Here is a 47,653-nt window from a genome sequence, read left to right on the forward strand (position 1 = left end):
TGCGGGCCCCCACGTAGCCGCCCACGAGGTTGGCCGCGCCGAGCAGCAGCCCCAGGCCCAGCACCGCGTGCCCCGAGGGCACGAAGTACGCGAGCGCGCCGAGGTTGGTCGCGAGGTTGACCACCTTCGCCTGTGCCGAGGCGTGCAGGAAGTCGAACTTGAGCAGCAGGACCAGCCCCAGGATGAGGAACGTGCCCGTGCCGGGGCCGAGGACGCCGTCGTAGAAGCCCACCGCCGCGCCGAGCGCCACGGCCCGGGCCAGCGCGGTGCTCCGCCGCGGTCCCACGCCGGCGACCTGCCCGAGGCCCGGGCGCACGGCCGTGAACACGGCGACGGCGATCAACGCCACCAGGATCACGGGCCGGATCACGCCGGCCGGCAGATGCGCGGCCACCACGGCCCCGCCCAGGGCCGCCGCGAAGGCGACGGCGGCCATCGGCAGTGCGGTGGACAGATCCTGCCGCAGGCGCCGCCGGTAGGTGAGCGCCGACGTCGCCGTGCCGAACACCGAGCCGAGCTTGTTGGTGGCCAGGGCCTGGATCGGGCTCAGCCCGGGCACCAGCAGCAGGGCCGGCAGCTGCAGGAGCCCGCCCCCGCCCACGACGGCGTCGATCCAGCCCGCCGCGAAGCCCGCGGCGAGCACGAGGACGAGCAGCCCGGCGGTCAGCTCGACGGCGCCGAACCACTCAGCGCCCGTCGCGCACCTCCGCGAGCACCGCCGCGACGGCCCCGTCCACGGGCACGGGGCGCGCCTCGCCGGTGGCACGGTCCTTGAGCTCGAGCTCGCCGTCCGCCAGGCCGCGGCCGATCACCACGGTGGTGGGCACGCCGATGAGCTCGGCGTCCTTGAACTTCACGCCCGGGCTGACCTTCGGACGGTCGTCCACGAGCACGGTCAGGCCCTCGGCCTCGAGGCCCGCGGCGAGGGTCTCGGCGGCGGCGAGGCCGTCCTCGCCCTTCGTGGCGACGACGACGTGCACGTCCGCCGGGGCCACCGCGCGCGGCCACGCCAGGCCCTTGTCGTCGTGGTAGCGCTCGGCGATCGCGGCGACGGCGCGCGTGATGCCGATGCCGTAGGAGCCCATGGTCACCACGACCTGCTTGCCGTGGACGTCGAGGACCTTCAGGTCGAGGGCCTCGGCGTACTTGCGGCCGAGCTGGAAGATGTGGCCCATCTCCATGCCGCGGCGGGTGTGCAGCGGGCCGGAGCCGTCGGGGGCCTCGTCGCCCTCACGCACCGCGGTGGCCTCGAGCACGCCGTCCCACGTGAAGTCGCGGCCGGCCACGAGGCCGAACACGTGGCGCTGGTCCGCGTTCGCGCCGGTGATCCACGCCGTGCCGGGGGCGATGCGCGGGTCCACGAAGAAGGGCAGGCCCGAGACGGAGTCCTCCGCGCCGAGCACCGGGGTGCCCTCGACCGCGTCGACGGCCGCGGGGCCGATGTAGCCCTTCACCAGGGCCGGGTGCGCGGCCAGGTCCGCGGCGGTCGCGGCCTCGAGCGTGGGCTCGCCGACCACCCCGAGTGCCGGGCCCACGGAGGCCTCGAGACGCTTGAGGTCCACCTCCCGGTCGCCGGGCACGCCCACGACGAACGGGCGGCGCTCACCGCCGTCCACCACCGCGGTGACCACGACGCACTTGAGCGTGTCCGCGGCGGTCCACGGCTCGCCCTCGCGCGGGGCCAGCTGGTTGGCGACGTCCACGAGCGCGGCGATGGTGGTGGAGACCGGGGTGTCCTTGACCTCGGCGGCGGGCAGGGCCGCCATGGCGGCCTCGTCCAGCGGGGCGGGGGCCACCGTGGTGACGGCCTCGACGTTGGCCCGGTAGCCGCCGTCGGATTCGACGAAGGTGTCCTCGCCCACCTCGGTCGGGTGCAGGAACTCCTCGGAGCGGGAGCCGCCCATCGCACCGGAGGTGGCCCGCACCGGCACGACCTCGAGGCCGAGGCGGTCGAAGATCCGCAGGTAGGCGGCCCGGTGGGCCTCGTACGCGGCGTCCAGGCCGGCGTCGTCCACCGTGAAGGAGTAGGAGTCCTTCATGATGAACTCGCGCCCGCGCAGCAGGCCGGCGCGCGGGCGGGCCTCGTCCCGGTACTTGGTCTGGATCTGGTACAGGTACGCGGGCAGGTCCTTGTACGAGGAGTACAGGTCCTTCACCAGGAGCGTGAACATCTCCTCGTGCGTGGGGGCCAGGAGGTAGTCGTTGCCCCGGCGGTCCTGCAGGCGGAACAGCCCGTCGCCGTACTCGTCCCAGCGCCCCGTGGCCTCGTAGGGCTCCCGCGGCAGCAGCGCCGGGAAGTGCACCTCCTGGGCGCCGATCGCGTCCATCTCCTCGCGCACGATCCGCTCCACCTGGGCCAGCACCTTCAGGCCCAGCGGCAGCCACGAGTAGATGCCCGGGGCCGCGCGACGGATGTACCCGGCACGGACGAGGAGCCTGTGGCTCGCCACCTCGGCCTCCGCCGGGTCGTCGCGCAGGGTGCGCAGGAACAGGGTGGACATGCGCAGGGGCATGACGGGGCCTCCTCGGACGGGCTCGCGCGGTCGGGGGCGGCGCGCGGGACGGGACGACGCCGGCACGGGGGTGCCCGGCGTCCTGACCGCCGATCCTATCGCCCGCGCAGGTCCGCCGGGTCAGTACAGGACAGTCGCGAACGTGCCGCGCCGCTCGAACCCCACGCGCTCGTACGTGCGCAGCGCGGGGGTGTTGTACGCGTTGACGTAGAGGCTGACCACGGGCGCCTGGAGGCGCACGTAGTCCACGACGGCGGCCATCGCCGACGCCGCCAGCCCTCGGCCCCGCGCGGCGGGGGCCATCCACACGCCCTGGATCTGGGCGCACCGGGAGGAGAGCAGCCCGATGTCCGCCTTGAAGCGCAGCGGGCCGCCCGCGTCGCGCGGGCCCGGGTCGATGAAGACGCGCCCGGCGTGGATCAGCCGCTCGACGCGGTCCCGGTACTGGGCCGCGCCGCCGGCGAACGGGGAGAAGCCGAGCTCCTCCTCGAACATCGCCGCGCTGGCCGGCAGGACGCGCGCGAAGTCGCGTGGCTGCGCCTGCACCACGTACGGGTTCGGGTCGATCCCCCCGGCCGCGCCCAGCACGAGCAGCGGCTGGTCGGCGCGCACGGACCGGGACCGGTGGCCCGCGGCGGCGAGGGCCTCGCCGGCGGCCAGCACGGGACCGGCCGGGCCGTAGATCGACCCGTACCGGCGGCGCAGCGCGGCGGCCGCCGCGCCGAGCGCCTCCGCGTCGCCCGGCGCCCAGCCGGCGTCCGGGGCCTCGGACGCGGCGACCGGCACCACGTTCGAGCCGATCCAGACGGCCGCGCGCAGCGCGCCGGCGCCCGGGGCGTCGTCGTCGATCCCGAGGAACAGGGTGCCCGCCGCTCCCCCGCGCGGGCCGGCCAGGCGGCCCGCCTCGAGCAGGGAGTCCACGAACACGTTGGACACGGGGGCACGGGCGGACAGGGCCGCGAGCGCGGCGGTGTCCGCGTCGGTCAGCAGGCGGACGCGGTCACCCGTGGCGGCCCGGACCTCCCGGTCAGTGGACGGAGACCACCGGGGCACCGGCGGCAGCCTGGTCACCGCCGTCCTCCCCCAGGTCCATCTCACCGGCGATCCGGTTGGCCTCCTCGATGAGGGTCTCCACGATCTGGTCCTCGGGCACGGTGCGGATGACCTCGCCCTTGACGAAGATCTGGCCCTTGCCGTTGCCGGAGGCGACGCCGAGGTCGGCCTCGCGGGCCTCGCCCGGCCCGTTGACGACGCAGCCCATGACGGCCACCCGCAGCGGGACCTCGAGGTCCTGGAGGCCCTCGGTGACCTGCTCGGCCAGCGTGTACACGTCCACCTGGGCGCGGCCGCACGAGGGGCAGGAGACGATCTCGAGCTTGCGCTCACGCAGGTTCAGGGACTGCAGGATCTGCAGGCCCACCTTGACCTCCTCGACCGGCGGCGCGGAGAGGGAGACGCGGATGGTGTCGCCGATGCCCTGGCCGAGCAGGTAGCCGAAGGCGGTGGCGGACTTGATGGTGCCCTGGAAGGCCGGGCCGGCCTCGGTGACCCCGAGGTGCAGCGGCCAGTCACCCTGCTCGGCGAGCAGCTCGTAGGCGCGGGCCATGATCACCGGGTCGTTGTGCTTGACGGAGATCTTGAAGTCCTTGAAGCCGTGCTCCTCGAAGAGGGAGGCCTCCCAGACGGCGGACTCGACGAGGGCCTCCGGGGTGGCCTTGCCGTACTTCTGCAGCAGGCGCGGGTCCAGGGAGCCGGCGTTGACGCCGATGCGGAGGGAGGTGCCGTGGTCCGAGGCGGCCTGCGCGATCTCCTTGACCTTGTCGTCGAACTTCTTGATGTTGCCCGGGTTCACGCGCACGGCGCCGCAGCCGGCCTCGATCGCCGCGAACACGTACTTCGGCTGGAAGTGGATGTCCGCGATCACGGGGATGGTGGACTGCTGGGCGATGACCTTGAGGGCCTCGGCGTCCTTGTCCGTGGGGCAGGCCACGCGGACGATGTCGCAGCCGGCGGCCGTGAGCTCGGCGATCTGCTGCAGGGTCGCGCCGATGTCGTGCGTCTTGGTGGTGGTCATCGACTGCACCGAGACGGGGTGCTGCGAGCCGACGCCCACCGAGCCCACCTGGATCTGCCGGGTGGTGCGGCGCGGGGCCAGCACGGGCGGCGGGGCGGACGGCATTCCAAGGCTGACGGGCACGGGGGCGCTCCTCATGGGTTCTCGGGGTCGACGGCGCGGGGCCGCCGGGTTCTCCGGTCCATCCTAGGCGCGCGGGCGCCCCGGGGCGCGGGGCGACCGCCCACGGCGAACGGGCCGGGCTCAGAACAGCCGGACCGGCTCCACGATGTCCGCCACGATCAGGATGACGCCCATGAGCAGCATCGCCGCGCCCACCGCGTAGGTCAGCGGCAGCATGCGGGCCAGGTCGAACGGCCCCGGGTCCGGGCGGCCCGTGATCCGGGCCCAGCCGCGGCGCACCGCCTCCCACAGGGCGCCGGCCACGTGGCCGCCGTCGAGCGGGAGCAGCGGGATGAGGTTGAACACCATGAGCGCCACGTTCACGCCCGCCAGCAGGGACAGCAGCAGGGCGGCCTTGTCCGTCAGCGTGGCCTCCTCGAGCGCCGCCGCCTCCCCGGCGATCCGGCCGACTCCCACCACGGACATCGGGCCGTCCGGGTCGCGCTCGGCCGGGGTCACCACGGCGACGGCGGTGTCCCACAGCCGCTGCGGCAGCACGAGGACGACGTCGACGACGCCCCGCACCTGCTGGGCCACGAGCGGGCCGGCGTCGAGCGGGGTGCCGCGGACCGTCTCGAGCTGCGCGCCCATGCCGATGAACCCGACCTCGTGGGTCGCCACGGTCCCGTCCGGGGCCCGCTCGGGCCGGCCCAGCGCGTCCGTCACGGGCCGTTCCGTCAGGCGCGGGGTCAGGGTGGCGCTCATCCGCTCGCCGTCGCGCTCCCACTCGATCCGGGTGGGCTGTCCGGCGCGGTCCCGGATCGCGGCGGAGAGGGCGTCCCAGTCGGAGACCGGCCGCCCGTCGAAGGCGAGCACGGTGTCGCCGGGGCGCAGTCCCGCCTCGTGGGCGGGCGCGGCGGGATCGCCCGGGCGGCAGTCCTCTGTCCCGCCGGAGGCGGCGCGGGCCTGCTGCTCCTGCATCGTGACCACGCACCGGTAGACCTCGGCGACGGTGGTGCTGGGCTGCGAGGTGCCCACCGTGGTGACCAGCAGGGCGGTGGCGCCCAGCGCGATGAGCAGGTTCATGAACGGCCCGCCGAGCATGATCACCACCCGCTTCCACACCGGCAGGGCGAGGAAGCGGCGGTGCTCGTCGCCGGGGCGGACCTCCTCGGCGGCCTGGGCCCGCGCGTCGTCGGCCATGCGGCCCAGCTGCTGGACGAAGCCCGTGGACGCCGCGCGGGGCGTCTGCCCGGGCCGCGGCGGGGGCAGCATCCCGATCATCGCGACGTAGCCGCCCAGCGGCACGGCCTTGAACCCGTACTCCGTCTCGCCGCGGCGCCACGAGACGAGCGTCGGGCCGAAGCCGATCATGTACTGCGTGACGCGCACGCCGAAGAGCTTGGCCGGGACGAGGTGGCCGATCTCGTGCAGGGCGATCGAGACCGCCAGGCCCAGCGCGACCGCGAGGACGCCCGCGACGTACCAGAGGATCTCCACGACGGTCACCAGCGGGCCCGCGCCGCACGGCGCGCCCAGGCCTCGGCGGCGAGCACGGCATCCACGGTGAGCCCCGTCGGCGCGGGGTCGTGGCCGGCCGCGGCGAGCACGTGCTCGGGGGCATAGTCGGCGACGACGGCGCGGACCGTGTCCACGATCCCGTCGAAGGGCAGGGCGCCGGCGTGGAAGGCGTCCACGGACTCCTCGTTGGCGGCGTTGAACACGGCCATGTGGGTGGGCGAGGCGGCCGCCGCCTCCTTCGCGGCCCGTACCGCGGGGAAGGCCTCCTCGTCGAGGGGCTCGAACGTCCAGGTGGCCGCCCGCGTCCAGTCGCAGGCCGGGGCCGCGCCCGGGAGACGGCGCGGCCAGCACAGCCCCAGGGCGATGGGCAGGCGCATGTCCGGCGGGGAGGCCTGGGCGAGCGTGGACCCGTCGACGAACTCGACCATCGAGTGGACCACGGACTGCGGGTGGACCACGACGTCGATCCGGTCCAGGGGCACGTCGAACAGCAGGTGGGCCTCGATCACCTCGAGGGCCTTGTTCACGAGGGAGGCGGAGTTGGTGGTGACGACGCGGCCCATGTCCCACGTGGGGTGGGCGAGGGCCTGGGCGGGCGTGACGGCGTGCAGGGCGGCGCGGTCCAGGCCGCGGAACGGCCCGCCCGAGGCCGTGAGCACGAGGCGGCGGACCTCGTCCGCCGTGCCCCCGCGCAGCGCCTGCGCGAGCGCGGAGTGCTCGGAGTCCACCGGCACGAGCTGGCCCGGCGCCGCGGCCGCCTTCACGAGGGCCCCGCCGACGATGAGCGACTCCTTGTTGGCCAGGGCCAGGCGGTGGCCGGCGTGCAGGGCGGCGAGGGTGGGCCGCAGGCCGATCGAGCCCGTGATCCCGTTGAGCACGGTGTCGGCGCCGGGCCACGCGGCGATCTGCTCGGCGGCGCACGGGCCGGTGAACAGCACGGGTCGGGGGGACGGGCGCCCGAGGCGGGCGGCGGCGTCGGCGAGGGCGGCGCGCAGCTCCTCCTCCCCCGCCGCGGCGGAGCCCACCGCCTCGACCTCGAAGCGCACGGCCTGCTCGGCCAGCAGGGTCGTGTTCGCCCCGCCCGCGAGCGCGACGGCCCGGAGCCGGGCGGGGTCCTGGGCGATCACGTCGAGGCCCTGGGTGCCGATCGAGCCCGTGGAGCCGATCAGGGCGACGGCGCGCGGGGCGCCGTCGTCGTCCGCCGGGGCGGGGGCGGGCAGCGTGTAGTCGGTGAGGGATCCGTGCGTCACCCCGCCATGATGCCAGTCGGGCCTGGACACGGACGGGGGGCCGGCCGGACGGACGCCGCACCCCGACGTCCCGCCCCGCCGGCCCCCGTGGGACCGGGTCAGCCGCGGATCAGTGCTGCACCGGCTTCTCGGCGCCGATGCCGGTGAGGGAGCGGACCTCCATCTCGGCCTGCTTGTCGGGGTCCTCGGCGCGCGACGAGGTCACCGAGCCGAGCCAGCCGAGGAAGAAGGCCAGCGGGATGGAGACGATGCCCGGGTTCTTCAGCGGGAACACCGCGAAGTCCGCGCCCGGGATCATCGAGGTCGGCGTCCCGGACATCACCGGGGACAGGACGATCAGGATGATCGCGGAGAGCAGTCCGCCGTACATCGACCACACCGCGCCGCGGGTGGTGAAGCGCCGCCAGAACAGGGAGTAGAGGATGGTCGGCAGGTTCGCCGAGGCCGCCACCGCGAAGGCGAGCGCCACGAGGAACGCCACGTTCTGGCCCTGGGCGGCGATGCCGCCGACGATCGCCAGGACGCCGATCACCACCACGGTGATCTTGCCGATCCGCACCTCCTCCTGCGGGGTGAGCGGGTGCTTGGCGATCACGGAGCCGTACACGTCGTGGGCGAAGGACGCCGCCGCCGTGATGGCCAGGCCCGCGACCACCGCGAGGATGGTGGCGAACGCGACCGCCGAGATCAGGCCCAGCAGGATGGAGCCGCCGAGCTCGAACGCCAGGAGCGGGGCCGCGGAGTTCTGCCCGCCGGGCGCGGCCAGGATGCGCTCGGGGCCGATCAGCGCGCCGGCACCGTAGCCCAGCACGAGGGTGAACAGGTAGAACGCGCCGATGAGGACGATGGCCCACACCACGGACTTGCGCGCCTCCTTGGCGGTGGGCACCGTGTAGAACCGCATGAGCACGTGCGGCAGGCCGGCGGTGCCGAGCACGAGCGCGATGCCCAGGGACACGAAGTCGAGGCGGGTCAGCGCGCTGGCGCCGTACTGCAGGCCCGGCTCGAGGATCGCCTCGCCCTTCGGGTTCATCTCGACGGCGGCCCCCAGCATGGCGTTGAAGTCGAAGCCGAACAGGGCCAGTGACCACACGGTCATGATCCCCGCGCCGGCGATCAGCAGGATCGCCTTGATGATCTGCACGTAGGTGGTGCCCTTCATGCCGCCGATCAGCACGTAGACGATCATCAGCACGCCCACGATCACGATCACGAGGGCCTGGCCGGCCCGGTCGTTGATGTTCAGCAGCAGGGACACCAGGCCGCCGGCGCCGGCCATCTGGGCCAGGAGGTAGAAGAGGCAGACGGCCATGGTGCCGAAGGCGGCGGCGATGCGCACGGGACGCTGCTGCAGGCGGAAGGACAGCACGTCCGCCATGGTGAACTTGCCGGTGTTGCGCAGCAGCTCGGCCACCAGCAGCAGGGCCACGAGCCACGCCACGAGGAAGCCGATCGAGTAGAGGAAGCCGTCGTAGCCGTAGAGGGCGATCGCGCCCACGATGCCCAGGAACGAGGCCGCGGAGAGGTAGTCACCCGCGATGGCCGTGCCGTTCTGGGTGCCGGAGAAGCCGCGGCCGCCGGCGTAGTAGTCGGCCGAGGACGCGTTCGTCTTGGACGCGCGGATCACGATCACGAGGGTGACCACCACGAAGGCGACGAAGATGCCGATGTTCACGGCGGGGTTGCCGACCGTCTGCGGGGCGGCCTGGAGCAGGGGGGTGAGCGCGCTCATCGCGTGGCCTCCGGGTTCTCGTGGGCGCCGGCGGCCTCGCGCTCGAGGCGCTCACGCAGCGCGGTGGCGCGGGGGTCCAGGGTCCGGTTGGAGAAACGGACGTAGGCGAAGGTGATCAGGAACGTGGTGACGAACTGGAGCAGGCCGAGGATCAGGCCGAGGGTGATGTTGCCGCCGAGGCGGATCGCCATGAACTCGGGGAAGAACGCGCCGACGATCACGAACACCAGGTACCAGACGAAGAACGCCACGGTCATGGGGAAGGCGAAGGATCGGTGGGTGCGCCGGAGCTCGATGAACTCCTCGGACTGCTGCGCGGCGCGGAACTGCGCGGCCGTGGGGACCGGCGCCGTGGGCTCGCTGGATGACATGGGCCCTCCGGGGGTGCGTAGGACGGATCAGTGTGAGACAGATCACTGTGATGACAACCACACTCTGGCGGGCGGAGGGGTGCGCCGTCAAGCGCGCCCCGGGGCCGTGCGCCCGTGTGACAGCCCCGGGGCGCAGCCGTGCGGACGCGGACGCGCCCCGACGGCACGGGGCCGCCGGGGCGCGGAGCCGCCGAGGAGCCGGTCAGGCGCTCGCCGGCCGGGGCGCGTCCGCGCGGCGCAGGACCGCGCGGGCCTGGGCGAGGACCACCTCGTCGACCATCGCCCCGTCCAGCTCGAAGGCCCCGTGTCGGCCCTCGGCCGCGGCGAGGACGCGCCGGGCGCGTTCGACGGCCTCCGGGGCGGGCGTGTAGGCGGAGCGCACGACGGGCACCTGGCGCGGGTGCAGGCACACGGTCGCGGTGCAGCCCAGGGCGACGGCGTCCTCGGCCTCGGCGGCCAGCCCGGCCTCGTCGCCGAGGTCCAGGTGGACGGCGTCCCATGCGGCCGCGCCGTGGGCGGCCGCCGCCAGCAGCACCGTCGCGCGGGCGTGCTGGACCACGGAGCGGTAGGCGCCCTCGGGGGTGCGGGAGGAGCTGCCGCCCATCGACGCCACGAGGTCCTCGGCGCCCCACATCAGCGCACCCACGTGCGGGTGGGCGGCCAGGTCGGCGGCGGCGAGGATCCCGGCCGCGGTCTCGCATAGGGCGACGACGCGGGTCTGCGGGCCGAGGGCGGCGACGACCCCGTCCACCTGCGCGGCGGACTCGGCCTTGGCGAGCATGAGCGTGCGCCAGCCCGTCCCGGCGAGCATGGCCAGGTCGGCGTCGTGGTCCGCGGTGCCCGCGGGGTTCACGCGGACCACCACGCGGTCCTCGTCCAGCGGGCCGCCGTCGACCCCGCCCGTCGCCCGCCCCGCCCAGGCCGCCGCGACGGCGTCCCGCGCGGTGGGCCGGGCGTCCGGGGTGACGGCGTCCTCGAGGTCGAGGATCACCGCGTCCGCGCGCTCGAGCGCCGTGGCGTACCGCTCGGGGCGGTCCGCCGGGGTGAACATGACGGCCGGTCCGAGGGTCAGCGCGCTCATGCCCGCTCCCCCGTGCCTGCGGCGTCGGCGGCCTTCGCCTTGGCCTCCGCGTGCGCCTGCGCGGTCCACATCAGACAGGTGCGCTGGGCGCGGACGACGACGTCGCCGTGCTGGTTCTCCCCCGTCATCGCGAACGTGACGATCCGCTGCCCCGGCCGCGAGGAGGACTCGCGGATTGCGGTGACCTCGGAGCGCCCGTAGAGCGTGTCCCCGTGGAAGACCGGCTTCGGGAACGCGATCTCCCCCAGGCCGAGCTGGGCCACGAGCGTGCCCTGTGTGGTCTGCCCGACGGCGAGGCCCACCAGGGTGGACAGCGTCAGCATCGAGTTGACCAGCGGTCGGCCGAACGGCTGGTCCGCCGCGTACGCGTGGTCCAGGTGCAGGGCCTGCGGGTTCATGGTGAGGGTGGTGAACAGGACGTTGTCCGCCTCGGTGAGCGTGCGGCCGGGCCGGTGCAGGTAGACCTGACCGACCGCCAGCTCGTCCGCGTAGCGGCCCCGCTGCTCGATCTCGACGCGCTCCGTCACGTCAGAGGCCCAGCTCGCGGGCGATCAGCATGAGCTGCACCTCGGTGGTGCCCTCGCCGACCTCGAGGATCTTGGAGTCGCGGTAGTGACGGGCCACGAGGGTCTCGTTCATGAAGCCGTAGCCGCCGAACACCTGGGTGGCGTCCCGGGCGTTGTCCATGGCGGCCTCGCCGGCGATCAGCTTGGCCATGGCGGCCTCGGTCTTGAACGGCTTGCCGGCCAGCATCTTCTGGGCGGCCTCGTAGTAGGCCAGGCGGGCGGCGTGCGCGCGGGCCTGCATGCGGGCGATCTTGAAGGACACGGCCTGGAACTGCCCGATCTTCTGGCCGAACGAGGTCCGCTGCTTGGCGTAGGCGACCGACTCGTCCACGCAGCCCTGGGCCGCGCCGGTGGCCAGGGCCGCGATGGCGATACGGCCCTCGTCGAGGATCTCGAGGAAGTGGGCGAAGCCGCGGCCGCGGGCGCCCAGCAGGTTCTCCTCCGGCACGCGCACGTCCGAGAAGTGCAGGGCGTGGGTGTCCGAGGAGTTCCAGCCGACCTTGTCGTAGGCCTTGGCCACGGAGAAGCCCTCGGTGCCGGCGGGCACGAGGATCGTGGAGATCTCCTTGGCGGGGCGGCCGTCGTGGCCGGTCCTGCCCTCCACGGTGCCGGTCACGGCGGTGACGGTGACGAGCGAGGTGATGTCCGTGCCGGAGTTGGTGATGAACTCCTTGGCGCCGTTGATGCGCCACTGGCCGTCCTCGAGCGCGGCGGTGGTCTGGGTGCCGCCGGCGTCGGAGCCCGCGCCCGGCTCGGTGAGGCCGAAGCCGGCCAGGTGCGTGCCGGCCACGAGGTCCGGCAGCCAGCGCTGCTTCTGCTCCTCGGTGCCGAACTTCAGCAGCGGCATGGCGCCCAGGGAGACGCCGGCCTCGAGGGTGATGGCCACGGACTGGTTGACGCGGCCGAGCTGCTCGAGGGCCAGGGCCAGGGCGAAGTAGTCGCCGCCCATGCCGCCGTACTCCTCGGGGAACGGGAGGCCGAACAGGCCCATCTCGCCCATCTGGGCCACGATCTCGTACGGGAACTCGTGCTGGGCGTCCAGCTCGGCGGAGACCGGGGCCACGACCTCGTCGGCGAACTCGCGGACGGTGTCGGAGAGGACCTGGTAGTCCTCCTCGAGGGCGGGCAGGGTGCGGTGCTTGGTGCTCATGGTCCTCTCCTGTTCTCAGGTGTTCTCTGCGGGTGCTGCGTGCTCGGTGGGCTCGACGACGGCGATCAACGCCTGCGCGGCCACGGCGTCGCCCTCGGCGACGTGGACGGTCACGACGCCGGCGACGGCGGCCGTGACGGGGTGCTCCATCTTCATGGCCTCGACCACCGCCAGCTCCTGGCCCGCGGCCACGGTGTCCCCGGTGGCCACGGACACGGCGACGACGGTGCCCGGCATGGGCGTGCGGGCCTCGGGGGACGCTGCGCCGGCCGGGGCACGACGCGCGGCCGCGGCCGCGCGGGCGGCCTCGACCACCTCGGCCCGGGTGAGGCGGCGGACCTGCCACGCGGCGCCGTCGCGGTGCAGCCACGCTGAGCGCGGGTCCCGCGGGTCACCGGCCAGGAGGTTGACGCCCGCCAGGCCTCCGGCGTCCTCGTCCACCTCGGCGTCGGCGGCGGGGGCGGTGAGGATGCGGTCCTCGTCCCCGACCCGGACGCGCATCCCGGGCTGCGGGGCGCCCGCGCCGCGCCAGCCGTCCGCCCGGGCCCACGCGGTGCCGGCCGCGCGGTGCTCGGCGGCGGCCGCGTCCTCGGACACGTCGGCCAGGGCCTCGGCCGCGAGCGCGGCGAGGTCCTCGGGCAGCGCGGGGGCGGTCCACGCCTCGAGGCCGTCGATCAGCTCGGTGGTGAGCCGGCCGGTCCGCACGTCCTCGCGGGCCGCGAGCTCGCGCAGCCAGCCCAGGTTGGAGCGGACGCCGAACAGCACGGTGTCCGCGAGCGCGGCGTCGAGCCGGTCCAGGGCCTCGGCGCGGTCGGCGCCACGGGCGATGAGCTTGGCGATCATCGGGTCGTAGAAGCCGGTGATCTCGGGCTGTGCGCCGTCGACGTCCACGGGGTCCACGGCGCCGGCGGCGGGGCCAGTCTGCGGTCCGGAGCCGAACGCGCGCTCCTCGGCCGGCCGGGAGGGCAGCAGGAGGGTGTCGACGCGGACGCCCTCGCCGGCGGGCTCGCGCCAGCGCAGCACCGGCCCGGTGGAGGGCAGGAAGCCGTTCGCGGGGTCCTCCGCGTAGACGCGGGCCTCGACGGCGGCGCCGTCGAGGGTCACGTCCTCCTGGGCGAAGCCGAGCGGCCCCCCCGCGGCGATGCGCAGCTGCAGCTCCACGAAGTCCAGGCGCTGTCCGCGCACCCGGACGACCTCCTCGGAGACCGGGTGCTCCACCTGCAGGCGGGTGTTCATCTCCATGAAGAAGAACTCGTCCGGGTTCTCGTCCGAGACGAGGAACTCGACGGTGCCGGCACCGCGGTAGCCCACGGACACGGCCGCGTCCACGGCGGCCCGGCCCAGGCGCTCGCGGAGCTCGGCCCCGTGCGCCAGCCCGGTCAGCAGGGGCGCGGGGGCCTCCTCGATCACCTTCTGGTGGCGGCGCTGCAGGGAGCACTCGCGCTCGCCCAGGTGCACGGTGGCGCCGTGGGCGTCCGCGAACACCTGCACCTCGATGTGCCGGGGCGCGGTGATGAGCCGCTCGAGCAGCAGGGTGTCGTCGCCGAACGCGGAGCGCGCCGTGCGCCGGGCCGAGGCGAGGGCGCCGGGCAGCTCCTCGGCGGCGCGCACGGCCACCATGCCCTTGCCGCCGCCGCCCGCGGAGGGCTTGATCAGCAGCGGGAAGCCGACGCGCTCGGCCTCGGCCGTGATCTGCTCGTCGGTGAGCGTGGGGTCCTGGATGCCGGGGACCACCGGCACGTCGTACGCGGCCACGGTCTCCTTGGCGCGGATCTTGTCCGCCATCGCGTCGAGCGAGGCCACGGGCGGGCCCACGAACACGATGCCGGCCGCGTCCAGCGCGCGGGCGAAGTCGGCGTTCTCGGACAGGAAGCCGTAGCCGGGGTGCACGGCCTGGGCGCCGGTGCGGCGCGCGGCGTCGACGACGGCGTCGATGTCCAGGTAGGACTCGCGGGCCGGAGCCGGGCCGAGGCGGACCGCCGTGTCCGCCTCGCGGACGTGCCGCGCGTCGGCGTCGGCGTCGGAGTGCACGGCCACCGAGCGGATGCCGAGGCGGCGCAGGGTGCGGATGACGCGCACGGCGATCTCGCCGCGGTTGGCCACCAGCACGGTGTCGAACAGGGGCGTCCCCTGGGCGTGGTTCTCGGTCACGGGTGCCTCACATGCGGAACAGGCCGAACCGGGAGTCCGGCAGCGGGGAACGGGAGATGACGTCGAGGGCCAGGGAGAGCACCCGGCGGGTCTGGCCGGGGGTGATCACTCCGTCGTCCCAGAGGCGGGCGGTGGAGTACAGGGGGCTGCCCTGGTCCTCGTACTGCCGGCGGACCGGCGCCTGGAAGGCCTCGACCTCCTCGGGGGACATCGGCTCCTCCCCCGCGGCGGCCCGCTGGTCCTGCTTGATCTGCGTGAGCACGGAGGAGGCCTGCGGGCCGCCCATCACGGAGATGCGCGCGTTCGGCCACATCCACAGGAAGCGGGGTGAGTAGGCGCGGCCGCACATCGCGTAGTTGCCGGCGCCGAACGAGCCGCCGATCACCACGGTCAGCTTGGGCACGCGGGCGGTCGCGACGGCGGTGACCATCTTGGCGCCGTCGCGCGCGATGCCGCCGGCCTCCGCGTCCCGACCCACCATGAAGCCGGAGATGTTCTGCAGGAACAGCAGCGGGATGCCGCGCTGGTCGCACAGTTCGATGAAGTGCGCGCCCTTGCGGGCGGAGTCTCCGAACAGGATGCCGTTGTTGGCGAGGACGCCCACGGGGTGGCCGTCGATCCGCGCGAACGCGGTGACCAGGGTGGTGCCGTAGAGGGGCTTGAACTCGTGGACGGAGCCGCCGTCCACGAGGCGGTCGATCACCTCGCGCACGTCGTAGGGGGTGTTCACGTCCACGGGCACGACGCTGGTCAGTTCGGCCGGGTCCTTGGCGGGCTCCGCGGCGGGGGCGACCTCCCAGGCCGGCGCCTCGGCCGGGGGCAGGGTGGCCACGATGTCCCGGAGGATCTGCATGGCGTGCAGGTCGTCGTCCGCCAGGTGGTCCGCGACGCCGGAGCGCTCGGCGTGCAGCCGGCCGCCGCCGAGGTCCTCGGGCGAGACGTCCTCCCCGATCGCGGCCTTCACGAGCGGGGGGCCGCCGAGGAAGATGGTGCCCTGCTCGCGCACGATCACGGTCTCGTCCGACATGGCCGGCACGTACGCGCCGCCCGCCGTGGAGGAGCCGCACACCGCGGCCAGCTGCGGGATGCGCTGCGAGGAGAGCAGCGCCTGGTTCCGGAAGATGCGGCCGAAGTGCTCGCGGTCCGGGAAGACCTCGTCCTGGCGGGGCAGGAACGCGCCGCCGGAGTCCACGAGGTAGATGCACGGCAGGCGGTTCTCCAGGGCGATCTCCTGGGCCCGCAGGTGCTTCTTCACCGTCATGGGGTAGTAGGTGCCGCCCTTCACGGTGGCGTCGTTGCCGACCACCATCACGAGGCGGCCATGGACCAGGCCGATGCCCGCCACGACGCCCGCGGCGGGGCTGTCCCCGTCGTACAGGCCGTGCGCGGCCAGCGCGCCGACCTCGAGGAAGGGCGAGCCCTCGTCGAGCAGCGCGTCGATGCGGTCCCGCACCAGCAGCTTGCCGCGGCCGGTGTGGCGCTCGCGCGAACGCTCGGGCCCGCCGAGCGACGTGCGGGCGACGAGGTCGGCGAGCTCCTGCTCCAGCCGGGCGTGGCCGGCCGCGTTGCGCTCGGCCACGGTGGGCGCGGACTGCGCGGCCGGGGCCGGGGTGCTGGCGGTCATGAGACCCCCTTCAGTGAATGACGACTAACTGAACCGAGCCTCAGTGTAGTGACGATCGTCACTGACGTCGACCGGGCGCCCGGCGCGCCTCGTCCCGTCCTACAGTGGATCCCATGCCCGCCGTCGATCCCGCGTCCCCCACCGCCCCGGCGACCCCGCCGACCGCCCGGGAGGCCGCCAAGGCCCGACGCCGGGTGGACCTGCTCGCGGCCGCGGCGCGACTGTTCGCGGCCCGGGGCTTCGACGCGGTCCGCCTCGAGGACATCGGCGCCGCGGTCGGGATCAGCGGCCCCGCCATCTACCGCCACTTCGCCGGCAAGGCCGCCGTGCTCACGGCGATCCTCGACACGGCCTCGCAGGACCTGCTGGACGGCGGGCTGGCCGCCGAGGCGCAGCACGCGCCGGGGGCGGAGACCCTGCGGGCCCTCATCGGTTTCCAGGCGGACTTCGCCCTCGCCCAGCGCGACGTGATCCGTGTGCAGGACCGCGACATGTCCGCCCTGCCCGACGGCGCGCGCACGGCCATCACGCGCACCCAGCGCGCCTACATCGACGTGTGGGCGCGCCAGCTGCAGGTCGTCCACCCCCACGAGGACCAGGCCACCGCCGTGTTCCGCGCCCAGGCCGTGCTGGGCCTGCTCAACTCCACCCCCCGCTCGGTGCGGCGCACCGCGGCCGACCGCGCGGCTCGCCGCGCGACCCTCGTGGCCATGGCCTGGGCCGCGGCCACGGCCCCCGGGCCGCTGCCCGGCGGGGACTGAGCGGGCGGCACCGGCCCGGCGGGCCGGCGTCGTGCCCGGTGATACGGTGGCCGGTACCCGCGACGGCGACGCCGTCGAACCCCGCCCCGAGAGGTCCACCGCCGTGCTTCTTCGTGACGTCCGACCCGAGGATCTGGACGAGTTCTTCCTCCACCAGCAGGACGAGCAGGCCAACCTGATGTCCGCCTTCGCCCCCCGCAACCCCCGGGACCGCGGTGTCTTCGACTACCACTGGGCCCACCTGCTCGGGGACGAGGACACCGTCGTGCGGACCATCGAGCACGAGGGCCGCGCCGTGGGTGCGCTCGTGTGCACCCAGCAGGACGGCGTGGGCGAGCTGTCCTTCTGGACCGCGCAGGACTACTGGGGCCTGGGGCTGACGACCGCGGCCGTGGACCGGTTCCTGGAGGAGCACACCGCCCGCCCGCTGCGGGCGCACGTGCCCGAGGACAATGTGGGCTCCGTGAAGGTGCTCTCCCGCCGCGGCTTCGAGACCGTCGGCGAGGAGAAGGTCTTCTCCAACGCCCGTGCCGAGGTCATCACCGAGCTCGTGATGGAGCTGCCCGCCGCCGACTGAGCGCGCCCCGCGGCCCCCGCCGTGCCGGCGGCCGCACCGGCCTGCCACGACGACGGCCCCGCCTCCCGGTGCCCGGGTGGCGGGGCCGCGGCGCGTCCGGGGCCGTCAGACCATGGTCAGGGTCAGACCCGGGCGGCGCAGGATCGCGCCGACGTCCGCGAGGAAGCGCGAGCCCTGCTCGCCGTCCACGAAGCGGTGGTCGAACGAGAGGGACAGCGTCATGACGTCCCGCAGGGCGATCTCGCCGCGATGCTCCCACGGCATCCTCCGGACCTGGCCGATCGCGATGATCGCCCCCTCACCCGGGTTGATGATCGGGGTGCCCGCGTCCACGCCGAACACCCCGACGTTCGTGAGCGTGAAGGTGCCGCCGGCCAGATCCGCCGGGGACAGCCGCCCCTCGCGGGCGAGGCCCGTGAGATCGCGGATGGCGTCGGCCAGCTCCCTCAGGCTCATCGCCTGGGCGTCCTTGACGTTCGGCACCATCAGCCCGCGGGGGGTGGCGGCGGCGAAACCGAGGTTCACGAAGTTCTGCTGGACGATCGTCCCGGCGGCCTCGTCCCACCGGGCGTTGACGTCCGGGGTGCGCTCCATCGCCACGAGGCACGCCTTGGCGGCGAGCGTCATGGGCGTGAGCTTGACGTCCCGGAACTCGCGGGAGGCCTTGAGCTCGGCGAGCAGCTCCATGGTCTCGGTGACGTCCACCTGCAGGAACTCGGTCACGTGCGGGGCGGTGAACGCGGACTGCACCATGGCCGCCGCGGTCGCCTTGCGCACGCCCTTGACCGGCACGGCCTCCGTGCGCGGGCGGCCGCCCAGGGTGCGGACGCCCCCGGTCGAGCCCGACTCGGCGCCGGACTGCGGCGGCGCCGCCGCGGCCGCGGGCTGCCCGCCCCCGGCCAGGAACGCCTCGACGTCCGCGCGGGTGATGACCCCGCCCACACCCGTGCCGGTGACCTGCTCCAGATCCACGCCCGCGCGGCGCGCGTACAGGCGCACGGGCGGAGTGCACCGGGGTCGCTCGCCCGGGGCCGGCTCGTGGGCCGCGTCCGCGCGGTCCGGCTCGGCGGCCTCGGGCTGCGGGCGCCCGGCGCCGGCGGGGGCCGCCTCCGACGTGGACGGCGCCTGTCCGCGGGCGGGCTCGCCCGCCGGGGCGGCCGACGTCGCCGGGGCCGCGGAGCCGCGCCGCGCACGGCGGCCGGGCTTGCCGGTGTCCGGCGCGGCGCCGTAGCCGACGAGGGTGGGCACGCGGCCGTCACCCTCGGCGGGCCCGCCGACGTCGGGCTCGGCGCCCTCGAGGGTGAAGGTCACCAGGGGCGCACCGACCTCGAGGGTCTCACCCTCGGCGCCGTGCAGGGCCGCGACGACGCCCGCGAACGGGCTCGAGACCTCGACCACGGCCTTGGCCGTCTCGACGTCGGCGAGCACCTGGTTCACGCTCACCGCGTCGCCCTCGGCCACGCGCCACGTCACGATCTCGGACTCGGTCAGGCCCTCGCCGAGGTCGGGCAGGCGGAAGGTCTTCTGGCTCATCGGGTCTCCTCCCCGGCGTTCTGGGCCGCGAGGAACTGCTCGGCGGTCTCGGGGGCGGCGAACGCGTCCACGGAGTCCAGCGAATTCGGTCGGCCCAGAGCACGGTCCAGGCCGTCGAGGATGCGGTCGAGGTCCGGCAGGTGCAGGTGCTCGAGCTTGGACGGCGGGTAGGGCACGTCCATGCCGGTGACGCGCACCGGCGGGGCCTCGAGCCAGTGGAACGCGCGCTCGGCCACCGTGGCCACGAGCTCGGCGCCGAGGCCGCCGGTGCGGGAGGCCTCGTGCGCCACGACGAGCCGGCCGGTGCGCCGCACCGAGGACTCGACGAGGCCGGTGTCCAGCGGGGACAGGCTGCGCAGGTCGACCACCTCGACCTCGACGCCCTCCTCGGCCGCCACCTCGGCGGCCTGCAGGGCGGTCTTCACGAGCGGGCCGTAGGCCACGAGCGTGGCGTCACGGCCCTCGCGCAGGATGCGGGCCGGGCTCATCGGCGGGATCGCGACGTCCAGGTCCACGTCGCCCTTGTCGTGGTAGCGACGCTTGGGCTCGAGGTAGACCACCGGGTCCTCCGAGGCGATCGCGGCGCGGATGAGGTCGTACCCCTCCTGTGGGGAGGACGGGGAGACCACGCGCAGGCCCGCGGTGTGCAGGAAGTAGGCCTCGGGCGACTCGGAGTGGTGCTCCGGGGAGCCGATGCCGCCGCCGAAGGGGATGCGGATGGTGACCGGCATCGGCACGGCGCCGCGGGTGCGGGCACGCAGCTTGGCCAGGTTCGCCACGATCTGGTCGAACGCCGGGTACACGAAGCCGTCGAACTGGATCTCGACGACGGGCCGGTAGCCGCGCATCGCCAGGCCGATGGCCGTGCCCACGATGCCGGACTCGGCCAGCGGGGTGTCGAGCACCCGGTCCTCGCCGAACTCGGCCTGCAGGCCGTCGGTGATGCGGAACACGCCGCCGAGGGCGCCGATGTCCTCGCCCATGAGCAGGACCTTGGGGTCGTCGGCCAGGGCACGGTGCAGGCCGCGGTTGATCGCACGGCCGAAGGTCATGCGCTCGCTCACGCGCCCGCCTCCTCGTCGTCGAACTGCTGCAGGTAGAGGGCGTGCTCGCGGCGCTGCCGCTCGAGCTCCTGGTGGGGCTCAGCGTAGATCTCGTCGAAGAGCCTGTCCGCGCCGTCCTCCTCGAGCGCCTCGAGGGCGCGGCGGACCTCGGCCGCCAGCTCGTCGGCCTCGGCCTGGGCCTGTGCGAGCACGGCGTCCACGTCCACATCGAGGGTGCGCAGGTGCGCCTCCACGCGGGTCAACGGGTCACGGGCCTTCCAGGCCTCGAGCTCGGCGTCGTCCCGGTAGCGGGTGGGGTCGTCCGCGGTGGTGTGCGGGCCCATGCGGTAGGTGACGGCCTCGATGAAGGTGGGACCGCCCCCGTCGGCCGCGCGCTCGACGGCGGCGCGGGTCGCGGCGAGCACGGCCAGGACGTCGTTGCCGTCCACGCGCATCGACGGGATGCCGAAGCCCCACGGGCGGTCCGCGATGCTGCGGCGGGTCTGCAGGCGCACGGGCTCGGAGATGGCCCAGTGGTTGTTCTGGCAGAAGAACACCACGGGCGACTGGTACGAGGCGCTGAAGACCATGGCCTCGTTGACGTCTCCCTGGCTCGTGGCGCCGTCGCCGAAGTAGACGATCGTGGCGACGTCCGCCTGGTCCCGCTGGACGCCCATCGCGTAGCCGACGGCGTGCAGGGCCTGCGCGCCGATGATGATCTGCTGGGTGGCCACGCGCGTCTCGTTCGGGTCCCAGCTCGAGAACGTGGAGCCGCGCCACACCCGCAGCAGGTCCAGCGCGGGGACGCCGCGCAGCAGGGCCACGCCGTTCTCGCGGTAGGACGGGAAGACGAAGTCGTCCGGGCGCAGCGCGACGGCGGAGCCCACCTGGGCGGCCTCCTGGCCCAGCAGCGGGGGCCACAGGGCCAGCTCGCCCTGACGCTGCAGGTGCGTGGCCTCGACGTCGAGGCGCCGGACCACGGCCATCTGGCGGTACAGCGCGGCGAGGGCGTCGGCGTCGACGTCCTCGATCCACGGGGCGAGCTCCGGCTGCGGACGGCGGCGGCCCTCCGCGTCGAGCACCTGGAGCATCACGGCCTCAGCCGGGCCCGCCGGGGGCGGAGAGCCGGCGGATCGGCCGCCGGTGGGACGGGTGTGGTCCACGAGGGTCACTGCACTGCCTTCCGATCGACGCCCACGGTGCGGGGCGAGGGAGTTGTACGCATGCGCGAGCAGGGGTGGAGCGCGCGGCGTCTCGGTGGTGTGATTGTAATCACTTCAGTGTGATCTGCGCCACTCTCCCGGGGCCGCCGCGCGAGGGCCGGGTGTCAGGCGCGGCGCAGCAGCACGTCGACGGCGGCGTCAAGGTAGGCGTCGACCTGGCCCTCCTCGTAGCCGGCGGCACCCTCGGCCTCGCTGAACGCCGCGCGGCGCACGTCGTCCGCGGTCAGCCCGCCTTCGGCGTCGGGATCCGTCGAGTCCTCCGCACCGGCCAGGGTGACGCGCAGGCGGTCCACGAGCGCGTCCACCTGGTCCACGTCGTAGCTCACGGCGTCCGCGCGGGAGGGGCGGCGGAAGCGCTCCGCCGGGGCCCGGTCGGCACGGGCCACGAGCTCGGCCACGCGCTCCTCGAGGTCTGCGGCCCAGTCCTCGTCCCCGCGCTCGGCGACGAAGGCCTGACGCTCGGCGGCGGCCAGCTCCTCTTCGAGGCGGTCCAGCTCGTCGTCCACCTCGTCCGTGGCGTAGCCGCCGTTGACGGTCGCGAAGCGGGCCTGGCGCACCTCCTCCGCCGTCAGCGGGGCACCGCCGTCGCGTGCCTCACGGGCACGCGCCATGAAGGCGTCCACGTGGGTGGTCTCGTAGCCGATCTCGTCCTGCTCGACGAGCTCGAAGACCGGCTCGGCGTCCGGGGTGGTGCGGGGGGTCATGGGCGTCTCCTGCGGTGCGGGTCCCGGACGTGCCGGGTCGAGGGGTGGATCAGGTCAGGGGCAGCGCCAGCACGGTGTAGGCCACCGGCGAGGCGAACACGAGGGAGTCCAGGCGGTCCATCACGCCGCCGTGGCCGGGCAGGGCGGAGGACATGTCCTTGATGCCGAGCTCACGCTTGACCATGGACTCGGAGAAGTCCCCCGCGGTGGCGGCGGCGACGGTGGTCACGCCGAGGACGGCGCCGATCCACCACGGCTGGCCGACCAGCAGGGGGACGGCGACGACGCCCACCAGCACCGAGCCCGCCAGGGAGCCGGCCAGGCCCTCCCAGGACTTCTTGGGGCTGATGCGCGGGGCGATCGGGGTGCGGCCGAGGCGGTAGCCCACGATGTAGCCGAACGTGTCGTTGGAGACCACCATCAGCAGCAGGATCGCCACCATGCGGTGCCCCAGCGGCTCGTCCAGGAGCGCAGCGGCGAAGGAGAGCAGGAACGGCGCCCACAGCACGATGAACACGCCCGCGAGCATGAACTGGCCCGCCGGGCGCCGGCGCGTCAGCGCCGTCCACACGGCCACCAGCGCCAGGCATGCCACCAGGGCGATGAACAGCGCGGGCACCCCCCACCGCCACGCGGTGAGCGGCAGGACCGCCGCGGCCACCCAGAGCGGGGGCCGCGGCACGTCCAGGCCGATGCCGCGTACCGCCGTCGCGATCTCGGACACCGCGCCGACCAGCAGGGCGACCACGAGCACGACCAGCAGCCAGTCGAGCCAGAAGAGGCCGACCAGGGCCGTCGCCAGCAGCCCCACCCCCACGAGGACGGCGGACTTGAGGTCGCGGCCGCCGCGCGGGGGTGCGGGCGAGGTGGGCACGGCGGAGGTCATGGGACGAGCGCGGACGGCGGGAGGCTCAGACCTCCAGCAGCTCCTGCTCCTTGTTCTTGGCCATCTCGTCGATGAGCTCGACGTGGCGCTTGGTGAGCGCGTCCAGCTCCTTCTCGCCGCGGGCGCCCTCGTCCTCGCCGACCTCGCCGTCCTTGACGGCCTTGTCCATGGCCTCCTTGGCCTTGCGACGGGCGTTGCGCACGGAGATCTTGTGCTCCTCCGCCTTGGACTTGACCAGCTTCACGTACTCCTTGCGGCGCTCCGCGGTCAGCTCCGGCATCACGATGCGGATGACCTTGCCGTCGTTGGACGGGTTCGCGCCGACCTCGGACTCGGACAGGGCCTTCTCGATGTTGCGCAGGGCCGACTGGTCGAACGGCGTGATGAGCAGCGTGCGGGCGTCCGTGGTGGTGAAGGACGCCAGCTGCTGCAGCGGGGTGAACGAGCCGTAGTAGTCGACCATCACCTTGGAGTAGAGGCCCGGGTTGGCGCGGCCGGTGCGCACGGAGGCGAAGTCCTCACGCGTGGCCTCGATGGTGCGGTCCATCTGCTCTTCGGCGGACTGCAGGGTCTCCTGGATCACGGTGTCTCCTCGGTGTGGTGGATCAGGTCTGCCGCCATCCTACGCGGCGGGCCTCAGACGGTGACGGTGGTCCCGATCGGCTCGCCGAGCAGGGCGCGGGTCACGTTGCCCGGGCCCTCCATGCCGAACACGCGCATGTCCAGGTCGTTGTCCTTGCACATGGTCATGGCGGTCAGGTCCATCACGCGGATGTTCCGCAGCAGCGCCTCATCGTAGGTCAGGTGCGTGAGGCGCTCGGCGGTGGGGTCCTTCTTGGGGTCCGCGGTGTAGACGCCGTCCACGCCGGACTTGGCCATCAGGACCTCGTCTGCCCCGACCTCCAGGGCGCGCTGGGCCGCCACGGTGTCCGTGGAGAAGTAGGGCAGGCCGGTGCCGGCGCCGAAGATCACGACGCGGCCCTTCTGCATGTGGCGGATGGCGCGCAGCGGGATGTAGGACTCCGCCACCTGCTCCATGTGGATGGCGGACTGCACGCGCGTGGTGACCCCGGCCTGGATGAGGAAGTCCTGCAGGGCCAGGCAGTTCATCACGGTGCCGAGCATGCCCATGTAGTCGGCCCGACGGCGGTCCATCCCGTTCTCGGACAGCTCGGCGCCACGGAAGAAGTTGCCGCCGCCGACGACGATCGCGATCTCCACCTGGTCCGCCGCGGCGGCGATCTGCTCGGCGATGCCGCGGACGGTCTCCGGGTCCACGCCGATCTTGCCGCCGCCGAACACCTCGCCCGAGAGCTTGAGGAGCACGCGACGGCGGCCGGTGTCGTCCGAGGTCTGCGGGGCGTGGGCGGTGGTCGGGTCCTCGGGGGCGCGGTTCGTCTCCATGGGAAGCATCTCCTGGTCGGTGGGGGGTCGGGCCGGGGACGGCCGTCCCGGGGGCGGACACGCGGACGGGGTGGCCGCCCGGTCGGGGCGGCCACCCCGTCATGCGATGGTCGTCGGCGCCATCCGGCGCCGGAGTGGACCTCGGGTCGCTCCCGATCCTACGCCCCCGCGGGGCGTGGACCGGGAGCGGCCGGTCCGGGTGCGGCGGTCAGTTGCCGACGCGGAAGCGGGCGAACCCGGTGACGTTGGTGCCGGCGTCGGAGGCGACCTTGCCGACGGTCTGCTTCGGGTCCTTCGCGAACGGCTGGTCCACGAGCACGATCTCCTTGAAGAAGCCGGTCAGGCGGCCCTCCACGATCTTCGGCAGGGCCTGCTCCGGCTTGCCCTCGGCACGGGCGGTCTCATCGGCGATGCGACGCTCGTTCTCGACGGTCTCGGCCGGCACGTCCTCACGGGTGAGGTACGTGGGCGAGTAGGCCGCGACGTGCACGGCGATGTCGTGCGCGGCGGTCTTGGCCTCGGCGGAGTCGGCGTCCACGGCGAGGAGCACGCCCACCTGGGCCGGCAGGTCCTTGGAGGTCTTGTGCAGGTAGGCGTCCACGTAGGCGCCCTCCACGCGGGCCAGGCGGCGCACGGCCACCTTCTCGCCCAGCAGGGCGCCCTCCTCGGTCACGTAGTCGCCCAGGGTGCGGCCCTCGTAGTCGGAGGCCAGCAGGCCGTCGACGTCGGTGGCGCCGGAGGCGACGGCGGCGCGCAGCACCACGTCGCCCAGGGCGATGAACTTGTCGGCCTTGGCCACGAAGTCGGTCTCGCAGTTGAGCTCGATCATGACGCCGACGCCGTTCTCGACGGTCGCGGCCACGAGGCCCTCGGCGGCCGAGCGGCCCTCGCGCTTGGTGGCGCCCTTGAGGCCCTTCACGCGGATGATCTCGATGGCCTTCTCGGCGTCGCCGTCGGCCTCGTCCAGAGCCTTCTTCACGTCCATCATGCCGGCGCCGGTGCGCTCGCGCAGGGCCTTGATGTCAGCAGCGGTGTAGTTCGCCATGCTCGTTCGGTCCTTCCCGTGGTGTGGGTTGTGCGGGATGTTCGGGGTCTGAACCGGCCCGTCGGCCCGGCCGGGTGGGGCCGGGCGGACGGACCGGCCGGGATCACTCGCCCTGCGGGGCGGCCTCGGCGGCGGGGGCCTCGGCCTGCTCGGCCGGCGCCTCGGCGGCGGGGGCCTCGGCCTGCTCAGCCTGCTCGGCCTGCTGGGCGTTGTGCTGCTCGAGCAGCTCGCGCTCCCACTCGGCCATCGGCTCGGCGGCCGCCTGGCCGGACTTGCCGCCCTGACGGGCGATCAGGCCCTCGGCGACGGCGTCCGCGACCACGCGGGTCAGCAGGTTCACGGAGCGGATGGCGTCGTCGTTGCCCGGGATCGGGTAGGCGACCTCGTCCGGATCGCAGTTGGTGTCCAGGATGGCGACGACCGGGATGCCGAGCTTCTGGGCCTCGTCGACGGCCAGGTGCTCCTTCTTGGTGTCCACGACCCACACGGCGGAGGGGGTCTTGGCCATGTTGCGGATGCCGCCGAGGTTGGCCTGCAGCTTCTCGAGCTCACGGTTGAGCAGCAGCAGTTCCTTCTTGGTGAACTGCGAGCCGGCCACGTCCTCGAAGTCGATCTCCTCGAGCTCCTTCATGCGCTGCACGCGCTTGGAGACGGTGGAGAAGTTGGTCAGCATGCCGCCGAGCCAGCGGTGGTTCACGTAGGGCATGCCCACGCGGCCGGCCTGCTCCGCGATGGCCTCCTGGGCCTGCTTCTTGGTGCCGACGAACAGGATGGTGCCGCCGTGGGCGACGGTCTCCTTGACGAACTCGTAGGCGCGGTCGATGTAGGACAGCGACTGCTGGAGATCGATGATGTAGATGCCGTTGCGCTCGGTGAAGATGAAGCGCTTCATCTTGGGGTTCCAGCGGCGGGTCTGGTGGCCGAAGTGGACACCGGAGTCGAGGAGCTGGCGCATGGTCACGACGGGCATGACGTTCCCTTCTGTGGCAGCCGTGGCACCCCGCGCTTCACGCGCGGGCGGTCTGCCGGTCGATTTCTTGACGGTTGGCGGCCGGCCCGGTCGGGCGGCCCCTGGCATCACGACGGCGGGCTGCCGGGCCCCACGAGCACCCGCGCCGACGTCCTCTCCAGGAGGACGGCGGGGACGGGACCGAGCGTGGGGGCTGGGCCGCTGAAGCGACCCACCGCGATGCGCGGAGTCGGCGTCCGGGGCACAGCACAGGGCCGGCCACAGGACACCGCTGAGGTGAATCCTACCCCAGGTGGGCGACCGCTCCCATCGCCGACTCCTGCACAGGGGCCGGTGCGGCGGGCGCTCTCCACGATGGGACTGCGGGCCCGCCACGCGGCCGCCCGGGACGCCAGGCTGACGCCATGACCCCTCGCACGCTCCTCCCCCGTCCGCTCCCGCGTCCGCGCATCGCGGGGTGCGTCGCGGCAGCCCTGCTCGCCTGGCTCGTCCTCGCCCTGGGGATGGGCGACCTCGGCCCCGTGTCCCGGGCCACGCCCGCACCGTCCACGCGCGACGCGCTGCTCCTCGTCGCGGCGTCCCCGGCAGGTCCGGGCGCGACGGCCGCGCCGGTCGCGTGGCACCCGCCCGTCGCCGGCGCCGCCCCGGATGACGTGCTCCGCGCGTTCGTCGCACCCGAGCGACCGTGGAGTCGGGGGCACCGGGGCGTGGACCTCGCCGTGCAGACCGGGGCTCCGATCCAGGCGCCGGCGGCGGGCCGGGTCGTGTTCGCCGGGGTCGTGGTCGACCGCCCCGTGCTGACCCTCGAGCACGCGAACGGGACCCGCAGCTCCCTCGAGCCGGTGGAGGCCGACGTCGCGGTGGGGGCCGTCGTCGACGCGGGCGACCCCGTGGGGCGACTGGCCGGGGCGCCACCCCACTGCCCGCGGGCGTGCGTGCACTGGGGCGTGCGGGAGCCCGATGGCTGGCGGGTGGGGGACGCGGCCTTCGACCGCTACCTCGACCCGCTGGTGCTCATCGGCTGGAGCGGCCCGTCCGTGCTCTGGCCGCACGCCGCGCCACACCCAGCGCGGCCGTGAGGTCCAGAAGCCGGCGGGCGGACTCGTCCCAGCTGAACCGGGCCGCCTGGGCGACGCTCGCCCGGGAGGCCGCGGCGAACTCGGCGGGGTCCTCGAGCTCCCGCACGCGGGCCGCGAGCGCGGCCGCCCGGTCCCCCTCGAGCGGGACACCCCGGAAGGACGGGGTGCCCGCGCCGGCGATCTCGCGGAAGATCGGCAGGTCCGAGCACACCACCGGCGTGCCATGGGCCATCGCCTCGGCCACGGGCAGGCCGAAGCCCTCGGCGCGGGAGAGGGTGACGGCCGCGGTGGCCCGGCGGAGCAGGCGCACGTACTCGGCCTCGTCGGTGCCGTCGTGGAAGACCACGTCCGCGCCGGCGGCCCCTGCGCCGGCGCGGCGCGCGGCCAGCCGGGCCTCGAGCTGCCCGCGGCGCTCCGGGCTGATGCGGGAGAGCAGGTGCAGCGCGTAGCCCGGCAGCAGGGGCGCGGCCGCCACGAGGGACTCGACGTCCTTGTAGTCCATGAACGAGCCCATGTAGAGCAGCGTGCGGTCCGGGGTCTCGTCCGGGTCACGCGGCTCCGGTACCGTCTGCGCCGCATTGGCGATGACGTGGACCGGACGCCGGGTGAGGCGGTGCCGGTCGATGAGCTCCGCCGTCGTCCGGGAGACCGTGGCGACCGCGTCCGCGCGGTCGAGCAGGAGCCGCTGCGGGGTCTTGGTCAGGTGGTAGGCCCGCCACAGCCAGCGGATCGGCTCGGGCAGGTTCCGCGGCGGGGTGCGGTGCTCGTAGTAGATGAGGTCGTGGAGCGTGAGGATCAGCGCGTAGTCCCGCCCCCACGACCCCATGGTCTGCATGGGCGAGAAGACGACGTCCGGTCGCAGGCGCGCGACCTGACGGGCCACGAACGGCTCGCGTGGGGAGGTGGGGCCGGAGACGAGGTGCCACGGCACGCCGTCCGGGAGCAGGGCCAGCTGTCGTTCGTCCGAGATCAGCATCGCGACTTCGACCTCGACGTCGGCCCCCTCCGGGCCCGGCGCGTCGGTCCGGCGGGCGACCGCCTCGATGAGGCTCGCGCCGTAGCGGGAGATGCCGTCGTGGAAGTCGGTGCGGGTGTAGCGGGCGTCCATCAGCAGGCGCAGGGGGCGGGAGGGGCTCACCCGCACCACGCTAGCGCCGCGCCGGAGAGGGGCGGGGACAGCCGCGCACGGTAGGTGCCGACCGGGGCGCGTCGAGCGCCGATCGGCCACCTGGACGTCATCCGAATTTCTGATTGCGTTTCGATAACGATCGTGTATCTTGATCACGGATCGGTTACAGCCGATCCGCCACACCGGGGCTTCCTCCGCGTCCTCGCGTACCCGGTCATCCGCACTGCTCGTCAACTCGCACCCGCGGTCCGGCCTCGTTCCGGGCATCGCCCGGAGGCACCGCCCTCACGGGCCGCAGGTCCTGTCCGGGAAGAAGATCCGATGTCCGTGACCTCCTCGCACGCCGCTGTGCGTCGCGCCCCCCGCACCGCCGCCGCCTCCGTGGCCCTCGCCCTGGGCGCCGCCGCCCTGACCGGCGTCGGCACCGTGTCCGTCGCCGAGACCGCCCAGGCCGCCGAGACCGCCTACACCGTCCGCTCCGGCGACGGCTGGTGGATCATCGCCCAGCGCACCGGCGTCTCCATGTCCAGGTTGCAGTCGCTCAACGGCATGACCGCCGCGACCGTGCTGCATCCCGGCATGGTCCTCAAGACCTCCGGCACTGCCACCCCGACCCCGGCCCCGGCGCCGTCCACCTCGGGCTCGACCTACACCGTGCTGGCCGGCGACGGCTGGTGGATCATCTCCTACCGCACGGGGGTGTCCGCCTCGATCCTGCAGTCCATCAACGGCATGAGCTCCTCGACCATGCTCCACCCGGGGATGGTCCTGAAGACCACCTCGGTCTCCACCTCCAGCGCCCCCGCCGTCGCCCCTGCGCCGGCGCCCGCGTCCAAGCAGGCTGCCGTCGACTACGTGCGCTCCGCCGTCCGGAACCCGTCCTCCTATTACGTGTGGGGCGGCAACGGCCCCTCCGGCTTCGACTGCTCCGGCCTCACCCAGCAGGCCATGGCCCGGGCCGGCATCTCCATCCCGCGCCGCGCCGGCGACCAGTACCTCGCCGCGAAGTCCTACGTGCCGATCTCCCAGGCCCAGCCCGGCGACCTCGTGTTCTATGCGAACCAGTCCACCGGCCGCATCTACCACACGGCCATGTACATGGGCGGCGGCCAGCTCGCCCACGCCCTCAACGAGGACGCGGGCCTAGTGTTCACCTCCACGACGATCATGAAGTCCGACATGCTCGCGGTGGCCGCCCGCTACTGAGCACCGGCACGACGACGGCCCCCGGCCCGCGCCATACCGCGCGGCCGGGGGCCGTTTTCTGTAGGGCGTGCGGGACTTGAACCCGCGACCCAGGGATTATGAGTCCCCTGCTCTGACCGACTGAGCTAACGCCCCTCCCCCGCGGCATCGCGCGGGACCCGCCCATCCTACCGACGGGTCTCAGAGCATCGCGCGGACCTCGGCGGCCGTCGCGCCGCGGTAGAGGCGCTCGAAGATGTCCACCGTCTTCTGGGCGGAATGATGCAGGGCCTTCGCGTGGGACGCCTCGCCCATGGCGGCGCGGTCCGCGTCCGAGAGGTCGAGGATCCGGGCGATCCGATCGGCCAGGGCCACGTGGTCCCCGGGCGGGAAGAGGTGGCCGTTGACGCCCTCGTCCACGAGGTGGGGCAACGCGAGGGCGTCCGCGAGGACCACCGGGGTGGACGCGCTGAGCGCCTCGAGGGTCACGAGGGACTGCAGCTCCGCCGTGCCCGGCTGGCAGAACACGTCGGCGCGCAGGTAGGCCGCCCGCAGCTCCTCCTCGGAGACGTGGCCGCGCAGCAGGACGCGGTCGGCCACCCCCTCCTCGTCCACCGTGGCACGGATGCGGTCGCGCTGCTCGCCGTCGCCGACGATCTCGGCGTGCACGTCCAGGTCGGGGCGGGTGCGGGCCAGGTGCGCGATCGCACGGATCAGCACCTCCACGTTCTTCTCCACGGCCAGCCGCCCCACGAAGAGCACGACCGGATGGCCGGGATGGTCCACCCTCTCCCCCGGCTGCAGCTCGTAGGCGCTCGCGTCGATGCCGTTGGAGACCGGGAGAACGTTGTCCAGGCCGGCGTGCTCGGCCATGGCCTGCGCGGCGAGGGCCGTGGGGGTGGTGACCACCGCGCCCTTGCCCATGAGTCGACCCATGTCCTTCCACGACACCCGGGAGACGGTGTCCAGGAACCACTGCGGGAACGGCAGGAACGGCTCGAGGTTCTCCGGCATGAAGTGGTTCGTGGAGACGATCCGGATGCGGCGCCGCTCGGCCTCGTTGATGGCGGCCTCGCCGATCATGTAGTGGCACTGGGCGTGCACGACGTCCGGCTGGACCTCGCGGTAGATGCGGCGGAAGGAGATCTTGGCATGCCGCGGGAGCACCACACGGTAGTACTCGTGCGTCGGCGCCGGCAGGGAGCGCAGCAGGTGCACGGTGGCCTCCGGCCGGTGCTCCACGGTGTCCGGGCCGGCGTCACTGCGCGGCATCACGACGTGGACCTCGTGGCCGCGCGCGTGCAGCGCCGTGGCGAGGCGGTGGCCGAAGGTGGCGGCCCCGTTGACGTGCGGCGGATAGGTGTCTGCGGCGATCAGCACCTTCAGGGGGCGGTCGGCGGCGATCCCGGGACGGTCGGACACGGCGGTCCCTCTCTGTGGTGGCGATGGCACGACGGCGCCCGGCCCGTGCCGTGAGGATCGGCCGCGGGCACGGCGCGCGTCCCACGGTAGCAACCGTCGGCGCCGGCACGAGGATGCGCGAGGGGGTCAGCCCCGGCGGGACGGGTGCTCGCGCGGGTCCTGACCGTCCGCCCGCAGGCCGCGGGCCTTGCCCACCGCGCGCACGAGGTAGTCCCCCGCGGCGAGGATGTGCAGCAGGCAACCGGCGCCGACCAGAGCCAGGGCCACGCCGCTCCACGGGCCGCCGTCGACCCCCGGCACACGGGCGAGCAGCAGCAGGGGCGTGCCCACCAGCAGCAGCGCGGTGCGCACCTTGCCCAGGACCGTGACCGGCAGATCCGGGCTGCCGCCGAACAGCCACAGGCACACGGCGGCGAGCACGAGGTCCGGGATCGCGATGGCCAGGGCGAGCCAGAGCGGGGCGATGCCGGTGGCCACGAACGTCACGGCCACCACCAGCAGGGAGAGGCGGTCCGCCACCGGGTCGAGCCACCGCCCGACCGTGGAGATCATGTCGAACCGGCGCGCCACGTAGCCGTCCACCCAGTCCGTGCCGGAGAGCACCGCCAGGATCACGAACGCGTCCAGGTGCCGGCCGTCGACGGTGAGCCACACGAACACCGGGACCAGGGCGAAGCGGGCCAGGGTGATGAGGTTCGGCACGGTCAGCCAGGTGTCGCGGACGCGGTACTCGTGGCCCTCGCGCAGGCCGACGTCGATCACACGCATGGGTCGCTCCTCCAGGGTCCGCGGGCGGACGCCCCCGCCGGGCGCCCCACACGCCCAGCCTACCGACGCCGTCGCCCCTCCCCGCAGACGACGAGGCCCCGATCCGTGGGGATCGGGGCCTCAGGGGCCGGGGAGGGCGGGCACCCCCCCCGGGTCAGCGGCGGCGCAGGCGGCCGGCGAGCGCCACGAACGCGGCGGAGGAGGCGCCGAGCAGCGCGAGCGGCTGCCAGTTGTCCTTCACGTAGTCCTCGGCCTCGGCGGTCCGCTCCCCCGCGCGGGCGGCACCGGTGAACGGCGCGGTCTGCTCGGTGGCGTGTGCGGTCTCGGGGGTGACGCCGCGACCCTTGCGCTGCGCGGCGAAGGCCGCGAGCTGGCCCTTCACGCTGGTCTTCTCGTCCAGGCCGGAGCGGATGTCGCCCAGGTGGCGGCGGCGCAGGTCGGCACGGCGACGGATCTCCGCCTCGCTGGCGTCGGCGCGGTCCGGATGGGGAGCGGCCTCGCCGTTCTTGCGGGCCTTCTTGTTCTCCTCCTTCTCCACCTTCTTCCGCTCGGCCTCGCGGGCGGCCTCGACACGCTTGGCCTCGGCGCGCTCCGCCTTGAGGCGGTCGTACTCGGCCGGATCGAAGGCGTTGCCCTCCTTGAGGTAGCCGAGGTCGTACTCGAGGTTGCGCACGATCTCCTGCGGCACGAGCGGCATGGCGCCCTTGACCATCATGAGGCCGACGCCGGCGAAGATCAGGCCGAGCACGAGGAACGCCAGCGCCACCATCAGCGCCGGGAACCAGAAGCTCGGGTCGGCGAAGGCGCCGATCAGGGTCACCACGAGGGCGACCACCATGAGTGCGAGGAAGAACAGGCCCACCACCGCGATGCCGGCGCCGATGCCGGCCTTCTTGCCCTTCGCGGCCACGTGCCTCTTGGCGAGCTCGAGCTCGTCCTTCATCTGCAGGGGCAACAGGCGCACGACGGCGCCGAGCAGGTCGGTCAGCGAGCTCGCGCGGGTCTGCGGGGTCACCGGGACGGCGGTCCGCGGCGCGCGGACCTTCGACGCATCGGCGGGGGGAGCCTGGTGGGACATGGTGCATGCCTTCCGTGGAGTGCCTGGACAGATGCGCCCGGGCGGCGCGGCGGTCGCCGGGCATTCTCGAGCAAAGCTATCACCGGCCCGCCCCCAGGGGGACGGGCCGGGTGCGCGCGATGGCGGCTGGATCAGAAGTCGATGACCGCCGGGTCGGGGCCGAGACGGCCGTCCTCGCGGTCCAGCGCGTCGATCCGGGCGACGTCGTCGTCGGTCAGCTCCACCCCCGCGGCCTCGAGGTTCGAGACGATGCGCTCGGGCGTCACGGACTTGGGGATGACCACGAAGCCGTGGGCGAGGTGCCACGCGATGACCACCTGGGCCGGCGTCGCGCCGCGGGCCTCGGCGATCTCCGTGACCACGGGGTCGGCGAGGAGGTCGCCGCCCTGACCCAGCGGGGACCAGGACTCGTGGACGATGCCGTGGCGGCCCTCGACCTCGCGCAGCTCACGCTGCTGCCAGTACGGGTGGGTCTCGACCTGGTGGATCACGGGCACCACACCGGTGGCCTCGATGATCTCCTCGAGCTGGGCGGCCGGGAAGTTGGAGACGCCGATCGAGCGCACCTTGCCCTGCTTCTGCGCCTCGATCAGGGCCTTCCACGTCTCCAGGTACTTCCCCTGCGCAGGCTTGGCCCAGTGGATGAGGTAGAGGTCGACGTAGTCGGTGCCGAGCTTGTCCAGCGAGACGTCGAGGGCGGCGAGCGCCTCCTCGTAGCCCTGGTCCGAGTTCCACACCTTGGTGGTGAGGAACAGCTCCTCGCGGGCGACGCCGGACGCGGCGATGCCGCGGCCCACGCCCTCCTCGTTCCCGTAGATCGCGGCGGTGTCGATGTGGCGGTAGCCGGCGCGGATCGCCTGCTCGACGACGTCGGCCGCGACGTCGTCCTCGACCTGCCACACGCCGAGCCCGAGCTGCGGGATCTGCTGGCCGTCGTGGAAGGGGACGGTGGGAACGTCGGTCATGAGGGAGCTCCTGGAGGGTCGGGGTCGGGCGGATGCCTCGGGTGCAACCGCACGCGGACGGGGGGCATTCCCGACGGCGGTCACCGGGCCGGGGAACCGCCGTCGAGCGTGCGCTCCCCCGCGACGACGGCGCCCACCGCGCGGGCGAAGGCCGCGAACACCTCCGCGGGGTCGTTGGCCGTGACGAGCTGGGCGTTGGGGCGCCTGCCCCAGATGTCCCGCGTGTCGTGGACGGTGGTGCCGCGCAGCAGCTCCGAGTCCGCCTCGACATCGACGACGGTGGCCCGCGTGGCGATGCGGGCCTGGCCCGCGGCCACCTGGGCGGCGAAGAGGTCGTGCAGGTGGGCGATGTAGCCCTGGTCGTAGTCGTGGTGGAACTCGAAGTAGAAGCGCAGTGCGTCGGCGAGCACGTCCAGGACGGGGCTGCCGGTGGCGGCGTCCGGCCCGGCGACCCGCGGCCGGTCCGCGGACCAGCCGACGGGGCGGGCCCCGGCGTCGGCCAAGAGGCCGTCCAGCAGGGCCGGCGTGTACTCGATCCGCTCCGTGGTCTCGAGCGCGCACACCACCGGCAGGCGATCCTCGGGCAGGCCCTCGACGGCCGCGAACACCTCCTTCGCGGCGTCCGGGTCCACCCAGGTGTTCCACTCGGCGGTGGGCGTGGTGTTGCCCGGATGATAGAAGGAGCCGCCCATGATCACGATGCCGCGGGCGAGGAACGGCAGGCGCGGCTCGACGCGCAGCGCGAGGGCCAGGTTCGTCAGCGGCGCGGTGCAGAGGATCGTCGTCTCCCCGGGGTGGGCCCGCAGCTCGTCCAGCCACACCTCCACGGCGGGCCGGGGCGAGAGCCACTCAGGGCGCCGATCGATCCGGGCATGGCCGAGACCGCCGTCGCCGTGGGTCTCCGGGGTGGTGACCGCGGGCCGGCGCAACGGGGTCTCGGCACCGACGGCCACCTCGACGTCGGCCCGACCGGCCAGGTCCAGCACCGCAGCCGTGTTCAGGGCGCAGTCCCGGGCGGTCGCGTTGCCTCCCGTGGTCGTGACGGCTGCGAGCTCGGGGCCGACACCCAGGCGGTGGGCGCCGACGAGGTGGAGCAGGGCGCAGGCATCGTCGATGCCGGTGTCGACGTCGGCGAGGAGGCGGGCGGTCACGGGGTGGGCGTGCCGCCGTTGGCGTTGAGGGTCTCACCGTTGACGTAGCTGGACTCGCCCGAGGCCAGGAACACGTAGGCGGGCGCCATCTCCACGGGCTGGCCGGCGCGGCCGATGGGGGTGCTGTGGCCGAACTCGGGCAGCTTCTCCTCGGGCTCACCGTAGGACACATGCTGCACCGTCCAGATGGGCCCGGGCGCCACCGCGTTGACGCGGATCCCCTTCGGGCCGACCTGCTCGGCCAGGCCCTTGGTGAAGTTGTTGATGGCGCCCTTGGTGGCGGCGTAGTCGAGGAGCCTCGGGTTGGGGTTGTAGGCCTGCACCGAGGTGGTGTTCACGATCGTGCTGCCCGGGCCCATGTGCTTCAGCGCGGCGCGGCTGAGCGTGAACATGGACATGATGTTGATCTGGAACGTCTCGTGGACCTGCTCGTCCGTGAGATCGGTCAGGTCATCGGAGATGAACTGCTTGCCCGCGTTGTTCACGAGGATGTCCAGGCCGCCGAGGCGTTGCGCGGCCTCGTCCACGAGGGAGGCACGGTAGTCGGCGTCCATCAGGTCGCCCGGCAACGCGACGGCGGTGCGCCCGGCCGCCTCGATCGCCGCCAGGACGCGGTCGGCGTCGGGCTGCTCCTGAGGCAGGTAGGCGATGGCGACGTCCGCGCCCTCACGGGCGTAGGCGATGGCGACCGCGGCACCGATGCCGGAGTCGCCGCCGGTGATCAGGGCCTTGCGGCCGGTCAGCCGGCCCATCCCCCGGTACGAGTCCAGACCGATGTCCGGGACGGGATCCGTCTTCACGTCCAGGCCCGGCTCGGGCTGGCGCTGCTTGGCGACGCGGAGCTTCGGGTGGCGGGTGCGCGGGTCGTCGTGGGCCAGCTGCGAGTCCCGCACGGGGATCGCGGGGGCGTCGTCCTTCTTCTCTGGAGTGGTCATGGGCCCGATGCTACGAGGCGAGCGCCAGAGGGTGACAAGGGACGGGGCGCGGCGTCGTCGGCGGCGTGGCCCACGCGACGACGGCGCCGCGGCGGCTAGGCGTCAACGCGGGGTCAGCGGGGCCCGCTGAGGCCGCGCAGGGCGCCACGGTGCTGGAGCACGTGCAGGTCCCAGCGTGCGCTGAGCCCCTCGAACAACCCGATGCCACGCCGGGAGTTACCTTGCTCGTCCAGGCGCGGCGACCACGTGGCGATGCCCAGGGCCCCGGGCACGGCGCCGAGCAGCGCGCCCGAGACGCCGGACTTCGCGGGCACGCCGACCTCGGCCACCCACTGGCCGCTGGCGTCGTACATGCCGCAGGTGAGCATCACGGACATCGCCTGCTGCGCTACCCACTCGTCCAGCACCCGCTCCCCTGTCACGGGGTTCGTGCCGCCAGCGGCGAGGGTGGCGCCCATGACGGCCAGCTGGGGTGCGGTGACCAGGACCGAGCACTGCGCGAGGTACCCGGCCACGGCCTCGCGGGCCGAGATGGGCAGCCGGCCGGCGTCGGCGAGCAGGTGGGCCAGGCCCAGGTTGCGGTCGGCGCGGGTGCGCTCGGCGTCGAGGACGTCCTCGCTGACCTCCAGCTCGACGCCGGCCAGCGCGCTGTAGCGGCGCAGCAGCAGGGCCGTCCGCTCGTCCTCGTCCCCGGCGGGCAGGAGGGAGTGGACCAGGATGGCGCCGGCGTTGATCAGCGGGTTGCACGGCCGGCCGTCGTCGTGCAGGGACAGGTGGTTGAACGACTCACCGGAGGGCTCGACGCCCACGTGCTCCAGCACGTGGTCCAGGCCGATCTCCTGCAGCACCACCGCGTAGGTGAGGGCCTTGGAGACCGACTGCAGCGCGAAGGCGTGCTCGGTCTCCCCGGCGGCGGCCTGGTGGCCGTCCACCGTGCACACCGCCACGGCGAGGCCGTCCACATGCTGGCCAGCGACGTCCTCGAGGTAGTCGGAGGGCTCGCCGCGGCGGTCGGACTCCACCTCGTCGAGCATCGCGCGCAGGTCGTCGTCGAATCGCGTCGTGTCCATTCCTGGTCACAGTAGTGGACGGGCAGGCGGGCGGGCGCCGGGCCGGTCACGGCGTTCACTGGACCGGGGCATTCGGGCCCATCGGCAGGTCCAGCCGCATCCAGCCGATGACCATGCCGGTGCACGCGGGCAGGAAGGCGATCGAGGACGGGAGCATCGTGGCGATCAGGGAGCCGATGCCCATCTTCCGGTCGTACCTCTGAGCCACCGCGATGATCAGCGGGACGCTACGCCTGCCGCGGCGGGTCAAGGCAAGACCCGGGAACCCGTGCCGGGGCTATCGTCGGGGGATGGACGTGCGGATCGGGACCTCCGGCTGGACCTACAGGCACTGGCGCGGGACCTTCTACCCGCAGGGGCTGCGGATCGCCGATCAGCTCGACCACTACACGGAGCGATTCCGGACGGTCGAGCTCAACGGCTCCCACTACCGCTGGCCGGCGGACAGCACCGTCGAGGCCTGGCGCGAGCGCCTGCCCGCCGGCTTCGAGATGGCCGTCAAGGCCTCCCGCTACCTGACCCACTACCGCAAGCTCAACGAGCCGCAGGACTGGGTGGAGCGCATCGTGCACACGCTGGACCTGCTCGGTGACCACGCCGGGCCGCTGCTGCTGCAGCTGCCGGCCAACCTGCACCGCGACGACGACCGACTCGCCGGGTTCCTCGGCCTGCTGCCCGAGCGGGTGCGCGTGGCGGTGGAGGTCCAGCACGAGTCCTGGCTGGACGAGGACGTGTTCGACCTCCTCGACCGGCACGGGGCGGGGTTCGTGGTCTCGGTGATCGCCGGGCGGGAGCCGGTGCTGCGCGCGACCGGGCGCCTCGCCTACGTGCGCTTCCACAACGCGGACCCGGACTGGCGCTACGGCGGCTCGTTCTCCGACGCCGAGCTCTCCCCCTGGGTGAAGCGGCTGCGGGAGCTGACCGGCGCGGACGCGGCGGGCGCGCGCCCCGCCTACGTCTACTTCAACAACGACAACCACGGCCACGCCGCGTTCAACGCGCTGACGCTGCGCAGGATGGCGGAGACCGAAGCCTGACACGTGCCGAGCGCGTGCCTAGCGTGAGGAGGAAGCGGCGGCCGAGCGCCGCCGTCGTCCCCCGAGAGCACAGGAAGGCAGACGCACATGACCCTCATGCAGATCCCCACGGACCACGGCACGATCGGACTGAACGTGGAGGAGGCCGGCCACGGGCGTCCCGTGGTCCTCATCCACGGCTGGCCGCTGACCCTCGACTCGTGGAAGGACCAGGTCGCAGCCCTGTCCCCGCACTACCGCGTGATCACCTATGACCGGCGGGGCTTCGGTGCCTCGGAGAAGCCCGCCGGCGGGTACGACTACGACACGATGACCGCCGACCTGCACGGTCTGCTCACCGAGCTCGACCTGCGTGACGTGACGCTCGTGGGCTTCTCGATGGGCGGTGGCGAGGTGGCGCGCTACATGTCCCGGTTCGGCGCGGACCGGATCCACTCGGTGGTGTTCGCCGGCGCGGTGCCCCCGTACCTGCTGAAGACCGACGACAACCCCGACGGCCCGCTGACCGAGAAGCAGGCCGCCGAGATGCGCGCGGGTCTCGAGAAGGACCGCGAGTCGTTCTTCGACGACTTCACGACGACGTTCTTCTCCACCCCCAAGCTGGCCGGCCTGACCAGCAGCCTSAAGGTCACCGAGGARCAGCGCCAGGAGGCCATCCGGATGGCGCTGCAGTCCGACCAGACGGCGGCGCTGGCCTGCATGGACGCGTTCGGGGCCACCGACTTCCGCCGCGACCTGCCCGCAGTGACTGTGCCGGCCCTGGTCCTGCACGGCGACGCCGACCAGATCGTGCCGTTCGAGGGCTCCGGCAAGCGGACGCACAAGGCGATCGACGGCAGCCGCGTCGAACTGGTCAAGGATGCCCCGCACGGCTTCAACACCAGCCACTCCGAGGAGTTCAACCGGATCCTGCTGGAATTCCTGGCGGAGTGAGGGGGCAGGTAGGCCCACCAGAGTGCTGAACGCGACACGGCGCTCGTGGGGGTGGTGCATGCCATCCACCACGGCGCCGACGCTGACCTGTCAGGCTCGATCCGACGCCGTGATCACCCGGAGCGCGGGATCAGGCCGACCGGCCGGCAGAACCGCGCGTCAGGACGTCGAGTACGAAGCCGATCRGCCCATGACGGGTGCGCGCGTCCTGAAATAGGCCAGATCGGAACTGCGAGCCCCGGTCCTCGTGCACCAGGCACCCAGCCACCACGGCTGCACCGCCGCGGCCTGCGACGGCCTTGTTCGCGCAGAGACAGAGCTTCTCCTCAGCCGTGAAGTGCTTCCTGATGTCGGTCAGTCAGAGCCTGCGCGGCGCTTCTGGAGCGGGCTGGCGCACAGACCGAGGTGCTGTCGATCCATGACGGCGAGATTCAGGCGCGTGAGAAGGGTCTGCCATGAGTTTGCGCGACACGAGTTATCAGGCGGCGGCAGCCGCCTGGACTGATTGAACCATCTCGAACTCGACAGGGGTGAGCTTCCCGAGACGGGCCTGCCTACGACGGCGGTGATAGGTCCGCTCGATCCAGCTCACGATCGCGAGCCAGAGCTGGTCGAAGGACTGCCAGCGACGCCGGTTCAGCACGTTCTTCTGCAACAGCGCGAAGAAGGATTCCATTGCCGCGTTGTCCCCAGCAGCACCGACCCTGCCCATCGACCCGACCAGGCCGTTGACCCGGAGCGTCTCCACGAACCGCCTGGCTCGAAATTGCGATCCTCGATCCGAATGCACCCGGCAACCCTGCACCGGCGGCCTCGACGCCCCTGGTCGGATCGCATAAGCGCTCTTCCTGACACCGACCGTCCGGTCCGACAGGAGGTCAAGCCCCATGAAGTGGTGTAGCGGCTGATTCCTTCGTTGGGGTTGTCAGGCGCTGAACTCGAGGGCGGGCGCGGTGTCGGGGTTCACCTCGCTTCCCGTGTTGCTGACGGTGGTGAGTCGGCAGCGGGCCAGGACCTCCAGGCCGAGGTAGCGACGGCCCTCGGCCCACTCGTCTGTCTGCTCGGCCAGCACCGCGCCCACCAGTCGTACGATGGCCGCCCGGTTGGGGAAGATGCCCACCGCGTCGGTGCGGCGGCGGATCTCGCGGTTGAGCCGCTCGGCCGGGTTGTTCGACCAGATCTGGGTCCAGACGTCCTTGGGGAATGTGGTGAACGCCAGGATGTCGGCCCGGGCAGCATCGAGGTGCTCGGCCACCACCGGCAGTTTCTCGCTCACGTAGTCCAGCAGCCGGTCGAACTGGGCGTTGACGCTGGCGGCATCGGGCTGGTCGTAGACCGAGTGGAGCATGGCCTTCACCGCCGGCCACATGCTCTTCGGGGTGATGCCCATCAGGTTCGCCGCGTAGTGGGTGCGGCAGCGTTGCCACACCGCACCGGGCAGGTTCGCGGCGATGGCGTCCTTGAGCCCGGGGTGGGCATCAGAGGTGACCAGCCGGACCCCGGCCAGGCCCCGGGCGACCAAGTCGGCGAAGAACTCGTTCCACGCCGCCCCGGTCTCGCTGGTGGCCACCCGCAGGCCCAACACTTCGCGGTGGCCGTCGCCGTTGACCCCGGTGGCGATGAGCACCACCGCGTTGACCACACGCCCGCCCTCACGCACCTTCATCGTCAACGCGTCCGCGGCAACGAACGTGAACGGTCCCGCCTCCCCGAGCGGCCGGTGGCGGAAGGCCTCCACCTGCTCATCGAGGTCCGCGGCCATCCGGGACACCTGGGACTTCGACAGGGCATTGATGCCCAAGGTCTTGACCAGCTTGTCCATCCGCCGGGTAGAGACACCGGCCAGGTAGCAGTCTGCGACCACGGTGATCAGCGCCGATTCGGCCCGCTTGCGCCGCTCGAGCAGCCATTCCGGGAAGTAGGTGCCCGAGCGCAGCTTCGGGATGGCCACGTCCACGGTGCCGACCCGGGTGTCCAGGTCCCGGTGCCGGTACCCATTGCGCTGGGCCGTGCGGTCACGGGAGGGTTTGCCCCATTCGGCGCCGACCACCGCATCGGCGTCAGCGCAGAGCAGGGTGTTGATCATCGTCTGCAGCAGGTGGCGCATCATGTCCGGGGAGGCCTCGGACAGGGCTTCGCCCAGCAGGCCGGCAGGGTCGACAATATGAGGAGCGGTCATCGTGATGACTCCATTCGAGGATTCTGTGAGAGGTTGACTCGAAGGATCACACGGTGGCCGCGTCCACGTCTGGAACGACGTGCCCGACCACCGGGCGCTACACCACTATGCGGGACTCAACTCTGCACTGCACCGTCGAAGCAGACGTGTGCGTACGCAGATCCCAGCTGCTCACCCACTTGCCCGTGGCCACCGTGCACTTACGGGCCGTCGTGAACTTCGGGGTGGTCTTGGACTCTGCGATCAACACCTCCGCCCGCGTGTTCTGGCAGTCCCTGTTCGCATCCTTCCAGTCCCCGAACTGGGCAGCCCGGTCATAGCCGGCATTGTTCTCCGCCGCCACCGGCAACGACGCCACAGCCGTGCGCAACGGGGCCGAATACGTAGTGCCGGCCGCCGCCGGGCCCGCACCCCCCAGGACAGCGGTGGCGACGAAAACAGCAGCAGTGGCCAGAGAAGCCAGAGAGCGTCGTGACATGGGCGAGTTCCTTGCTCGAGTGGATGACGCGATGCGAAATCGCATCGCAGCTGATCCTAAGCTCGCGCGAAGCCCCTGCTCGGCACGAGATCCCCGGTCCCTAGGATGGGCAGGATCAGCGCGGACAGCGCCCCATGCCACTCGGCCCAAAGAAAGAACACCCGTGTCTCGACTGACTGACCTGCTCGCCCAGGCCCGCAAGACCGACCCACAGCTGGCCACAGACCTGGAAGCTGAGTTCCGCCAGCTCACCCGACACAACCAGTTTGGTCTCGTGTTTGAGCGCCACCAGCCCGAGGCCGTCGAGCTGCCCGGCCGACCCGTACGCCGCGGAGACACCGTCCGCGTGCTGCCCCCGCGGGGGACCCTCACCATCGGGGACACCCGTCACTGGGTCGTCACCGACCTCGAACGCACCCCAGATGGCAAGCAAGCCCACCTGACCGAAGCAGACGTCGACCCCGAGGTCCGCGAGCCGGCCACCTCAACAGCAGCAATCGAGGACCTGGTGGTCGTCGCCCGCTTCGAGGACCCGATCTACCCGGGCCTGGTCGAGACAGGCCGCGTCGAAAACGGTGGGGACAAGCCGTTCCACACGGTCATCAACGCCGAGAACTTCCACGCCCTCGCGATGCTCACATACACCCACCGCCACAAGGTGGACTGCGTCTACATTGACCCGCCCTACAACACCGGGGCGAAGGACTGGAAGTACAACAATGACTACGTCGCCTCCGATGACGACTACCGCCACTCGAAGTGGCTGTCCTTCATGGAACGCCGCCTCCAGGTTGCCCGTGAACTCCTCAATCCTGAGGACTCCGTCCTAATCGTCACCATCGACGAGAAGGAGTATCTCCGCCTGGGAATGCTCCTCGAGCAGACGTTCCCCGACGCTCGTATCCAGATGGTCTCAAGTGTCATCAACCCCAAGGGGGTTGCACGAGGAAAGGCGTTTCGTCGCACGGACGAATACATCTATTTCGTCATGCTGGGCGAGTCAGGGCCCGCACGTCTGCCCCTTGGTCCAGGGTGGCAGGCTGGCGCCATCGCCGCCTCGACCTCGAAACCCGAGGGGCCGGGATGGACTTCCCTCATGCGTCGCGGATCGCACTCGGCCAGGTCCGACCGGCCGGGTCTCTACTATCCGATTTTCGTCGACCCCGAAAAAATGCAAGTCGTCGCAGCGGGGGACCCGATTCCCTTGGGAGAACGAACTGTTGCCGCCAGACCGGGCCTAACAACCGTTCTTCCTATTCGGACCGATCAGTCCGAGGGAAACTGGCAGTGCAGTGGGCCGGAACTCATGCGCCGCCTAGACGAGGGACGTGTGCGAGTGGGACGTGAGACCCACTACGGGTACGTCATCAACTACCTCCCCGAAGGGGCTTGGAAAGAAGTCTGCTCTCCTGCTTTCGAGATCACCGGCCGCGCTCCAGACGGCTCAGTGGAGGCTGTGCGCATTGACGCAGACAGCGGTCTTCAACTTGCGCCAACCCAGTGGAAGATCGAGGGACACAACGCTTCCGAGCATGGTTCGTCCCTCCTGCGTCGCCTTATGCCGGGTCGCAAGTTTCCGTTCCCAAAGGCGCTCTATGCCGTCGAGGACACTCTTCGCTTCTTCGTGAAGGACAAGCCCAACGCCGTCATCCTCGACTTCTTCTCGGGCTCTGGCACGACGGCGCACGCGGTCATGCGCTTGAACAAGCAGGACGGCGGTCATCGTCAGTGCATCAGCGTGACGAACAACGAGGTGTCCGCTGAGGAGCAGAAGGGTCTACGCGCGAAGGGGCTTCGTCCCGGTGACGCGGAGTGGGAGCAGTGGGGCATCTGCGACTACGTCACCAAACCCCGCGTCACTGCGGCCATCACGGGGAAGACCCCTGACGGGGACCCGATCAAGGGCGAGTACAAGTTCACTGACGAGTTCCCCATGGCCGACGGCTTCGAGGAGAACGCGGCGTTCTTCACGCTGACCTATGAGGCGCCCCGGCAGGTCCGCCGCAACCGTGCCTTCGCCCGGATTGCGCCGATGCTCTGGCTCAAGGCTGGCTCTCGCGGTCGCATCATCTCCAGCCTTCCAGAACGGGGCTGGGATGTGGCTCAGACCTACGGGGTACTCGAGGACATGGACCACGCCCCCGAGTTCTTGGCCGCCCTGGAGGCTGACCCCCAGGTAGGGATGGCGTTCATCGTGACCGACTCCGAGGTGGCCTTCCAGTCCGTGGCCCGACAGCTGCCCGAACACACCACCGCGGTGCGCCTGTACGAGTCCTACCTGCACAACTTCCAGATCAACCGGAGGGCCTGACCCCCATGCGTTACACCCTCAAGGACTACCAGGCCCAGGCTGTCGAGCAGGTCCTGAACCGGCTGCATCGAGCCAGGAAGAACTACCAGGACGACGGCGTCCTGTCCCAGTTCTCCCTGGCCGCGGCCACCGGGGCCGGCAAGACGGTGATGGCCGCGGCCATCATCGAGGCCCTGTTCTTCGGTTCCGACCAGTACACCGAGGACATCGCCCCCGACCCCGGGGCCACCGTGCTCTGGTTCTCCGACGACCCGGACCTGAATGATCAGTCCCGCGCCCGGATCCATGCCGCATCCTCCGAGCTAGACGGTCGGCTGCGCACCGTGGAGAACTCCTTCGCCGAGACCACCTTCGCCCCCGGCCAGGTGTACTTCCTCAACGCCCAGAAGCTGCGCGAAGGAGCCCGCCTGGTGCGCGGGGCCCAGGACCCCACCAACGCCGCCACCCCGGTAATGGCCGCCCCCGACATGGCCCAGCGCACCATCTACGACGTCATCGCCAACACCGTGGCCACCCCCGGACGAACCCTGTACTTCATCCTGGACGAGGCACACCGGGGCATGAAGACCACCAAGAAGAACGACCAGGAGCGGGCCACCATCGTCCAGCGCCTGATCAACGGCACCGCCCTGGCCCCGGCCATGCCGATCGTGCTCGGGATCTCCGCCACCGTGGAACGCTTCACCCAGGCCATGGCCCATGCCACCGACCGGGACGCGCTCTCCCCCGTGCAGGTCGACCCCGCGCTCGTGCAGGCCTCCGGGCTACTCAAGGACGATGTGGTCCTCACCATCCCCGAGGAAGCCGGCGCCTTCGACACCACGCTGCTGCGCGAGGCCGTGGCCCGCACGAAGGCTTCCACCCGGGCCTGGGCCGCCTACGCCGCCGAGCAGGACGAACCGAACCCGGTGGTGCCGCTACTGGTCGTGCAGGTCGCCGACAAACCCAGCGACGAGCACCTCTCGCGAATCCTGGATGTCATCCACCAGGAGTGGCCCGAGCTACGGCCCCAGGACATAGCCCACGTCTTCGGCACCCACACCGACCGGCACCTGCCCGGCCAGATCGTCAACTACATCGCCCCCCAGCGAGTGCAGGAAACCACGCACATCCGGGTGCTGCTGGCCATGGAGGCGATCTCCACCGGCTGGGACTGCCCCAGGGCGGAGGTGCTGATGTCCTTCCGCACCTACAAGGACGCCACCTACGTCCACCAGCTGCTGGGCCGGATGGTCCGCACCCCCCTGGCCCGACGCATCCCGGGCAACGAGGTGCTCAACTCCATCGACTGCTTCCTGCCCCACTTCGACAAGACCACCTCCACCGCCATCGCCCAGACCTTGATGCGCGGACAGTCCGACATGGACGACACCACTTCCGACCCCGCCCGCGCATCCGCCCGGCGGGTGCTGTTCGACCCGGTCACCCTGACACCGAACCCGGCGGTGGGAGAAGACGTGTGGGCGGTGTTCGACGCCCTGCCCTCGATGACCATCCCCCGGGGAGCCACCAAACCGCTCAAGCGCCTGGACATCCTGGCCAACGCCCTCTCCCACGACGGGCTGCTGCCCGGGGCGATCAAGACCGCCGCGCACACAATGTGCAAGCTCCTGGACGGATGCAGGGTGCAGTACTCCGAGCAGATCGCCGCGGCCCGCCAGGATGTGCTCACCCTGTCGGCCCAGCGGCTGACCGGCCGGCTGGGAACCACAACCCTGAGCACCACCAGCCTGGAGCTGCTGGCCGATGACCGGGCCATCGAGGAGGCTGCGGCCGCGGCGGCCGGCACCCTCACCGGCTGGATCGCTGGGGCCTACATCGATCACATCGTCCCCGAGGACGAAGAGGATCTCGACCTGCGCGAAGGAGACACCATCATCGCCTCCCTGGCCCGCACCTCCGAGGTCGTCGCCGATCTGGAGGCCAAGGCCGACAAGCTCGTGCAGGACTGGCTGAGCCAGTACCGCGTGCAGATCAACGGCCTGACCGATGAGCGCCAGGCAGTGTATGACCGGGTGCGGGAGATGGCCCGTCGGCCTGAACGTGTGGACCTGACCCGCCCGAAGTTGGCCCAGGCCGACCAGCAGGAGCGCCTCCCTGATGGCAGCGAGCGTCCTCTGCCGACCCGCACTCTGCATTTGATGGCCGCCGAGGACGGCACCGTACCTGTGGATCTGAACGCCTGGGAGCGGCAGGTGCTGGACTCCGAGGCCGCCGAGCCCTCCTTCCGGGGCTGGTACCGCAACCCCTCCCGGGCCTCCAAGCAGTCTTTGGCGATCCCGTTCCAGGACGGCGCCGGCCAGTGGCAGGCCCTGCGCCCGGACTTCGTGTTCTTCCACGCCAACCAGGACGGCACGATCCGCGCGGACATCGTGGACCCCCACGGCACGCACCTGGCCGACGCCTTGCCCAAGCTGCGGGGCCTGGCCGAGTACGCCCAGGCCCACGGGGATGCCTTCGGCCGGATCGAGGCCGTCGCTGAGATCGACGGCCAGCTGCGGGTGCTGGACATGAAGAACGACGTCGTCCGGGCCAGCGTCCACGCAGCCCAAGACGCCGAATCCCTGTACAAGGCCGCGCCCGCTTACTGAAGCAGAAACCCAGGTGGTGTCGGCGGCCGAGGATGGGGTTCAGTCTGAGGCTTGCCGGCGCAACGAGGTGTACAGGGTCTGCCGGCTCACCCCGAACGTGCGCGCCACTTCGGCCTTCGGGATCCCCATCTGAATCATCACGCGCGCCTGCTCCACGTCCGCATCAGAGAGCTTCGGGGCCTGCACGTACTTGCCGCGGGCCTTGGCTAGGGCGATGCCCTCAGCCTGGCGCTCCTTGATCCGCCGGCGCTCGAACTCAGCGAACGCCGCCAGGATGCCCAGCATGAGCCCGTCCACCGGGAGGTGCCGGACTTGTCCACGGTGATGCGCTCGGACACGAACTGCACCGCGCACCCCTTGTCGGTGAGCTCATCCACGATCGCGTACAGATCCCGGGTGTCCCGTCCCAGCCGGTCCATCGAGGCGACCTTCACCAGGTCCCCCTCCCGCACGTACTTCATCAGCTCGGCCAACCCGGTGCGCTTGGCGCGGGAGCTGCCGGAGATCTTGTCCTGAAAGATGCGGTCGCACTCCCCCACCGCCTCGAGCTGACGGTCCAGGTTCTGTTCCGCCGAGCTCACCCGCACGTACCCCACGGTCTGTCCAACCACGTCTTAGACCTCCCGACACTTCTGTCTAACGACCCGGTTTGAGACCGTCTTCGACGTGATGGTCTCGTGGGCGGACGGAGTGTGTAAAGGGGTATACCCGGCTTGACGCCGGGATGGGGCAATGAACACCCAGCTGGATTGTGAGGCATCCCTCTGTCGGAGCGTTGACGTTTACTTTACTAACCTGTTAGTATAGTTTCGTTGATGCGACTACAGGCAGAGGACAGGGGTACAACAGTGAACGACGTTGGATCATCGCCGCGGCGGTGGTGGCTGCTCATGACCGTGGGGGCCGGCCTGCTACTCATCACCCTCGACAATTCGATCCTCTACACCGCCTTGCCTACGTTGACCGCAGACCTCGGCGCGTCCGGATCCTCGACACTGTGGATCATCAACGCCTACCCCCTGGTCATGGCTGGCCTCCTCTTGGGAGCAGGCACACTGGGC

The 47,653-nt window shown here is 72.3% G+C and carries 43 protein-coding genes, 1 tRNA gene and 2 pseudogenes (1 of these 46 cut by a window edge); 10 read left to right on the forward strand and 36 right to left on the reverse strand.

Annotation, left to right across the window (positions count from 1 at the left end; translation table 11 throughout):
- The 13 genes from G6R13_RS01805 to G6R13_RS01865 form a co-directional block, all read right to left on the reverse strand.
- Positions 1-643 carry the 5' portion of a TSUP family transporter gene (locus G6R13_RS01805; protein WP_179288550.1) on the reverse strand. 107 nt of this gene lie to the left of the window's left edge, so only the first 643 of its 750 coding nucleotides appear in the window; it begins with the start codon at positions 641-643; its stop codon lies beyond the left edge, outside the window.
- Between the two features lie 43 nt (positions 644-686).
- Positions 687-2,513 carry a proline--tRNA ligase gene (locus G6R13_RS01810; RefSeq protein WP_144918993.1) on the reverse strand — a complete coding sequence of 609 codons (1,827 nt, stop codon included), beginning with the start codon at positions 2,511-2,513 and terminating at the stop codon, positions 687-689.
- Positions 2,514-2,633: 120 nt separating this feature from the next.
- Positions 2,634-3,566, reverse strand: a complete 933-nt coding sequence (locus tag G6R13_RS01815; RefSeq protein ID WP_123243996.1) for a GNAT family N-acetyltransferase — start codon at positions 3,564-3,566, stop codon at positions 2,634-2,636.
- Entirely contained in the window at positions 3,541-4,725 is a 1,185-nt protein-coding gene (gene ispG, locus G6R13_RS01820) for a flavodoxin-dependent (E)-4-hydroxy-3-methylbut-2-enyl-diphosphate synthase (protein ID WP_061866731.1), read from the reverse strand. Before ispG ends, G6R13_RS01815 begins: the two co-directional genes overlap by 26 nt.
- A 105-nt stretch (positions 4,726-4,830) precedes the next feature.
- Positions 4,831-6,198, reverse strand: a complete 1,368-nt coding sequence (locus G6R13_RS01825; RefSeq protein WP_061866732.1) for a site-2 protease family protein — start codon at positions 6,196-6,198, stop codon at positions 4,831-4,833.
- A complete protein-coding gene (gene dxr / locus G6R13_RS01830; RefSeq protein ID WP_061866743.1) occupies positions 6,195-7,430 on the reverse strand; it encodes a 1-deoxy-D-xylulose-5-phosphate reductoisomerase in 1,236 nt (411 codons plus the stop codon). The genes G6R13_RS01825 and dxr overlap by 4 nt, the downstream gene beginning before the upstream one ends.
- Positions 7,431-7,569: 139 nt before the next feature.
- Positions 7,570-9,192, reverse strand: a complete 1,623-nt coding sequence (locus G6R13_RS01835) for a cation/acetate symporter ActP (RefSeq protein ID WP_041104224.1) — start codon at positions 9,190-9,192, stop codon at positions 7,570-7,572.
- Positions 9,189-9,563, reverse strand: coding sequence for a DUF485 domain-containing protein (locus tag G6R13_RS01840; RefSeq protein WP_041104222.1), 375 nt, complete (start codon positions 9,561-9,563; stop codon positions 9,189-9,191). Before G6R13_RS01840 ends, G6R13_RS01835 begins: the two co-directional genes overlap by 4 nt.
- Before the next feature lie 202 nt (positions 9,564-9,765).
- Positions 9,766-10,644 carry a CoA ester lyase gene (locus G6R13_RS01845; protein WP_044658614.1) on the reverse strand — a complete coding sequence of 293 codons (879 nt, stop codon included), beginning with the start codon at positions 10,642-10,644 and terminating at the stop codon, positions 9,766-9,768.
- Entirely contained in the window at positions 10,641-11,171 is a 531-nt protein-coding gene (locus G6R13_RS01850; protein ID WP_041104218.1) for a MaoC family dehydratase, read from the reverse strand. The genes G6R13_RS01845 and G6R13_RS01850 overlap by 4 nt, the downstream gene beginning before the upstream one ends.
- 1 nt (position 11,172) lies before the next feature.
- Entirely contained in the window at positions 11,173-12,360 is a 1,188-nt protein-coding gene (locus G6R13_RS01855) for an acyl-CoA dehydrogenase family protein (protein WP_041104216.1), read from the reverse strand.
- A gap of 15 nt (positions 12,361-12,375) precedes the next feature.
- A complete protein-coding gene (locus G6R13_RS01860) occupies positions 12,376-14,511 on the reverse strand; it encodes a biotin carboxylase N-terminal domain-containing protein (protein WP_061866733.1) in 2,136 nt (711 codons plus the stop codon).
- 7 nt (positions 14,512-14,518) lie between these two features.
- On the reverse strand, positions 14,519-16,135 hold the full coding sequence (locus G6R13_RS01865; protein ID WP_081374413.1) for a carboxyl transferase domain-containing protein: 1,617 nt from the start codon (positions 16,133-16,135) through the stop codon (positions 14,519-14,521).
- 113 nt (positions 16,136-16,248) lie between these two features.
- Between G6R13_RS01865 and G6R13_RS01870 the strand changes: the two genes are divergently transcribed.
- Both G6R13_RS01870 and G6R13_RS01875 read left to right on the forward strand, forming a co-directional pair.
- Positions 16,249-16,896: a TetR/AcrR family transcriptional regulator gene (locus G6R13_RS01870; protein WP_061866734.1), complete on the forward strand. Its 648-nt coding sequence runs from the start codon at positions 16,249-16,251 to the stop codon at positions 16,894-16,896.
- A 103-nt stretch (positions 16,897-16,999) separates the two neighbouring features.
- Positions 17,000-17,473: a GNAT family N-acetyltransferase gene (locus tag G6R13_RS01875; protein WP_051995227.1), complete on the forward strand. Its 474-nt coding sequence runs from the start codon at positions 17,000-17,002 to the stop codon at positions 17,471-17,473.
- Between the two features lie 105 nt (positions 17,474-17,578).
- On the opposite strand, the gene G6R13_RS01880 is transcribed toward G6R13_RS01875, so the two are convergent.
- The 9 genes from G6R13_RS01880 to rpsB form a co-directional block, all read right to left on the reverse strand.
- Entirely contained in the window at positions 17,579-19,006 is a 1,428-nt protein-coding gene (locus G6R13_RS01880; protein WP_036314052.1) for a dihydrolipoamide acetyltransferase family protein, read from the reverse strand.
- Entirely contained in the window at positions 19,003-20,058 is a 1,056-nt protein-coding gene (locus tag G6R13_RS01885; protein WP_044659478.1) for an alpha-ketoacid dehydrogenase subunit beta, read from the reverse strand. Before G6R13_RS01885 ends, G6R13_RS01880 begins: the two co-directional genes overlap by 4 nt.
- 8 nt (positions 20,059-20,066) lie before the next feature.
- Positions 20,067-21,221: a pyruvate dehydrogenase (acetyl-transferring) E1 component subunit alpha gene (pdhA, locus tag G6R13_RS01890; protein ID WP_061866735.1), complete on the reverse strand. Its 1,155-nt coding sequence runs from the start codon at positions 21,219-21,221 to the stop codon at positions 20,067-20,069.
- Positions 21,222-21,376: 155 nt separating this feature from the next.
- A complete protein-coding gene (locus tag G6R13_RS01895) occupies positions 21,377-21,976 on the reverse strand; it encodes a DivIVA domain-containing protein (RefSeq protein ID WP_049147668.1) in 600 nt (199 codons plus the stop codon).
- Positions 21,977-22,025: 49 nt separating this feature from the next.
- Positions 22,026-22,862, reverse strand: a complete 837-nt coding sequence (locus G6R13_RS01900) for a phosphatidate cytidylyltransferase (protein ID WP_061866736.1) — start codon at positions 22,860-22,862, stop codon at positions 22,026-22,028.
- Between the two features lie 25 nt (positions 22,863-22,887).
- Positions 22,888-23,445, reverse strand: coding sequence for a ribosome recycling factor (gene frr / locus G6R13_RS01905; protein WP_002857704.1), 558 nt, complete (start codon positions 23,443-23,445; stop codon positions 22,888-22,890).
- Between the two features lie 53 nt (positions 23,446-23,498).
- Complete coding sequence (gene pyrH, locus G6R13_RS01910; RefSeq protein ID WP_002857706.1) at positions 23,499-24,266, reverse strand: UMP kinase; 768 nt, start codon at positions 24,264-24,266, stop codon at positions 23,499-23,501.
- Between the two features lie 208 nt (positions 24,267-24,474).
- Complete coding sequence (gene tsf, locus G6R13_RS01915) at positions 24,475-25,311, reverse strand: translation elongation factor Ts (protein WP_061866737.1); 837 nt, start codon at positions 25,309-25,311, stop codon at positions 24,475-24,477.
- Between the two features lie 103 nt (positions 25,312-25,414).
- Complete coding sequence (gene rpsB, locus G6R13_RS01920) at positions 25,415-26,281, reverse strand: 30S ribosomal protein S2 (protein ID WP_061866738.1); 867 nt, start codon at positions 26,279-26,281, stop codon at positions 25,415-25,417.
- A gap of 404 nt (positions 26,282-26,685) precedes the next feature.
- Between rpsB and G6R13_RS01925 the strand changes: the two genes are divergently transcribed.
- Positions 26,686-27,360: a M23 family metallopeptidase gene (locus G6R13_RS01925; protein WP_060974055.1), complete on the forward strand. Its 675-nt coding sequence runs from the start codon at positions 26,686-26,688 to the stop codon at positions 27,358-27,360.
- Here G6R13_RS01925 and G6R13_RS01930 read toward each other — a convergent pair.
- Positions 27,296-28,498 carry a glycosyltransferase gene (locus tag G6R13_RS01930; RefSeq protein WP_081097755.1) on the reverse strand — a complete coding sequence of 401 codons (1,203 nt, stop codon included), beginning with the start codon at positions 28,496-28,498 and terminating at the stop codon, positions 27,296-27,298. The genes G6R13_RS01925 and G6R13_RS01930 overlap by 65 nt on opposite strands.
- A gap of 312 nt (positions 28,499-28,810) precedes the next feature.
- On the opposite strand from G6R13_RS01930, the gene G6R13_RS01935 reads away from it, so the two are divergent.
- Positions 28,811-29,695: a LysM peptidoglycan-binding domain-containing C40 family peptidase gene (locus G6R13_RS01935; RefSeq protein ID WP_036339471.1), complete on the forward strand. Its 885-nt coding sequence runs from the start codon at positions 28,811-28,813 to the stop codon at positions 29,693-29,695.
- Positions 29,696-29,756: 61 nt separating this feature from the next.
- On the opposite strand, the gene G6R13_RS01940 is transcribed toward G6R13_RS01935, so the two are convergent.
- The 9 genes from G6R13_RS01940 to G6R13_RS01980 all read right to left on the reverse strand — a co-directional run bounded on the left by G6R13_RS01940 (position 29,757) and on the right by G6R13_RS01980 (position 37,313).
- Positions 29,757-29,830 (reverse strand) — tRNA-Ile (locus G6R13_RS01940).
- A 45-nt stretch (positions 29,831-29,875) separates the two neighbouring features.
- Positions 29,876-31,096 carry a glycosyltransferase gene (locus G6R13_RS01945; protein WP_060974056.1) on the reverse strand — a complete coding sequence of 407 codons (1,221 nt, stop codon included), beginning with the start codon at positions 31,094-31,096 and terminating at the stop codon, positions 29,876-29,878.
- A 126-nt stretch (positions 31,097-31,222) separates the two neighbouring features.
- Positions 31,223-31,864 (reverse strand): CDP-alcohol phosphatidyltransferase family protein, encoded by a 642-nt coding sequence (locus G6R13_RS01950; protein ID WP_020624488.1) that lies wholly within the window; start codon positions 31,862-31,864, stop codon positions 31,223-31,225.
- A 154-nt stretch (positions 31,865-32,018) separates the two neighbouring features.
- Positions 32,019-32,942, reverse strand: a complete 924-nt coding sequence (locus tag G6R13_RS01955) for a phage holin family protein (protein ID WP_123243992.1) — start codon at positions 32,940-32,942, stop codon at positions 32,019-32,021.
- Between the two features lie 131 nt (positions 32,943-33,073).
- A complete protein-coding gene (locus tag G6R13_RS01960) occupies positions 33,074-33,907 on the reverse strand; it encodes an aldo/keto reductase (protein ID WP_123243993.1) in 834 nt (277 codons plus the stop codon).
- Positions 33,908-33,987: 80 nt separating this feature from the next.
- Positions 33,988-35,058: a nucleoside hydrolase gene (locus G6R13_RS01965; RefSeq protein WP_123243994.1), complete on the reverse strand. Its 1,071-nt coding sequence runs from the start codon at positions 35,056-35,058 to the stop codon at positions 33,988-33,990.
- On the reverse strand, positions 35,055-35,993 hold the full coding sequence (locus G6R13_RS01970; RefSeq protein ID WP_123243995.1) for an SDR family oxidoreductase: 939 nt from the start codon (positions 35,991-35,993) through the stop codon (positions 35,055-35,057). The genes G6R13_RS01965 and G6R13_RS01970 overlap by 4 nt, the downstream gene beginning before the upstream one ends.
- A gap of 113 nt (positions 35,994-36,106) precedes the next feature.
- Positions 36,107-37,063: a glutaminase A gene (gene glsA, locus G6R13_RS01975; protein ID WP_060974229.1), complete on the reverse strand. Its 957-nt coding sequence runs from the start codon at positions 37,061-37,063 to the stop codon at positions 36,107-36,109.
- Between the two features lie 55 nt (positions 37,064-37,118).
- Positions 37,119-37,313, reverse strand: a complete 195-nt coding sequence (locus G6R13_RS01980) for an AbgT family transporter (RefSeq protein ID WP_255351321.1) — start codon at positions 37,311-37,313, stop codon at positions 37,119-37,121.
- 40 nt (positions 37,314-37,353) lie between these two features.
- Between G6R13_RS01980 and G6R13_RS01985 the strand changes: the two genes are divergently transcribed.
- Together G6R13_RS01985 and G6R13_RS01990 are read left to right on the forward strand one after the other, a co-directional pair.
- The gene (locus G6R13_RS01985) at positions 37,354-38,100 is read left to right on the forward strand and encodes a DUF72 domain-containing protein (protein ID WP_044659465.1); all 747 of its coding nucleotides are present in this window, start codon (positions 37,354-37,356) and stop codon (positions 38,098-38,100) included.
- Between the two features lie 87 nt (positions 38,101-38,187).
- The gene (locus G6R13_RS01990; protein WP_163720931.1) at positions 38,188-39,033 is read left to right on the forward strand and encodes an alpha/beta hydrolase; all 846 of its coding nucleotides are present in this window, start codon (positions 38,188-38,190) and stop codon (positions 39,031-39,033) included.
- A 478-nt stretch (positions 39,034-39,511) separates the two neighbouring features.
- On the opposite strand, the pseudogene G6R13_RS01995 reads toward G6R13_RS01990, so the two are convergent.
- Together G6R13_RS01995 and G6R13_RS02000 are read right to left on the reverse strand one after the other, a co-directional pair.
- Positions 39,512-39,823: pseudogene (locus G6R13_RS01995) on the reverse strand (IS3 family transposase); the annotation flags it as partial.
- A 135-nt stretch (positions 39,824-39,958) separates the two neighbouring features.
- Complete coding sequence (locus tag G6R13_RS02000; RefSeq protein ID WP_036382543.1) at positions 39,959-41,212, reverse strand: IS256 family transposase; 1,254 nt, start codon at positions 41,210-41,212, stop codon at positions 39,959-39,961.
- A gap of 185 nt (positions 41,213-41,397) precedes the next feature.
- Here G6R13_RS02000 and G6R13_RS12410 point away from each other — a divergent pair, with 185 nt between their 5' ends.
- From G6R13_RS12410 to G6R13_RS02010, 3 genes are all read left to right on the forward strand, one after another.
- Positions 41,398-41,532, forward strand: coding sequence for a hypothetical protein (locus G6R13_RS12410; protein WP_275898392.1), 135 nt, complete (start codon positions 41,398-41,400; stop codon positions 41,530-41,532).
- Positions 41,533-41,853: 321 nt separating this feature from the next.
- Complete coding sequence (locus tag G6R13_RS02005) at positions 41,854-44,001, forward strand: DNA methyltransferase (protein ID WP_069941823.1); 2,148 nt, start codon at positions 41,854-41,856, stop codon at positions 43,999-44,001.
- Positions 44,002-44,006: 5 nt separating this feature from the next.
- On the forward strand, positions 44,007-46,592 hold the full coding sequence (locus tag G6R13_RS02010; RefSeq protein WP_069941822.1) for a DEAD/DEAH box helicase family protein: 2,586 nt from the start codon (positions 44,007-44,009) through the stop codon (positions 46,590-46,592).
- A 39-nt stretch (positions 46,593-46,631) separates the two neighbouring features.
- Here G6R13_RS02010 and G6R13_RS12415 read toward each other — a convergent pair whose 3' ends face one another.
- A complete protein-coding gene (locus G6R13_RS12415; protein WP_275898393.1) occupies positions 46,632-46,877 on the reverse strand; it encodes a recombinase family protein in 246 nt (81 codons plus the stop codon).
- Complete coding sequence (locus G6R13_RS02015; RefSeq protein WP_275898394.1) at positions 46,799-47,203, reverse strand: recombinase family protein; 405 nt, start codon at positions 47,201-47,203, stop codon at positions 46,799-46,801. The genes G6R13_RS12415 and G6R13_RS02015 overlap by 79 nt, the downstream gene beginning before the upstream one ends.
- Positions 47,204-47,482: 279 nt before the next feature.
- Here G6R13_RS02015 and G6R13_RS12265 point away from each other — a divergent pair.
- Positions 47,483-47,653: pseudogene (locus tag G6R13_RS12265) on the forward strand (MFS transporter); the annotation flags it as partial.

Origin of the sequence: Micrococcus sp. Alg238-R198 (assembly GCF_900537135.1) — a bacterium.
Lineage (GTDB): Bacteria > Actinomycetota > Actinomycetes > Actinomycetales > Micrococcaceae > Micrococcus > Micrococcus luteus.

Excerpts from the sequence above, each read along its gene's own strand:
- G6R13_RS01810 (WP_144918993.1), bottom strand. The coding sequence starts at position 2,513 with ATGCCCCTGCGCATGTCCACCCTGTTCCTGCGCACCCTGCGCGACGAC.
- ispG (WP_061866731.1), bottom strand. The coding sequence starts at position 4,725 with ATGAGGAGCGCCCCCGTGCCCGTCAGCCTTGGAATGCCGTCCGCCCCG.
- G6R13_RS01835 (WP_041104224.1), bottom strand. The coding sequence starts at position 9,192 with ATGAGCGCGCTCACCCCCCTGCTCCAGGCCGCCCCGCAGACGGTCGGC.
- G6R13_RS01840 (WP_041104222.1), bottom strand. The coding sequence starts at position 9,563 with ATGTCATCCAGCGAGCCCACGGCGCCGGTCCCCACGGCCGCGCAGTTC.
- G6R13_RS01845 (WP_044658614.1), bottom strand. The coding sequence starts at position 10,644 with ATGAGCGCGCTGACCCTCGGACCGGCCGTCATGTTCACCCCGGCGGAC.
- G6R13_RS01855 (WP_041104216.1), bottom strand. The coding sequence starts at position 12,360 with ATGAGCACCAAGCACCGCACCCTGCCCGCCCTCGAGGAGGACTACCAG.
- G6R13_RS01865 (WP_081374413.1), bottom strand. The coding sequence starts at position 16,135 with ATGACCGCCAGCACCCCGGCCCCGGCCGCGCAGTCCGCGCCCACCGTG.
- G6R13_RS01870 (WP_061866734.1), top strand. The coding sequence starts at position 16,249 with ATGCCCGCCGTCGATCCCGCGTCCCCCACCGCCCCGGCGACCCCGCCG.
- G6R13_RS01880 (WP_036314052.1), bottom strand. The coding sequence starts at position 19,006 with ATGAGCCAGAAGACCTTCCGCCTGCCCGACCTCGGCGAGGGCCTGACC.
- G6R13_RS01885 (WP_044659478.1), bottom strand. The coding sequence starts at position 20,058 with ATGACCTTCGGCCGTGCGATCAACCGCGGCCTGCACCGTGCCCTGGCC.
- G6R13_RS01895 (WP_049147668.1), bottom strand. The coding sequence starts at position 21,976 with ATGACCCCCCGCACCACCCCGGACGCCGAGCCGGTCTTCGAGCTCGTC.
- G6R13_RS01900 (WP_061866736.1), bottom strand. The coding sequence starts at position 22,862 with ATGACCTCCGCCGTGCCCACCTCGCCCGCACCCCCGCGCGGCGGCCGC.
- pyrH (WP_002857706.1), bottom strand. The coding sequence starts at position 24,266 with ATGGAGACGAACCGCGCCCCCGAGGACCCGACCACCGCCCACGCCCCG.
- tsf (WP_061866737.1), bottom strand. The coding sequence starts at position 25,311 with ATGGCGAACTACACCGCTGCTGACATCAAGGCCCTGCGCGAGCGCACC.
- rpsB (WP_061866738.1), bottom strand. The coding sequence starts at position 26,281 with ATGCCCGTCGTGACCATGCGCCAGCTCCTCGACTCCGGTGTCCACTTC.
- G6R13_RS01925 (WP_060974055.1), top strand. The coding sequence starts at position 26,686 with ATGACCCCTCGCACGCTCCTCCCCCGTCCGCTCCCGCGTCCGCGCATC.
- G6R13_RS01935 (WP_036339471.1), top strand. The coding sequence starts at position 28,811 with ATGTCCGTGACCTCCTCGCACGCCGCTGTGCGTCGCGCCCCCCGCACC.
- G6R13_RS01950 (WP_020624488.1), bottom strand. The coding sequence starts at position 31,864 with ATGCGTGTGATCGACGTCGGCCTGCGCGAGGGCCACGAGTACCGCGTC.
- G6R13_RS01955 (WP_123243992.1), bottom strand. The coding sequence starts at position 32,942 with ATGTCCCACCAGGCTCCCCCCGCCGATGCGTCGAAGGTCCGCGCGCCG.
- G6R13_RS01960 (WP_123243993.1), bottom strand. The coding sequence starts at position 33,907 with ATGACCGACGTTCCCACCGTCCCCTTCCACGACGGCCAGCAGATCCCG.
- G6R13_RS01970 (WP_123243995.1), bottom strand. The coding sequence starts at position 35,993 with ATGACCACTCCAGAGAAGAAGGACGACGCCCCCGCGATCCCCGTGCGG.
- glsA (WP_060974229.1), bottom strand. The coding sequence starts at position 37,063 with ATGGACACGACGCGATTCGACGACGACCTGCGCGCGATGCTCGACGAG.
- G6R13_RS01985 (WP_044659465.1), top strand. The coding sequence starts at position 37,354 with ATGGACGTGCGGATCGGGACCTCCGGCTGGACCTACAGGCACTGGCGC.
- G6R13_RS02000 (WP_036382543.1), bottom strand. The coding sequence starts at position 41,212 with ATGACCGCTCCTCATATTGTCGACCCTGCCGGCCTGCTGGGCGAAGCC.
- G6R13_RS02010 (WP_069941822.1), top strand. The coding sequence starts at position 44,007 with ATGCGTTACACCCTCAAGGACTACCAGGCCCAGGCTGTCGAGCAGGTC.
- G6R13_RS12415 (WP_275898393.1), bottom strand. The coding sequence starts at position 46,877 with ATGCTGGGCATCCTGGCGGCGTTCGCTGAGTTCGAGCGCCGGCGGATC.